General features: G+C 37.1%; 50 protein-coding genes and 2 pseudogenes (2 of these 52 cut by a window edge). 30 read left to right on the forward strand and 22 right to left on the reverse strand.

Annotated elements, in window-relative coordinates:
• Positions 1-650: the 3' portion of an orotidine-5'-phosphate decarboxylase gene (pyrF, locus tag CSB87_RS18365; protein ID WP_006580789.1), read on the forward strand. The gene continues 49 nt to the left of window position 1, outside the view; 650 of the gene's 699 nt are visible here — the last part of the coding sequence; its start codon lies beyond the left edge, outside the window; its stop codon occupies positions 648-650.
• On the opposite strand, the gene CSB87_RS18370 is transcribed toward pyrF, so the two are convergent.
• Both CSB87_RS18370 and CSB87_RS18375 read right to left on the reverse strand, forming a co-directional pair.
• Positions 647-1,558 (reverse strand): lysine exporter LysO family protein, encoded by a 912-nt coding sequence (locus CSB87_RS18370; RefSeq protein ID WP_004887467.1) that lies wholly within the window; start codon positions 1,556-1,558, stop codon positions 647-649. The two genes, pyrF and CSB87_RS18370, sit on opposite strands and share 4 nt — an antisense overlap.
• A 46-nt stretch (positions 1,559-1,604) precedes the next feature.
• Entirely contained in the window at positions 1,605-3,152 is a 1,548-nt protein-coding gene (locus CSB87_RS18375) for a flavin-containing monooxygenase (protein WP_079377778.1), read from the reverse strand.
• A 121-nt stretch (positions 3,153-3,273) separates the two neighbouring features.
• On the opposite strand from CSB87_RS18375, the gene CSB87_RS18380 reads away from it, so the two are divergent.
• The 4 genes and pseudogenes from CSB87_RS18380 to CSB87_RS18395 form a co-directional block, all read left to right on the forward strand.
• Positions 3,274-4,293, forward strand: a complete 1,020-nt coding sequence (locus CSB87_RS18380) for a helix-turn-helix domain-containing protein (RefSeq protein ID WP_004887462.1) — start codon at positions 3,274-3,276, stop codon at positions 4,291-4,293.
• 83 nt (positions 4,294-4,376) lie between these two features.
• Complete coding sequence (gene zapE / locus CSB87_RS18385; protein ID WP_002050256.1) at positions 4,377-5,519, forward strand: cell division protein ZapE; 1,143 nt, start codon at positions 4,377-4,379, stop codon at positions 5,517-5,519.
• A gap of 370 nt (positions 5,520-5,889) precedes the next feature.
• On the forward strand, positions 5,890-8,055 hold the full coding sequence (locus CSB87_RS18390) for a malate synthase G (protein ID WP_004887457.1): 2,166 nt from the start codon (positions 5,890-5,892) through the stop codon (positions 8,053-8,055).
• A 103-nt stretch (positions 8,056-8,158) separates the two neighbouring features.
• Positions 8,159-8,284: pseudogene (locus tag CSB87_RS18395) on the forward strand (GNAT family N-acetyltransferase); the annotation flags it as partial.
• Between the two features lie 73 nt (positions 8,285-8,357).
• Here the strand turns inward: CSB87_RS18395 and CSB87_RS18400 are convergent.
• The 5 genes from CSB87_RS18400 to CSB87_RS18420 form a co-directional block, all read right to left on the reverse strand.
• Positions 8,358-8,771 carry an ExbD/TolR family protein gene (locus tag CSB87_RS18400; RefSeq protein ID WP_004709090.1) on the reverse strand — a complete coding sequence of 138 codons (414 nt, stop codon included), beginning with the start codon at positions 8,769-8,771 and terminating at the stop codon, positions 8,358-8,360.
• A 19-nt stretch (positions 8,772-8,790) separates the two neighbouring features.
• Positions 8,791-9,213, reverse strand: coding sequence for an ExbD/TolR family protein (locus CSB87_RS18405; RefSeq protein WP_002050154.1), 423 nt, complete (start codon positions 9,211-9,213; stop codon positions 8,791-8,793).
• A 15-nt stretch (positions 9,214-9,228) separates the two neighbouring features.
• Positions 9,229-10,107, reverse strand: coding sequence for a MotA/TolQ/ExbB proton channel family protein (locus tag CSB87_RS18410; protein WP_004887455.1), 879 nt, complete (start codon positions 10,105-10,107; stop codon positions 9,229-9,231).
• Between the two features lie 43 nt (positions 10,108-10,150).
• Positions 10,151-10,867: an energy transducer TonB gene (locus CSB87_RS18415; RefSeq protein ID WP_004887453.1), complete on the reverse strand. Its 717-nt coding sequence runs from the start codon at positions 10,865-10,867 to the stop codon at positions 10,151-10,153.
• A gap of 110 nt (positions 10,868-10,977) precedes the next feature.
• On the reverse strand, positions 10,978-13,650 hold the full coding sequence (locus CSB87_RS18420; protein WP_004887451.1) for a TonB-dependent receptor: 2,673 nt from the start codon (positions 13,648-13,650) through the stop codon (positions 10,978-10,980).
• Between the two features lie 776 nt (positions 13,651-14,426).
• On the opposite strand from CSB87_RS18420, the gene CSB87_RS18430 reads away from it, so the two are divergent.
• The 7 genes from CSB87_RS18430 (at position 14,427) to CSB87_RS18460 (ending at position 24,701) form a co-directional block, all read left to right on the forward strand.
• Positions 14,427-16,217, forward strand: a complete 1,791-nt coding sequence (locus CSB87_RS18430) for an ABC transporter substrate-binding protein (RefSeq protein ID WP_006580795.1) — start codon at positions 14,427-14,429, stop codon at positions 16,215-16,217.
• 15 nt (positions 16,218-16,232) lie between these two features.
• Positions 16,233-18,056: an ABC transporter substrate-binding protein gene (locus tag CSB87_RS18435; RefSeq protein WP_106105127.1), complete on the forward strand. Its 1,824-nt coding sequence runs from the start codon at positions 16,233-16,235 to the stop codon at positions 18,054-18,056.
• On the forward strand, positions 18,057-20,090 hold the full coding sequence (locus CSB87_RS18440; RefSeq protein ID WP_006580797.1) for a M3 family metallopeptidase: 2,034 nt from the start codon (positions 18,057-18,059) through the stop codon (positions 20,088-20,090). It begins immediately after the preceding gene.
• 12 nt (positions 20,091-20,102) lie between these two features.
• The gene (locus tag CSB87_RS18445) at positions 20,103-21,041 is read left to right on the forward strand and encodes an ABC transporter permease (protein WP_004709076.1); all 939 of its coding nucleotides are present in this window, start codon (positions 20,103-20,105) and stop codon (positions 21,039-21,041) included.
• A gap of 7 nt (positions 21,042-21,048) precedes the next feature.
• Positions 21,049-22,191, forward strand: a complete 1,143-nt coding sequence (locus CSB87_RS18450; protein WP_004887442.1) for an ABC transporter permease — start codon at positions 21,049-21,051, stop codon at positions 22,189-22,191.
• Positions 22,192-22,203: 12 nt separating this feature from the next.
• Entirely contained in the window at positions 22,204-23,934 is a 1,731-nt protein-coding gene (locus CSB87_RS18455; protein WP_004887441.1) for an ABC transporter ATP-binding protein, read from the forward strand.
• A gap of 107 nt (positions 23,935-24,041) precedes the next feature.
• A complete protein-coding gene (locus CSB87_RS18460; protein WP_031944263.1) occupies positions 24,042-24,701 on the forward strand; it encodes an SOS response-associated peptidase family protein in 660 nt (219 codons plus the stop codon).
• A 53-nt stretch (positions 24,702-24,754) separates the two neighbouring features.
• On the opposite strand, the gene CSB87_RS18465 is transcribed toward CSB87_RS18460, so the two are convergent.
• On the reverse strand, positions 24,755-25,123 hold the full coding sequence (locus CSB87_RS18465; protein ID WP_002049893.1) for a hypothetical protein: 369 nt from the start codon (positions 25,121-25,123) through the stop codon (positions 24,755-24,757).
• 309 nt (positions 25,124-25,432) lie between these two features.
• Between CSB87_RS18465 and CSB87_RS18470 the strand changes: the two genes are divergently transcribed.
• Together CSB87_RS18470 and CSB87_RS18475 are read left to right on the forward strand one after the other, a co-directional pair.
• Positions 25,433-26,290, forward strand: a complete 858-nt coding sequence (locus CSB87_RS18470; protein WP_004887439.1) for a 3'(2'),5'-bisphosphate nucleotidase CysQ family protein — start codon at positions 25,433-25,435, stop codon at positions 26,288-26,290.
• Positions 26,291-26,347: 57 nt separating this feature from the next.
• A complete protein-coding gene (locus CSB87_RS18475; RefSeq protein ID WP_004709064.1) occupies positions 26,348-27,082 on the forward strand; it encodes a histidine phosphatase family protein in 735 nt (244 codons plus the stop codon).
• Between the two features lie 56 nt (positions 27,083-27,138).
• On the opposite strand, the gene rpsT is transcribed toward CSB87_RS18475, so the two are convergent.
• Complete coding sequence (rpsT, locus tag CSB87_RS18480; RefSeq protein ID WP_000013652.1) at positions 27,139-27,405, reverse strand: 30S ribosomal protein S20; 267 nt, start codon at positions 27,403-27,405, stop codon at positions 27,139-27,141.
• 212 nt (positions 27,406-27,617) lie between these two features.
• Between rpsT and CSB87_RS18485 the strand changes: the two genes are divergently transcribed.
• The 8 genes and pseudogenes from CSB87_RS18485 (at position 27,618) to CSB87_RS18520 (ending at position 36,873) form a co-directional block, all read left to right on the forward strand.
• A complete protein-coding gene (locus CSB87_RS18485) occupies positions 27,618-28,283 on the forward strand; it encodes an NAD(P)H-binding protein (RefSeq protein ID WP_004709063.1) in 666 nt (221 codons plus the stop codon).
• A gap of 11 nt (positions 28,284-28,294) precedes the next feature.
• Entirely contained in the window at positions 28,295-28,801 is a 507-nt protein-coding gene (gene rraA / locus CSB87_RS18490) for a ribonuclease E activity regulator RraA (RefSeq protein ID WP_004887438.1), read from the forward strand.
• A gap of 24 nt (positions 28,802-28,825) precedes the next feature.
• Positions 28,826-29,604: pseudogene (locus CSB87_RS18495) on the forward strand (glutathione S-transferase N-terminal domain-containing protein).
• Positions 29,605-29,749: 145 nt separating this feature from the next.
• Positions 29,750-30,682 (forward strand): Dyp-type peroxidase, encoded by a 933-nt coding sequence (locus CSB87_RS18500; RefSeq protein WP_009504897.1) that lies wholly within the window; start codon positions 29,750-29,752, stop codon positions 30,680-30,682.
• 80 nt (positions 30,683-30,762) lie between these two features.
• Positions 30,763-31,119 (forward strand): hypothetical protein, encoded by a 357-nt coding sequence (locus CSB87_RS18505; protein ID WP_004887430.1) that lies wholly within the window; start codon positions 30,763-30,765, stop codon positions 31,117-31,119.
• A gap of 134 nt (positions 31,120-31,253) precedes the next feature.
• The gene (gene mfd / locus CSB87_RS18510) at positions 31,254-34,715 is read left to right on the forward strand and encodes a transcription-repair coupling factor (RefSeq protein WP_004887428.1); all 3,462 of its coding nucleotides are present in this window, start codon (positions 31,254-31,256) and stop codon (positions 34,713-34,715) included.
• Positions 34,716-34,916: 201 nt separating this feature from the next.
• Positions 34,917-35,351, forward strand: coding sequence for an HIT domain-containing protein (locus CSB87_RS18515; protein WP_000492048.1), 435 nt, complete (start codon positions 34,917-34,919; stop codon positions 35,349-35,351).
• Between the two features lie 52 nt (positions 35,352-35,403).
• Positions 35,404-36,873, forward strand: a complete 1,470-nt coding sequence (locus tag CSB87_RS18520; RefSeq protein ID WP_001175670.1) for an adenylate/guanylate cyclase domain-containing protein — start codon at positions 35,404-35,406, stop codon at positions 36,871-36,873.
• Positions 36,874-36,921: 48 nt separating this feature from the next.
• On the opposite strand, the gene fdx is transcribed toward CSB87_RS18520, so the two are convergent.
• The 8 genes from fdx to CSB87_RS18560 all read right to left on the reverse strand — a co-directional run bounded on the left by fdx (position 36,922) and on the right by CSB87_RS18560 (position 43,035).
• On the reverse strand, positions 36,922-37,260 hold the full coding sequence (gene fdx / locus CSB87_RS18525; protein ID WP_004887426.1) for an ISC system 2Fe-2S type ferredoxin: 339 nt from the start codon (positions 37,258-37,260) through the stop codon (positions 36,922-36,924).
• 18 nt (positions 37,261-37,278) lie between these two features.
• Positions 37,279-39,138 carry a Fe-S protein assembly chaperone HscA gene (gene hscA, locus CSB87_RS18530; protein ID WP_004709050.1) on the reverse strand — a complete coding sequence of 620 codons (1,860 nt, stop codon included), beginning with the start codon at positions 39,136-39,138 and terminating at the stop codon, positions 37,279-37,281.
• A 38-nt stretch (positions 39,139-39,176) separates the two neighbouring features.
• Positions 39,177-39,695 carry a Fe-S protein assembly co-chaperone HscB gene (hscB, locus tag CSB87_RS18535; protein ID WP_004887424.1) on the reverse strand — a complete coding sequence of 173 codons (519 nt, stop codon included), beginning with the start codon at positions 39,693-39,695 and terminating at the stop codon, positions 39,177-39,179.
• 85 nt (positions 39,696-39,780) lie between these two features.
• Positions 39,781-40,101: an iron-sulfur cluster assembly protein IscA gene (gene iscA / locus CSB87_RS18540; RefSeq protein WP_002050042.1), complete on the reverse strand. Its 321-nt coding sequence runs from the start codon at positions 40,099-40,101 to the stop codon at positions 39,781-39,783.
• A gap of 30 nt (positions 40,102-40,131) precedes the next feature.
• Complete coding sequence (gene iscU / locus CSB87_RS18545; protein WP_002049835.1) at positions 40,132-40,518, reverse strand: Fe-S cluster assembly scaffold IscU; 387 nt, start codon at positions 40,516-40,518, stop codon at positions 40,132-40,134.
• Between the two features lie 66 nt (positions 40,519-40,584).
• Positions 40,585-41,802: an IscS subfamily cysteine desulfurase gene (locus tag CSB87_RS18550; RefSeq protein ID WP_002050229.1), complete on the reverse strand. Its 1,218-nt coding sequence runs from the start codon at positions 41,800-41,802 to the stop codon at positions 40,585-40,587.
• Between the two features lies 1 nt (position 41,803).
• A complete protein-coding gene (locus CSB87_RS18555) occupies positions 41,804-42,277 on the reverse strand; it encodes an Rrf2 family transcriptional regulator (protein WP_002050146.1) in 474 nt (157 codons plus the stop codon).
• A gap of 110 nt (positions 42,278-42,387) precedes the next feature.
• Positions 42,388-43,035 (reverse strand): hypothetical protein, encoded by a 648-nt coding sequence (locus tag CSB87_RS18560; protein ID WP_002050024.1) that lies wholly within the window; start codon positions 43,033-43,035, stop codon positions 42,388-42,390.
• Positions 43,036-43,245: 210 nt separating this feature from the next.
• Here CSB87_RS18560 and CSB87_RS18565 point away from each other — a divergent pair, with 210 nt between their 5' ends.
• From CSB87_RS18565 to CSB87_RS18575, 3 genes are all read left to right on the forward strand, one after another.
• Positions 43,246-43,701, forward strand: a complete 456-nt coding sequence (locus CSB87_RS18565) for a phasin family protein (protein WP_002049921.1) — start codon at positions 43,246-43,248, stop codon at positions 43,699-43,701.
• 169 nt (positions 43,702-43,870) lie between these two features.
• The gene (locus CSB87_RS18570) at positions 43,871-44,143 is read left to right on the forward strand and encodes an HU family DNA-binding protein (RefSeq protein WP_001043034.1); all 273 of its coding nucleotides are present in this window, start codon (positions 43,871-43,873) and stop codon (positions 44,141-44,143) included.
• Between the two features lie 131 nt (positions 44,144-44,274).
• Positions 44,275-46,140 carry a SurA N-terminal domain-containing protein gene (locus tag CSB87_RS18575; RefSeq protein ID WP_004887420.1) on the forward strand — a complete coding sequence of 622 codons (1,866 nt, stop codon included), beginning with the start codon at positions 44,275-44,277 and terminating at the stop codon, positions 46,138-46,140.
• A 39-nt stretch (positions 46,141-46,179) separates the two neighbouring features.
• Here the strand turns inward: CSB87_RS18575 and CSB87_RS18580 are convergent, their stop codons facing one another.
• On the reverse strand, positions 46,180-47,124 hold the full coding sequence (locus CSB87_RS18580; RefSeq protein ID WP_009504869.1) for an AraC family transcriptional regulator: 945 nt from the start codon (positions 47,122-47,124) through the stop codon (positions 46,180-46,182).
• Positions 47,125-47,313: 189 nt separating this feature from the next.
• On the opposite strand from CSB87_RS18580, the gene CSB87_RS18585 reads away from it, so the two are divergent.
• Positions 47,314-48,537 (forward strand): alkane 1-monooxygenase, encoded by a 1,224-nt coding sequence (locus CSB87_RS18585; protein WP_004887416.1) that lies wholly within the window; start codon positions 47,314-47,316, stop codon positions 48,535-48,537.
• 118 nt (positions 48,538-48,655) lie between these two features.
• On the opposite strand, the gene CSB87_RS18590 is transcribed toward CSB87_RS18585, so the two are convergent.
• The 4 genes from CSB87_RS18590 to CSB87_RS18605 form a co-directional block, all read right to left on the reverse strand.
• Positions 48,656-49,861, reverse strand: coding sequence for an acyl-CoA dehydrogenase family protein (locus CSB87_RS18590; RefSeq protein WP_004887415.1), 1,206 nt, complete (start codon positions 49,859-49,861; stop codon positions 48,656-48,658).
• A gap of 21 nt (positions 49,862-49,882) precedes the next feature.
• The gene (locus CSB87_RS18595) at positions 49,883-51,166 is read right to left on the reverse strand and encodes an acyl-CoA dehydrogenase family protein (RefSeq protein ID WP_171062028.1); all 1,284 of its coding nucleotides are present in this window, start codon (positions 51,164-51,166) and stop codon (positions 49,883-49,885) included.
• A gap of 229 nt (positions 51,167-51,395) precedes the next feature.
• Positions 51,396-52,769, reverse strand: a complete 1,374-nt coding sequence (locus CSB87_RS18600; protein ID WP_004887411.1) for an ABC1 kinase family protein — start codon at positions 52,767-52,769, stop codon at positions 51,396-51,398.
• Between the two features lie 237 nt (positions 52,770-53,006).
• Positions 53,007-53,309 carry a hypothetical protein gene (locus tag CSB87_RS18605; RefSeq protein ID WP_004709029.1) on the reverse strand — a complete coding sequence of 101 codons (303 nt, stop codon included), beginning with the start codon at positions 53,307-53,309 and terminating at the stop codon, positions 53,007-53,009.
• Positions 53,310-53,499: 190 nt separating this feature from the next.
• Between CSB87_RS18605 and ybaK the strand changes: the two genes are divergently transcribed.
• From ybaK to cobU, 4 genes are all read left to right on the forward strand, one after another.
• Positions 53,500-53,964 (forward strand): Cys-tRNA(Pro) deacylase, encoded by a 465-nt coding sequence (gene ybaK / locus CSB87_RS18610; RefSeq protein WP_004887410.1) that lies wholly within the window; start codon positions 53,500-53,502, stop codon positions 53,962-53,964.
• 426 nt (positions 53,965-54,390) lie between these two features.
• Positions 54,391-56,529 (forward strand): bifunctional mannitol-1-phosphate dehydrogenase/phosphatase, encoded by a 2,139-nt coding sequence (gene mtlD, locus CSB87_RS18620; RefSeq protein WP_004887408.1) that lies wholly within the window; start codon positions 54,391-54,393, stop codon positions 56,527-56,529.
• 113 nt (positions 56,530-56,642) lie between these two features.
• Positions 56,643-57,266, forward strand: a complete 624-nt coding sequence (locus CSB87_RS18625) for a 2'-5' RNA ligase family protein (protein ID WP_004887405.1) — start codon at positions 56,643-56,645, stop codon at positions 57,264-57,266.
• On the forward strand, positions 57,254-57,671 hold the 5' portion of the coding sequence (cobU, locus tag CSB87_RS18630; RefSeq protein WP_004709022.1) for a bifunctional adenosylcobinamide kinase/adenosylcobinamide-phosphate guanylyltransferase. The gene runs 101 nt beyond the window's last position; only the first 418 of its 519 coding nucleotides appear in the window; the start codon lies at positions 57,254-57,256; its stop codon lies beyond the right edge, outside the window. Before CSB87_RS18625 ends, cobU begins: the two co-directional genes overlap by 13 nt.

Genomic DNA, 57,671 nt, shown 5'->3' on the forward strand with positions numbered 1-57,671 from the left:
AATATGACGCTTTAAAAATTGTTGAACAACTTGATCCTACATTATGCCGCGTAAAAGTAGGTAAAGAGCTTTTTACTCATGAAGGCCCATCTGTTGTAAAAAAACTTCAAGAAGAAAATTTCGAAGTTTTCTTAGATTTAAAATTTCATGATATTCCTAATACAACTGCTCAAGCTGTATGTGCTGCGGCAGACTTAGGTGTGTGGATGGTGAACGTACATGCATCAGGTGGTCGAAAAATGATGGAAACCTGTGTAGAGCGTTTAAAGGCTGGTAATTATCAAACTCAGTTAATTGCTGTAACAGTTTTAACTTCAATGGGGCGTGAAGACTTAAAAGATATTGGTTTAGATATTGAACCTGTAGAGCAAGTTAAAAGATTAGCTAAACTGACTAAAGAGAGTGGTTTAGATGGTGTAGTTTGTTCTGCTCAGGAAGCTAAAATTCTCCGTGAATTAATTGGACAAGATTTCTCTTTAGTTACCCCTGGAATACGTCCAGAAGGTAGTAATGCAGATGACCAAAAACGCATTGTGACTCCAAAACAAGCAATGCTTGATGGCTCTACCCATTTAGTTATTGGTCGTCCAATTACTAAAGCAGAAGACCCAACTCAAATGTTGAAGTCAATTCTTGCTTCAATTGCTTAAAAGTTTAAAAACACAGTAATTAAAAGTGGAGCGAGTAGGCTTAGAAGTAAGCCACTCATCATGGCATGTGGTACATAATGTGTGCCACATGACTGTTTTACCATTGCTAATGTTACATCCATCGAGGTGGCACCAGCACTTGAAATTGCTGGACGTGGAAAACGCCATCCCATGGTGTACATGAGTAAAATTGCAACTATTTCTCTAAATAGATCTGTAAGTAATGCAATTCCACCTAGCTCAGCTGAATGTAATTGTGTAAATAAAATACCTGACATTGAATACCAACCATAGCCTTGGGCTAAAGCCAGCATTTCATTAAGTGTAAAATGATTGCCTAATAAGAAATAGTTGAGAAAACCAGCTATACATGAACCTATAAAGGCAGCCAAAGGTACAATAAGAATTTTCCAGCTTAACCATGTTCGGTTAAAATGAGTAAAAGCTAATTCGATGCCAATTAGAAAAATAAAGACTAATAACAAATACCAACTATTAAATGAAATATGTATATTTAGTCGAGTAAAAAGAATACCTAAAATGATACCTACAGTTAAAGCTAGAAATGCCTTAGCAATATTTTTTAGAGCATTGATAAAAAGCTGAAGTGAAATTTTTCCTTTAACACTTTCTTTATCAAAAATTGCGTAGGCGATTAAACAAGTAAAAAAAGAGCCAAAAGATGTTGTAAATGCAATTAATAGGGCTGGTGGTAATATAGTAGATGGATTATTAATTTGATCAAGTGCAAGTGTTAATTCTAAAGCAACACTTGTTAGTAAAATATATGAAAAATAGGGTAAAATTTTAAAAATAAACTGCCGAATATTTAATGAGAGTTTAGGGCCAAGAAAGTATCCAAAAGCTATTACAATAAAAATTTGAATAATGAGGCTAACAGATTGCATATAATAGATAGATTGTTATTAACCTATCTATTATGTATTGAACATTTTATGCTGCATAGCTCTTAGAGAACTTATTTAGCAGTAAATAATTTTGGGGGTTAACTTTACGGGTTTCTAACCAATACTTCCAAGTATAAGTTGGCCATAAAGAAAAGTTTTTCCCATCAGCAGCCTGATACCAACTATTACAACCGCCTGCTTGCCATACGGTACCTTGAAGTTGTTTCTGTATTTCTTCATTGAAAGTATCTTGGACTTCCGGTTTAATTTCTACAGCGTGTTGACCAGATTTATCTACGAGTTCAATAAGTTGTAAAATATAATTAACTTGAGACTCAATCATAAAAATAACCGAGTTATGTCCTAAAACAGTATTTGGTCCAAGCAGCTGGAATAGGTTAGGGAAATTCTTGGTCACTATTCCATAATAACTTTCTGCACCGTTCTTCCACGCCTGCTTTAATTCAATTTGGTTACGACCAATACAAGTAAAATCTTTTAAGTAAATTCGGGGATCTGTAATAAAGCCAGTCCCATAAATCAAACAATCGATAGATCTTTCTTTTCCATCTTTTGTAATAATGCTGTGTTCTTTAATTTCTTGAATACTATCCGTCACTAATTCCACATTTTTACGGTTAAATGTCGGGAAGTATTTATTTGAAATAAGAATACGTTTACAGCCCATCACAAAGTCTGGGGTAAGTTTTTTAGCTAATTCTTTATCTTTTACTTGGAAGCGTATGAATGCTTCTGCCAATTTTTGGCCATACTTCATGATTTGAGGCTGAACTATTGGTACAACGCGTGATTCGTTACTCCAATAAAGGCGACTACGATGAAGTTGGCGATAAATATTAGAAGATTTGAATAATGCTTTACTTAAGCTTGAATATTTGCGCTCATCACGTGGAATAACCCATGCTGCTGTTCTTTGAAAGACATATAGTTGCTTAACATCTTTTGCGATTTCTGGAATATATTGAATCGCACTACCACCTGTACCAATCGAAGCAACTGATTTACCTTTTAGGCTATAGCTATGTTCCCATTGGGAGGAGTGAAAAACTTTACCCTTAAACTTTTCAATACCTTGAATATGAGGGATTTGTGGAATATGTAATGGACCAGATGCAAATACTACAAATTGTGCTTCTAGAGAAGGTTGGTTGGCAAAATCTAACATCCATACATGTCGCGTTTCATCATACTGTGCATGTGTAACTTCATGATTAAACTTACAGTAGTTTTTTATTTGATATTTATTAGTTATATCTTGAATATAATCAAAAATTTCAGGGGCTTCAGCATAGCGTTTTGACCAGTCTGTTTTAGGTGCAAAAGATAAAGAATACATGTGTGACTGTACATCACAGGCAGCTCCTGGATACCTGTTTTCTCGCCAAGTTCCTCCTACATCAGTGGATTTTTCTAAAATAAGAAAATCTGTTTGCTTGTTCTGTAATAGACGAATAGCCATTGCAAGGCCACCGAATCCAGCCCCAATAATTGCGATTTTAGTTTTTTGAGTAGCATGTTGTTTTGAATTTAGCATTGGAAACCCTGCATATGCGCTAAAGAGGATTGCAGGCAAGACTAACTTCTTTTGAACAGTTTAAACATGATTGTACCGACGTGAAAATTGATATATTCGGCAATTAATTTTATTACTTCTTTATAGTAAAACATTTCAGTCTAGGGAAATTGATAGAAGAATGAAACGATCGGCACTTGGTTTAATCTATTTAATTCAAGGAATGCGCAATGCGGGCATTGATGTCGACTCACGTTTGGCAGATATAGGTATAAAAGTAGATTCCTTAGACCCAAGCTCAACAATTCATGACAGTTTGGAATGGGATATACAACAAATTATTAGTGAGAATGTTGATCCTGAGAAAGGTTTGTTTATTGGGCAACACTATGCATTAGCAGGTTATGGTCCATTGTTAATGCTACTTGTAACAAGTCAAGATATACAAACTGCCCTGGAAAAAGGGATACAGTATCAAAAACTCACTCATTTATTTGGCACTTTGAGTTTACAAGAAACCGAAAAACATATCATTCTTAACTATTTACCGGTCGACTTAAAAACAGAAATTGGTTTACTTCGTGCCCAGTGTGAAATTTCAGGGACTTATAAATTTATTCAAGATATTTACACCATGATGGGCTTATTAATGCCTAATATGCGTATAGATTTGCCATTTCCTAAACCTACTAATCCAGATACTGTTGCTCAATATTTCTCATATTATGGAGATGATCTGCATTTTAATTCTACACATGCAGCATTTAGCCTAAGTAGGAATGTACTTGATATAAAAATTCCTTCAGCAGATATTATTACTCATCGTATCTATGAAGCTAAATGTATTAAAGAAATTAAACGATTAAATGAACAAGATCATCTAATACCACCTATTATTCAATATGTGCAAGATTATTTAGAGCTACAACAAGGAATTATCCCGAGCATGGCGGAAACCGCTTTTGCTTTAAAAATGCCTGAAAGGACATTAAGGCATCAATTGCAGCAGCTTAATACGAGTTATAAACAAATTCGTGAACAGATTATCAAGAATAAGGCGCTTAAGCTTATGGAATATAAAGAGTATTCAATTGAAGTTATTGCAGAAGCACTTGGTTATTCTGAACCTGCCGCTTTTAATCATGCGTTTAAAAGATGGTTTGGACAGAGCCCTCGGCAATATGGAAAAGAGTTTTACTGAGCATAACTCTTGATGCTAAAAGCTAATGTGGTCGGACAAAATGTTCGCTATACTCTCTTAAGTTAAAATTGAAATAAAATGATATGTTAAATTTAAAATCTTCTCATAGTACTGCATTTACTCCTTCTTCCCCAGCAGAGCGCTATGCTGAGGCATTGGCTTCAGGCCAGTTCATGGCAGATGAAGCACAAGCACAGGCAGTGCAAGAATTAGATCGTGTATGGAAAGAACTTTTAAATCGTTATAAAGCTTCTAAAAAAGCTTTTCGTCGTTTTCGCCGTCAAACCTCTCCAAAAGGTGTATATATGTGGGGTGGTGTAGGACGTGGTAAAACTTGGCTTATGGACCAATTTTATGAGTCTGTGCCATTTCGCCGTAAAACACGTATGCATTTCCATCACTTTATGCAACATGTACATAAAGAATTAAATAAACTTTCTGGTCAACGTAATCCACTTGATATCGTGGCTGATCAAATTTATAAAGATGCTGTTGTTATTTGTTTCGATGAGTTTTTCGTGTCAAACGTAACAGATGCAATGATTTTGAGTGATTTATTCCAGAAGTTATTTGTTCGCGGTGTAACACTCATTGCAACTTCAAATATTGCACCAGACGGTTTATATAAAAACGGGATTCACCGTGATCGTTTTATTCCCACAATTGAAATGGTCAAAAAGAACTGTGTCGTTTTAAATGTAGACGCGGGTGTGGATTACCGTTTACGTGTTTTAAAACAAGCTCAATTGTTTAAATCACCACTGGGCAATGAAGCTCAAAACTGGATCGCAGAGCGTTATAGTGCTTTAACTCAAACGCAAACAAATTCTCATGAACCAATTGTGATTAATAACCGTGTTGTTGAAACACTAGGTCACACAGAAGATGTTTTATGGTGTGAGTTCTCTGAGCTTTGTTTAAAGCCGCGTAGTCCTGCAGACTTTATTGAAATTGCCAATATCTATAATACAGTTCTGGTGAGCAATGTGCCGCACTTAACTGACTTCTTGTCAGAAGGTACCCGTCGTTTTATTTATCTAGTCGATGAGTTTTATGATCGTGGTGTGAAATTACTCTTAACTTCTCAAGACAGTATTATTGATATTTATCAAGGTGAGAAATTGGCTTTTGAGATTGAGCGTACACGTTCCCGTTTATTAGAAATGCAATCAGATGAGTATTTGCATTCTGAGCATCGTCATATTGATGCGACTAAAACTTCTTAAGGCATTAGATAGGAAAAGTGCTCTAAATTGAGCGCTTTTTTTTACAACAAAAATAGATAAATTTAGCTAAATAATACTTTTTCATTGTGCAAAGTTTGATATAACTAAATACGCTTTAGAAAAAATAAGATAGTGAAATTTTTTGTCTGTTAACAAAAAGTCTAGTTTCAGTATCTTTCAATATTGAATAAATTGTTGAGAAACCTAGTTAGAATTTTAATATTTTCCTATATAGAAAAATTTATCTTTGTCAATAGTTTTGCAAGAGAAAATGCTTACTATTTAGGAATGTGATATTAGTATTCAGCTTAATTTAAATCGGTATACTAGGTTTCTCTTGGTATAAAAAGTAGCAACTTCAGGAAAGACAATGACTGCACGTATTCAAAAAGGCAAGTTAGCGATTGCTAAAGAACTTTACGATTTTATCGAAAATGAAGCTTTACCAGGTTCTGGTTTAGATAGTGAAACTTACTGGAAGAACTTTGAGCAAGTTGTTGTCGATCTTAGCCCAAAAAATAAAGCATTATTGGCTAAGCGTGATGAATTACAAGCAAAAATTGATGAGTGGCACCGTAATAACAAATTTGAATTAGGTGCTTATAAAGCGTTTTTAACTGAAATTGGATATTTATTACCAGAAGTTGAAGATTTCCAGATTACAACCGAAAACGTAGACGAAGAGATTGCATTATTAGCAGGCCCACAGTTAGTAGTGCCTGTACGTAATGCACGTTATTGCTTAAATGCAGCAAATGCACGTTGGGGTTCTTTATATGATGCACTTTACGGCTTTGACGTAATTTCAGAAGAAGGTGGTGCTGAAAAAGGGAAAGGATATAACCCTGTGCGCGGCGCTAAAGTGATTGAGTTTGCTAAAAATTTCTTAAATGAAATTTTCCCACTTGCAGAAGGTTCACATGCTGATGCAACTAAATATGCAATTGAGCAAAACAAACTTGTTGTGACTTTAAAAGATGGTACTAAAACAGGTTTAGCTCATGAAGCCCAGTTCGTTGGTTTCAATGGTGAAGAAGCAAATCCTTCAGAAGTAGTACTTTTAAGTAATGGTTTGCATGTCATTATTGAAATTGATGCGAATAGCCCAATTGGTCAAACTGATTTAGCAGGTGTTAAAGATTTAACACTCGAAGCGGCGGTTACAACAATTCAAGATCTTGAAGACTCAGTTGCAGCTGTAGATGCAGAAGAAAAAGTTGAAGGTTACCGTAACTGGTTAGGTTTAATGAAGGGTACACTTCAAGAATCTATCGAAAAGAATGGTAAAACAATTGTTCGTGCGTTAAGCAAAGACCGCGAGATTAAAAACTTAATTGGTGGAACAACAAAACTTCATGGTCGTTCACTTATGTTACTTCGTAACGTAGGTCACTTAATGACGAATCCAGCGATTTTAGTAGATGGTGAAGAAATTTACGAAGGTATTATGGATGCATTGGTAACTCCATTGTTATCAGTTGCTGATATCCGTAGTACGAACGAAAATAAAAACTCTCGTAAAGGGTCTATGTATATTGTTAAACCAAAAATGCATGGTCCTGAAGAAGTTGCATTTGCTGTAGAGTTATTTGAACGTGCTGAGCAAGCACTAGGTTTACCAGCGAAGTCTCTAAAAATCGGTATTATGGATGAAGAACGCCGTACATCTGTAAACTTGAAAAACTGTATTGCTGCTGCTAAAGATCGCACTATCTTTATCAATACTGGTTTCATGGACCGTACAGGTGATGAAATCCATACTTCTATGGAAGCTGCACCAGTTGTTCGTAAAGAAGCTGTTAAAACACAAAAATGGATTGCTGCTTACGAAAACCGTAACGTTGCAATTGGCTTGAAATGTGGTTTACAAGGTAAAGCTCAAATTGGTAAAGGTATGTGGCCAAAACCAGACAGCATGAAAGATATGTTGGCAACTAAAGCTGCTCATCCAAATGCTGGTGCTTCATGTGCTTGGGTTCCATCACCAACTGGTGCTGTACTTCATGCGATGCATTACCATCAAGTAAATGTAAAAGCACGTCAAGATCAGCTAAAAGCTGAAGAAATGTTGTCATTAGACGACTTGTTAACACCTCCATTTGCACCTGATACAAACTGGTCAGCAGAAGAGATCAATAATGAGCTTGAAAATAACTGCCAAGGTATTTTAGGTTATGTTGTTCGTTGGGTTGACTTAGGTGTAGGTTGTTCAAAAGTTCCTGATATTAACAACGTGGGTTTAATGGAAGACCGTGCAACATTACGTATTTCTTCTCAACACGTTGCGAACTGGTTACGTCACGGTATTGTGACTCGTGAACAAGTTGAAGAAGTGCTTAAACGCATGGCAAAAATTGTTGATGAGCAAAATGCGAATGACCCATTGTATAAACCAATGGCAGCTAACTTTGAAACGAATATTGCTTTCCAAGCAGCTTCAGACCTTATCTTTAAAGGTTGTGAACAGCCTTCAGGTTATACTGAACCGTTACTACACGCTGCTCGCTTAAAATTAAAAGGTTATACAGGTGACTAATTTAAACCTGTTATAAAAAAAGCCTCTTCGGAGGCTTTTTTTATTTTCGGTATATTTTGTGCTTACAGATAAGGTGTGAATTTATAAATAAAGGATTTCAAGTTTGATTAACTTAAAAAATCTCGATCGTGAGAATTGGCTTCTATGCGCAAAATTATCATTAGATGATTCTCAAAAGGACTATGTTGCACCAAATGTATATTCTATTGCTGAGTCTAAAGTGGAGGATACTTCAAAAAAACGCTAACTGAAAATTCAAGTTAGCGTTGGAGATAATGGAGCTATATAAATTAAAAGAAATACTAGTTGCTACTTACAATTCCAATTTTAGTAACACCTAAACGCTGTGCTGTAGCCATAACCATCGCTACATTTTTATATTCAGCCATCTGGTCTGGTTTGAGTTTGATCTGGTCTTGATCTTTTTTTGCAACAACACCTTGAAATAAAGTCTCTAGTGCCTTTCGGTCCGAAACCGCTTGGTTATTCCAAAATACTTTGCCTGTTGCATCAATTCTTACATCAATCACTTCAGGTGGCTTTTCATTTGTTGGTGGCGGTGTGCCATTTGGCAAATTAATATTAATCGCGTTGTTTGGTGCAGGTATGGTAATAATAAACATAATAATGAGTACCAACATGACATCAATAAGCGGTGTCATGTTGACTTCCAACATCACATCGTCATCATTATTTGAACCGACATTCATACCCATAAAATTCTCCTTAAAATCATTACGGGGTGGCTGGAGGTGTAGTAACAAAGGCAATTTTGCCAATACCAGCTTGTTTGGTCGTACTAATGACCTGATCTATCGCTTCAAAATGGGTAAGCTGATCTCCTCGAATATGTACCTCTGGCTGCGGTCTTTTTTGCGCCACAGCCTGTAATTTCGCTAATAAAATTTCTTTATTTGGTACATAACTTTCATTCCAGAAAATATCTCCTTTCTTATTGACTGAGAGTTGAATATTTTCAGGGGTGGTTGCATACGGCGTATTCTTTTCTTCTGGTAGTTTCACCGGAACTGTATGAGTAACTACCGGAATAGTAATAAGAAAAATAATAAGTAGAACTAACATGACGTCCACCAAAGGTGTCGTGTTAATTGTTCCAATCATTTCGTCATCATCTTCAGAACCAACACTCATACCCATAATGTTTGCTCCTTATTATTTAATGCTGCGGTTAACTGAATTATTAGTATTAATTTCACCGCTTAATAAAACTGCATGTAAATCTGAACCAAATGAACGGACGTTTTCCATTACTGCTTTATTGCGTCGAGTCAACCAGTTGTAACCAAGTACAGCCGGTACTGCAACTGCAAGACCAATAGCAGTCATAATAAGTGCTTCACCAACTGGTCCTGCTACTTTATCAATCGATGCTTGACCTGAAATCCCGATAGCAGTTAACGCGTGATAGATTCCCCATACTGTTCCGAATAGACCCACGAAAGGTGCAGTAGATCCAACAGTTGCTAGAAAGGCTAAACCTCCACCTAAATGGTTTTGTACTTTTTCAATCGCACGTTGTATTGAAATGCTGACCCAAGTATTAAAGTCAATGCGTTCAAGTAATGAACCGCCGTGTGATTTAGTTGAGTTAATACCTTTTTCCGCAATAAAACGATATGCGCTACTTTGTTCCAAACCATCAGTGGCATTATCAAGAGAAGTGGCTTCCCAAAAACTTTTTTCTGCTTCTTTACCTTGACGTTTTACTTTTGCTTGTTGTAAGAATTTAGAGACAATGATGTACCACGTACCAATAGACATAAGTACGAGTATGAATAGGGTAGATTTAGCAACTAAATCACCTTCACGCCAAAGAGCTTCTAGACCATAAGGGTTCTTAACAGTTTCACTCGTTGCCGGCTTTGGAGGCGGAGTAGGAGTACTTGCGTTTGAAGTCGCTTCAGTAGTTGCTGTTGCAACAGGAGTATTACTGGTTTCTTCTGCAAAAACTGTACTTAATGGGAGCAGTGAGCATGCTGCGATTAAACTTGCAGAAGCGAAACGTACTAGTGGTTGAGTTGATTTTTTCATCGTGTTATCTCCAATATTTTTAATTTCTTACTAATTCAATTGTTTATTCAATTACGAATGGATATTCAATTTCATACCAGTCCTGCTGAGGCACGCCATCTTTCATTGCTGGTTTGAATGTACATAAGCTGTAAGCTTTAGTTGCCGCTTTGTCTAAGGTTTTACTGCCACTCGATTTTTTCACTTTGGCATCAATAACTTTGCCGGATGTATCAACTAAAACACGTATACGCACCGTACCTTGTTCTTCATTCATCAGTGCTTCGCGAGGATATTCCGGTTTTTCACAACCTGCGGAACCTTCTGAAACGCCACGAGTCACGCCAGTTGGTTTAGGTGCTGGTGCAGCAGCCGCCACTGGAGCGGGTGCAGCAACAGGGCTCGGAGAAGGAGTATTAGGTGCAGCAGGAGCCGGAGTAGCGACTTTAGTCGGTTGAGCTACCGGAGTAGTTTTTTGTACCGGTGTCGTTACTTTTTCTACCTGTTTAGGCGGCTCAGGAACCTTGGCAACCTTTTCGACCATTTTTGGCGGCTCCGGTGGTTTTTCCTTAGGTTTTGGCTCCTCTGGTTTTGGTGGAGGAGGCGGTTTAATATCCTGAATAATTTGTAATTCCACAGGTTTTTCTGCTGGTTTTTGAATATTGTTTGCTAAACCTGACATCAGAATATAGGCAACAAGAAGATGCAGAAAAAGTACTGCGGCAATACCAATAAGGCGTTTGGCAGATTTATTTTCTATGTCTGTAAAAGTCATGCCCATAGTTACTCCTGAAACTGTAGACAAACAATTTTTTAAAATGACTGTTTGGCTAAGAATGAGTATTTGTTCTGCAAACTAACTTTTGACAGTTATATTTGCAGAACAACCATTTAGAACTTATATGTACCTCGTACAAAGTAAGTACGTCCTAAAGGATCTGCGTAACGTGGGTCATAACCCATTTGGAAGTTATCAATTACGTTAGAAGCAGGTGGATCTTCATCAAATATATTTTTAATACCTGCTGTTAACTCTAGATTTTTAAATCCTTTGTAAGTTCCTGAAATATTGTAGGTTGTATAGTCACTTACTCTATGGTTTTGATCATTTGCATTTTGATCTTGATAACCACGAGAGAAGTTTTGTTGTAGGTTTAAAGCCCAGTTTTCGTAGTTCCAGTTCAGGTTTGCGGTATGTTTCCAGCGCAAAATAATCGATTGATAATCTAAACCGCTATATGACCCTGCAACACCTTTCCAGTCACCATCTGGTTCTGCTTGATATTTGTAGTCAGTGATATATGTACCATCAATATTGAAACCAAATCGGCCTGTGGCTGTCATTGGTGAAACCCAACTTAAGCCCACATCAAAACCAGATGTTTTAATGCCGCCTAAATTTTGTTGTGTAGTAATAATATAATTTAGTGAGCCGTCAGCATTACGTACAAATTTGTCTGCATATTTCACAGGATCTGCAAATATAGCCGCTTCGGATAGAGTAGCAATTTGCTTATCCACTTCTATATTAAAGTAATCAAGAGTGAAGGCTAAATTTTTCACAGGTTCAAATACTAAGCCCGCTGTAAAAGATTTAGACTCTTCTGGATTTAAACTCTTATTCCCACCATTTTGGCGTTTGAACTGCATATTACAGTCGCGCTCTTGTTTACCACCAGGTTGTACAACTCCTCCAGGACAAAGTGCTGGGTCATCATATGTCGCACCTGTATTCGTTACTGAGTTCGGGCCATTAACTTCCCAAAGTGTAGGAGCTCTGAAACCAGTACTATAAGTGGTACGGAACATTAACTGTTTAATTGGCTCCCAACGAAGTGCAAATTTTGGATTGAACGTATCACCAAAGTCATTGTAGTCATCATAACGAGCAGCAATTTGAGCTTCTAAAGTTTTGTGCAGTGGAATGTGAAATTCGGTAAATACCGATTTGATATTACGATCGCCCTTGTTTTCTGGTTCGTCTGGATCAGTACCTGTACTAGGAGCTAGTCGAGCAACATCTGCAACTACCTTTGAAGTCCAATCTTCATAACGATAGCTTGCCCCAACGGCGAATCCGACATCACCTGCTGGTAGTTTGAAAATAGGTCGACTTGCAGTGAAATCGACAGTTGTAGTATCTAAGTTGGCTTTTAGATATTTGCCTTTCACACCTAGTTGATCCCATACACCAGCATCTTCAGAATTTTGCGGTCCGAACGGATTTAAGGTGCCATTGTTTAAAGCTTCTTGAGTTTTGTCATAGTTTAAATAGCCACTCAAGATAGCATCAGAGGCACTACTATGCGCATAAGTCACACCTGAATTGATATCCCAGCCATGAGTTTCACCTTCAATACCGGCAAATATTCGATGTGACTGATTAATACTATTACTGATACGATTACCAGCTTGTGAACGTAAATAAAGATCAATAGGGCCCGTTGCACCAGCAAGAGCAGGAGTTATGCCATTTCCTGGATAATATTTACTACTAGGATCTAGTGTTAAATCAAAGAATACATCTGGTGCTACTGAAGTGGTAACCTCATTTCTTGCATATAAATATTCAGCAATTGCATTAAAATTATCGCTGAGTTTAAAAGTAGCACGGCCCATTACAGAAATATCTTCTGTTTTTGGAACAATTCCAATAACAGCCTGGCTGTTATATCTACAAGTTTTGCCATCAGGACTGCTGACTAGAGGGTCATTGCTACAACCTATAGATGCATAAGGATTGCCTAAACCTGGAACATTGGCTGGGAATGAACCACTACTGGTTTTATTTACACCTAATTCAGGTAATATGCCTCCACGTCGACTGACTTTACGGTCTTGGGCCATGACATCATCGCCTTTTCGGTAATCGACAACTCCAAAAACGTTATAGCCATTTTCCTCTAAGTCACCAAAACCGCCGAAAATGCTGTAGTCTTGTTGATCTCCACCTTTTTCTTCTGGTTTTTGATACCCAGCAGTTAAGTTAAGACCCGTAAACTGCTTTTTAGTAATGAAGTTGATAACCCCACCGATTGCATCTGTTCCATAAATGGAAGAAGCACCATCACGTAAAACTTCAATACGGTCTAACATAGCGAGTGGAATAATATTTAAATTGGTTACTCCGCTATCGTATGCATTGGCAGCTAATCTACGACCATTCAGTAAAATAAGAGTTTTGTTTGCCCCTAAAGCTCTTAGGTTTGCTGCTGACCCCACAGTTTTACTAGCGCCCACGTTGCTAGCAGTTACGAAGTTTGATTGGTTTGCACTAATCTTAGCTAATGCTTCTTCAGTTGAAGTTACCCCTTGTTTTAAAATTTCATCAACTTTTACAACGGTAATTGGTGAAGCACTTTGTGCAGCAACCCCTTTGATTGAAGAGCCTGTAACGGCAACTTTTACAACTTTTGCTGGTTTGTCATCATTACTTGTTTGTTCAGTTTCTGCTGCTTGTGCCATGGTAAGACACATCATGCTTAAACTAAGGGTACTTAATTTAAGTATTGTCTTGCCGATCTTGGGGGTTACCTGAGATCGAACATTGTATTTTTTTTTCATCGTGGACTTGATCCCTTTTTGTTGTAGTTAGCGATATTGCTGTAATGCTTTTAAGCAAAGCAAGTGCCAACTATATATTTTTCTTTTTTTAGTTTATGCAAAATACTGATAAATATTGATTTTATTATGTTTGAAGACAGAGTCTTTATTTGTTTTGATGAAAAATAAATTTTCCGTTTGGCAAATTTTTTTATATTGGCTAAAAGTTTCAAATTTATTTGTATAAAAAATATACATTAATGGACACTTCACATACTTAATAAATAAAAATGTATCGTTTTAGAACTTTACTATATGTAATGTTATACTATTTTCTGTAAGATTTTTTCACATAATTTTATTTAAATATCAAATAATTAAATTTATATTTTTTATTTGGTATAAATGAATTAATATGATGCATAATAAATCATCAATGTATTTTTTTTGTGCATTTAAGATGTTAAATGATTAACATATACAAATATAATATTTGGCAAAAAGTAACTTTTATTTATATAGTTCAAACGGATTTAAGTACCTAATAAAAATATGAATTTCGAATAATCTTAAATATTTTATTATGAATACCAATAGATGGCATGAAATTCGCTTTATATTCAGTAGTTACAAAACTCTGGGTACTTGAATTTATTTTTCCATTTGATCAAATAAAAAGATGATAAAGGAAAGTGAATTCCAAATCCCAAATAGGCCTATCTGCTGAAAAAAGAACTTTTCTTATGCGGATTTAGATGTTACTCAAAAGGTTAATATCTTTTAAAAAAATTAGTTATGTGGATATGAACTTGAAATTAAAATTTTTTAAGCTCGCCATTTTAAGTTTGGCTATTACTTCAATTCCATGTGCTTATGCAATTACGCCAGCACAACCAAACAAGATTTTGCATGTTGCCTATGAAGCACCAGATGACGGTTTTGACATGGTTAAAACCACCAATTTCTATAGTGCTAGTATTGCTGAAGCTATTTTTGAACCACTACTCAAATATGATTATTTAGCTCGTCCATTACAATTAGTTCCTTATACGGCTGAAAGCATGCCTAAGGTTGAGCAAGACGGTAAAGTTTATATATTTAAAATTAAGCCAGGGATTTATTTTACAGATGATCCTGCCTTTAAAGGCAAACGCCGTGAGTTAGTGGCCGAAGATTATATTTATTCAATTAAGCGTATTTTAGACCCTAAAAATCGAGCACCTTCTGTTTCTTTTCTGGATGGAAAATTGCTGGGTGCCGATGCAGTGGTAGCTCAAGCAAAGAAAACTGGAAAGTTTGATTATGCCGCCCCAATTGCAGGGCTTAAAGCGACTGATCGATATACTCTCCAATTTACGTTAACTCGCCAAGACTATAATTTTCCTTATATTCTTGCTTATATTGCTTTTGGGGCCGTTGCTAAAGAGGTTGTTGACTATTACGGTGATCGTATTGGTATGCATCCAGTGGGTACCGGACCGTATATGTTAAGTAAATATGTTCCAAGAAGTAAGGTCGAGTTGGTTGCCAATCCTGATTATCGTGGTTTTGTCTGGAATTTTAAGTCAACAGGAACACCGTGGGATAACCAGCTTGTTAAAGAAATGTCTGGAAAGAAAATGCCACAAATTGGCAAAGTTGTAGTGAGCATTATAGAAGAACAACAATCAAGATGGTTAGCCTTTCAATCGGGTCAATTAGATTTTGACAAACTTACGGCAGATGCCGTTCCTCAAGCGTTAGATGGCAATCAACTTAAAGCTTCTTTTCAAAAAAAAGGAATTAAACACTTTCCATATAAAGAACCTGAAATGACCTATACCATGATGAATATGCGTGATCCGGTTATTGGTGGTTTTAGTCCAGAAAAAATTGCACTTCGTCGCGCAATTACTTTGGCCTATGACCAAAAAGAAAGCATAAAACAGGCATATAAAGGTCAGGCAGTTAGAGCAGAAATGTTTATACCTGAAGGTGTAAACGGGTATAACCCAAAGTATAAAAGTAGCGTAGGATATAATCCTCGGTTAGCAAATAAACTACTTGATTATTATGGTTATAAAAAAGGAGCTGATGGCTATCGGACCTTACCAAATGGCAAGCCTTTAGTTTTAAAAATTAATAATGAAAATAGCTCAGCTGCAGTTATTCTTTCCGAACTCTGGAAAAAAAATTTAGATGCGATTGGCATTCGTGCTGACTTTAAAGTAAGTAATTTTGCAGATAACTTAAAAGCCGCGACACAATGTAAATATATGATCTGGAGTGGGGCATGGATTGCTGACTATCCCGAAGGAGATAATTTTGCACAATTACTATATGGACCAAATGCTGGGCAGGGAAACCATGCCTGTTATCAGTCTAAAACATATGATGCTCTTTATACTCAGGCCATTCATTTACCACCGCAACAACGTCTACCATATTATGAAAAGCTTAATCGCCAGATTGAAGCAGACAATCCTTGGATCATTCATGTAACTCGAATTCGCAATTGGTTGATACGGCCACAAGTTCAGGGTTTTAAACCTCACCCGATGATAAATACAAGCTGGCAATATCTTGATATTACCCCCGTTAAAAAATAATTTTAGATAAAGATCATCATGACTGAAAATTTAAGACTAAAGCTCAAGCACTGTAGTGTAGGCCTATTATTTGCCGGAATGGCATTAACGGGGAACACGACTATTTTTGCCAAAAGTCCAGCCGATCCGAATAAAATTTTACATTATACGTTCCCGACAGCTGAAACAGGTTTCGACCCAGCGTATATCCATGATTTATATTCGGCGCATGTAACTACTTCGATATTTGAAACTTTATATACCTATGACTATTTAGCAAGGCCAGCAAAGCTTATTCCTCAAATCGCAACTGCTATGCCTGAAGTGAGTGCAGATGGTCTGACTTATACTATTCACATTAAAAAAGGTATTTATTTTACGCCAGACCCTGTTTTTAAAGGCAAACCTAGAGAGTTAACGGCTTATGATTATGCATACTCTTTTAAGCGGTTATTGGACCCAACTTTACGTTCACCAAATAGCTGGTTGCTGGAAAACAAAATTGAAGGTATGGATGCGTTAGTACAATCAGCTAATAAAACAGGAAAATTTAATTATGATCAAAGTGTGAGTGGTTTGCAGACCCCTGATAAGTACACCTTGGTTATTCGATTAATAAAACCTGATTATAACTTTCCTTTATTACTGGCACATGACCCTACAGGGGCTGTAGCACGTGAAGTTATCGAAAAATATAAAGATAAAGCTGGCTTTGTTATGGGGCATCCAGTAGGAACAGGACCTTATATGCTCAGTAAATGGGTGCCTGCTTCACGCATAGTTTTAAAAACGAATCCTGATTATCGTGGCTTTACTTGGAATTTTGTCGCCAGTACCCCTGAAGATCAAGCTATTGTGAAGCATCTTAAGGGAAAACAAATGCCTCAAATTGGTACAATTGATATTCAGGTGATGGAGGAAAACCAGTCAAGATGGTTAGCATTTCAGCGTGGTGAAGTTGATATCATTCAGCTCGAAGGGCAATTAGTCTCGAAAGCCATTAAAGACGGTAAATTAAGACCCGAGCTTGTAAAAGAGGGTGTGCAATTATCACGTATCGTCGATCCAGAAATTAGTTATAACTATTGGAATCTTAAAAATCCTGTAGTTGGTGGAATGAGTAAAGAAAAAATCGCTTTACGCCGTGCAATTGCAATGTCCCGTTCAATAGATCAAGAAATTAAGTTAGTGCGTAACGGTGATGCAGAGCGTCTACATTTCCCAGTTCCACCAGGTGTAGTAGGGGCCGAACCTCAATATAGAAGCAGTATCCCATATTCGGTTAAAGCAGCAAATTTATTATTAGATAAATATAACTACAAAAAAGATGCATCAGGATGGCGTACACAACCAAATGGTAAGCCTCTGGTCATTGAATATATGGCGCGTAATGACAGTATTGGTCAGCAAAGCGCTGAGCTTTGGAAAAAGAACTTTGACAGTTTGAATATCCGGATGGTGTACAAGCCAATGCTCTTTTCAGACCTCATTCGGGCACAAAAACAGTGTGACGGAATGTTCGGTTCCTCTGCATGGATAGCCGATTATCCGGATGGGGATAATTTTATGCAGAATTTTTATGGTCCGAATACCCATATGACCAACTGGTCTTGCGGTTCAATACCGGAGTTTGATCAATTATACCGTCAGTCTCAACAGGTTAAGCCAGGCCCAGAACGAGACATGATTTATCGAAAAATGACACGTTTATTAGAAGTTTATATGCCAGTGCAAGTCTTGTATGCACGTTATAGAAATATGTTGGCTCAACCACGAATCATTGGATATAAGAAGCATCCGATTTTACATGCTGAATGGATGTACTTCGATATTGATACAAATACGAAATCTAATCATTAAATGAAAAAAATTGGAGATACGATGAAAAATAACACACTGAAAATGACTAGTTTATGTATGTTGACGATAGGTATAAGTCAGTTTGCATCGGCAGAGACCACACGTGCAACCTTACCATTACTTAAGGCAGAACAACTCCCAGCATGGTGCGATTCTAATTTAAAAAAAATCCAGCAAGAGATTTCAAACTTTGAAAAAACACCTGTTAAAACTGATGCTGCCGCAGCTCCAATATTAGCAAAGTGGGATAAAATTTTTGCTCATCTTGAAGATTTTTCAGGACCCATAGGTTTATATAGTAATGTAGATCCAGATGCGAAATTACGTAAAGCAGCAGAAGATTGTGAGATCAAAATTAATCAATTTCATACTGATATATTCCAAAACCCAAAACTGTATAACGTAATTAAAAATACAAAAGCAACTGATCCGATAGATCAGAAATACCGTCAGGATATTCTGGATCAGTTTGAAGACACAGGTGTTCAGCTAGAACCAGCAAAACGCGCAAGAATGAAAGCGATTCTTGATGAATTGACTAAACTCGAGCAAGAATATAACCGCAATATTCGTGATAACCCTGAAAAACTTGAATTTACACCTGAAGAGATGAAAGGTCTGCCAGAGAGTTATATTTCAGGGTTAAAGAAAAATGCCAAAGGAAACTATTTATTAGGTTTTGAGTATCCGGAATATCGTCCATTTATGGAACTGGCAGATAATGATGATGCCAGAAAAAGATACCAGATTGCATTTACACGACGCGGTACTGAACAAAACTTAAAATTACTCAAGCAGGCAATAGATTTGCGTTATGAATTGGCGCAATTATTTGGCAAAGCAAGTTATGCTGATTGGGCGTTAAAAGACCGTATGGCAAAAACGCCAGAAACTGTAAATCAATTCTTAGCAGAAGTACAAAAAACGGTAGCACCACTTGAGCGCAAAGAAGTAGAAGAGCTCCGTGCATTTAAAGCACAAACTTTAAAAACACCATTAGATAAAACCGAGATAACACGTTGGAGTGAAGCTTACTGGAGTGAAAAACTTCGTAAGAGCAAATATCAAATTGATCAGGAAAAGCTTCGTGATTATTTCCCGACTTTAGCAGCACAAAAATGGTTATTTGCTATTTCATCTGATCTTTATGGTATTGATTTTAAACCTGTCAAAGTGAAAGCATGGCAGAGCGAAGTTGAATATTACGATGTAGTCGATAAAAAGACAGGAAAACTTCTAGGCGGCCTATATATGGATAAATTCCCTCGCGAAGGGAAATATGGTCATGCTGCCGTTTGGGGAGTATATGGTGGCAGCACTTTAACCAACCGCTTACCGGTTTCAGCATTAGTCACAAACTTTAACCGTAAAGGTTTAAATAGTGATGAGCTCGAAACTTTTGTGCATGAATTTGGTCATGCCTTACATGGCATTTTATCTAATACCCGTTATGCAAGCCAGTCTGGAACATCTGTAGAGCGTGACTTTGTAGAAGCACCATCTCAAATGTATGAAGAGTGGGCACGCCGTAAAGAAACCTTATCTAAAGTGGCCGATTATTGTGACCCGGCATGCCCACGAGTTGATGATGAATTAATTGCCCGTTTAAAAGCAGTACATAACTATGGGCGCGGTTTACGTTACGCACGTCAAACGCTTTATGCACAGTACGATATGGCGCTTCATACGGCTGATGCCTTAAAAGTAAAACCTTTAGAAACTTGGCAAAAAATGGAAGCAGCTACAGCTTTGGGATATGTCCCAACAACAGAGTTTCCTGGTCAGTTTGGACACTTGATGGGTGGTTATCAAGCAGGTTACTACGGTTATATGTGGTCTGAGGTTTTAGCTTTAGACATGCTTTCTGCTTATGGTGACAACTTAAATAACCCACAAGTAGGACAACGTTATCGCCAGACTATTTTATCGCAAGGTAGCCAAAAACCGGCAGCTGAATTGGTTAAAGATTTCCTTGGTCGTGATCCTGACAATAAAGCATTCTTTAACGAAATTACCGGACAACGGGTTAAATAAGGAATTATCACTATGCTGGCATATGTTATTCGGCGGTTATGGCAGATGATTCCAACCATGTTGGGAGTAGTACTGTTTATCTTTATTCTTTTTAACTGGGTCGGTGGAGATCCGGCCTATATTCTGGCAGGTAAGATGTCTAATCCTGAGCAGATTGAAAACATTCGTAAGCAACTAGGTGTCGATCAGCCTTATTACGTTCAGCTCTGGATTTTTATTAAGCAGATTCTTACTTTTGACTATGGCGCAAGTTGGAGTACTGGCGAGCCAGTTTCACAAATTATTTTAACTCGCTTGGGGCCTTCATTAACGCTCCTAATTCCACTCACTATTTTACAAACCGTTATTTCAATTGGCTTGGCTCTAGCTGTATCGGCAGTACGTGGTTCTTTAACAGATCGTATGGTCATGATGTTATGTACTATTGGTATGTCGATCAGTATCTTGGTTTATATTATTGTTTTTCAATATGTTTTGGCTTATCAGTTAAGTTGGTTTCCAGTGCAGGGCTGGAGCGATAACTTTACCGATAATTTATTTAAGTTTGCCTTGCTTCCAATTTTAATTATGTTGGTGGTGAGTATTGCACCTACTTTACGTTTATACCGTAGTTTTGTGCTTGATGAGATTAACCAAGATTATGTTAGAACGGCACGGGCTAAAGGTGTAGGGGAAAGCCGAATTTTAGGTGTGCATGTTTTACGTAATGCCTCAATTCCTATTATTACCGATGTGATGGCGACTTTGCCTGCATTGCTCATAGGTGCATTTTTAATTGAACGTTTTTTTGGTATTCCCGGTATTGGTCGAGAAGTAATTATCGCGGTTGAGCGAAGTGATTTTCCTGTGATTAAAGCAATTACAGTGTATATCGCAGCTGCAACCATGATATTTAACTTGATTGCCGATTTGGTCTACAAAGTGGTTGATCCACGTGTACAGTTGAAGTAGGTGGGTTATGCTAAGTGTTCTAACAAAAAGAAAATTACAAACCCAGACAGCTCCAGCTTCAGCGGGTTTATGGCGCCTTGCAATGCGCCGTCTTCGGGCTGACAAAATTGCAATTGCATCGCTCATTGTTGTGCTGTTCTATCTGGTCGTATTGCTACTATCATTTACTGGCGTGATTGCATCAGACTGGAATAAAGAAGTTGCTGTCAGTTATGCACCTCCTACATTTATTGGTGCAGATAAAACAAATGAAGCTTTGCAAAAGACAGCTGCTGTAGATGAAGAGTTACCGGAAAATCCAGTCGATCCTTTAAAAGATGTCATTCACCAACTCAAGGCTGAAATTAAACAAGAAAAGACCTCTGGAAGTGCAATTGATTATTATGGTGTAGTTGACCCGCTAGCTGATGATATGAAAGCAATTGATCAGCAACTAGGTGGACACTTACTCGATCAGCAAAGTGAACTAAAAAGTACTCTTATATTTGGGGCCGACAAATGGGGACAAGATGTTCTTAAAAAAACCATTAAAGGTGCTGAAACTTCAATTATTGTAGGGCTAGTTTCTGCATTACTCGCAGTGACCTTAGGCACATTATTAGGGGCAATTTCAGGCTACTTTGGTGGTTGGGTAGATGACATCCTTAACTGGTTTTATAACATTTTTACTTCCATTCCATATTTATTATTAGTTCTTGCGATAGCTGCCGTACTGCAACAAAAGGGCATTTTATCTATTGTTTTGATTTTAGGTTTAACGGGTTGGACTGGTGTTTACCGTTTAATTCGTGCGGAGTATATGAAACATACCTCACGTGAATATGTTCTGGCGGCCAAGGCAATTGGTGTTGGCCATTTTCGCCGTATGTTTATTCATATTTTTCCTAATGTCAGCCATATCGCTTTGGTTCAAATGTCGATTTTGGTGGTTTCCTTTATTAAATCGGAAGTTATTTTAAGTTTCTTGGGCTTCGGTGTTCCTGTAGGGGTAGTGTCTTGGGGCAGTATGTTAAATGAAGCTCAAAGTGAACTTCTTTTAGGAAAATGGTGGCAGCTTGTTGCAGCCTCGGTAGCAATGGCTGTTTTGGTTACGGCATTTTCAATGTTTACTGATGCACTGCGTGATGCATTAGATCCAAAACTAAAATAAGAGGAAACGCTAATGTCAGAACAACAAAAAAATGTCCCATTACTTCACATTGAAAACTTACGTGTAAGTTTTAAAGGTGAAGACAAGCAGTATATCGAAACTGTTAAAGGAATCTCCTTTGATATTCCAGCAAATACGACTGTTGCTTTAGTTGGTGAGTCAGGTAGTGGTAAATCGGTTACTTCTTTGGCAATCATGGGTTTACTACCTGTAGGCCAAAGTAAAATTGATGAAAAAAGTAAGATTGTTTTTGAAGGTCAAGATTTACTCAGCTTATCCCGTAAAGATATGCGAAAAATCTGTGGTAAAGATATTGCCATGATTTTTCAAGAACCGATGTCATCATTAAATCCCGTTTTTACGGTAGGTAATCAAATCGCAGAAGTGTTGTGTTTACACATGGGTATGAGTCGTAAACACGCCCGTCAACGTGTTTTAGAGTTACTCAAAGAGGTCGGGATACCTTCACCGGAAACTAAGATTGATGCTTATCCTAACCAACTGTCTGGTGGTCAACAGCAACGTGTCATGATTGCAATGGCGATTGCTTGTGAACCTAAGCTACTGATAGCCGATGAACCGACTACGGCACTTGATGTCACCATTCAAAAACAAATTATTGATTTACTCGAATCGTTGCGCCAGCGCCGTCAAATGTCGATGCTTTTTATTACGCATGATTTGGCTTTAGTGGGTGAAATTGCAGATCAAGTCATTGTGATGCGTCATGGTGAAATTAGAGAGCAGGGACTTGCAGAACAAGTTCTAGAGCAACCTAAAGATGTATATACCCGAGCATTGCTCTATTGTCGTCCTCAAATATCACAGCGACCTTATCGTTTGCCTGTGACCAGCGATTTTATGCGTCAAGAAGACAATATATTGGTAGAGCAAAGTTTTGATGTTTCAGAAATTCCACAGCGTAAACGTGGTTTAAATGGCGATGAGCAAATTATTTTAGAAGTAAAAGATTTGAAAAAAAGCTTTTATAGCCGTAAGGGGTTATTTGGCAAAGAAGAATTTCAGGCGGTAAAAGGCGTTTCTTTTAAACTTGCTAAAGGTAAAACGCTTGGTTTAGTGGGAGAGTCTGGCTCAGGTAAAACCACTGTGGGCTTGTTGCTTATGCGTTTACATGAAGCATCTGGGGGGCAGGCTTTAATTGAAGGTAAAGATATTCTGTCTTTAACTGAAAAAGAGTTTGCCAAATATCAAAGGAAGATCCAAATCATTTTCCAAAATCCATATGCTTCGCTAAATCCACGCTTTACCATTGGGCAGATTTTATTAGAACCTATGCAAATTCATGGCATTGGTAAAGATGATGCGGAACGTAAGCAAATTGCACTTGGTTTACTTGAGCGAGTGAATTTACCTGAACAAGCTTATTATCGATATCCGCATGAGTTCTCGGGTGGTCAACGCCAACGTATTGCGATTGCACGTTGTTTAACGCTAAAGCCTGAAATTCTAATTTGTGATGAATCTGTTTCGGCACTAGATGTGTCGGTTCAGGCACAAGTACTTAACTTATTACAAGACTTACAAGATGAGTTTGGCCTTAGTTATATTTTTATTTCACATGACTTATCGGTTGTGAAATATATTTCTGATCAGGTCATGGTCATGAATCATGGTGAAGTTGTTGAAATCGCTAACTCAGATGAGCTCTATGCGCATCCGCAACATGACTACACTAAACGACTATTACAGGCCATTCCGCAAGGAATTCAGCACATTTCCTAAGCGTAAAGTTATGTCGTTAAAGGCACTTTCGAGTGCCTTTTTATTTGGTTTATAGAATAAATACTTATAAAATAAGAGATGTAAAAGTACAGTATTTTATTCTTGCTATGTGTGCCAACTTTAAACCTTTAACTCTTGCCCAATTGCAGCAACTTCAGTTGCCTGTGGTCGGCTTTAGCTATGCCGATGAGGTTTATCCGGGTGGGACAATGCCGCTATTATTCAAATCACCGCAAGGTTTTGAGTGGCGTGAAGTCATGTTCGGTTTGGTTCCTAAATGGGCCGAAGATACAAATATAGCAAAACATACTTATAACGCCCGTCATGAAACGATTTTCCAAAAACCGAGTTTTCAAGAAGCCGCTCTTAAATGTAAGTTTGGTGTAATACCCGTGACGGAGTTTTATGAGAGTAAATATATAAATGATAAACCTGAGCGATGGGGCGTCCGCCGTAAAGATGGACAGGCTTTTTTCATTGCCGCAATTTATGAAATTTGCAAAATGAATGAAACCATTATCCGTTCTGCAAGTATGTTAACTATGGATGCGATAGATCATCCCATGATGAAAGATTTTCATGAACCGGGCGATGTCAAACGATCAGTCATTGTGATTCCGCATGACCGTCTAGAAGAATGGTTAAGTTTAGAAACACCAGATATTTCAAGCTTTATTGAAGGTTTTCCTGTTGAGGAATTTGAATGTTTACACGTTCCCAAAGAGAAGATTATAAAGCCCACGCCTCAATTAAGTATGTTTGAATAACAACAGTAGAGTCAGGTTATTGGCTTAATTTTTAAGTCAATAACCTTTGTTATTTAGTCAATATTTTTACTTAAAGTTTCTACCTGCTCATCTTGGGCCAGATAAGCCAATTCAATTGGTGAAATCACAAAAGTCGAATTATCTGAGGTTTGTTTAAAAACAAATCCATATTCAAATGATTGTGTATTCTTACTTGGTAACCAGAATAAATAAGGGCAACCCGTATAGCTACCGTCCCAACCCATTTCTTTAGCTAAAGCCAAAGCTGTATCGGATTTAGCAATAATTTCTTTCAGTGATTCTTTGTCTCTTTGGGAGACATCACCATCATCATCAGCAAATGTTTGTAAAAACTCATTTAATGGGGTTAAGTCTTCCCAGTTATTTTCAATTGTTGAAAAGTGATATCCATATAGCGTCATATTTAGTCTTCCATTTTGTTATTGTGCTATTGAACATAGCAAGAAATGTGTGAAAAGGAAATGGTTGGTTTTACATTAAGTTGTTTATTTTTCATAAGTTATAATATGTTTTTTATACAAAATTTAACGTTACTTTCTCTTGAGTAATAAGTGGTTTAATAAGTAAAAATATAAAGAATCAGCTTTTAAGGTAATAGAAGACTTCTTAGTTAAAGATAAGAGCTTTTTGTAAGAATACTAGACTGTTGGTGAATACTGAATTTGTCACAATTCACTTATAATGAAAAGGAAAGTAAATAGAGCTTATTTATGTTTATAACAACAACTCGCCCCAATGATGTCTTAATTGAACAGCTACTACCAATATTGGAAGAGGCTAGTCAGATCTTATTACAAGAATATCAGAATTATTCAGCTGGATATGAGTTTAATATTCAAGAAAAACATGATGATTCACCTGTGACCCAAGCAGATTTAAAAGTAAATCAATTTTTATTGAAACATCTTGCAGAAATCACACCAGAGTTACCAGTTTTATCCGAAGAAAGCGACTATAGCGCTCGCCACGATTGGTCTTCTTGTTGGATGCTAGATCCTCTTGATGGTACGAAAGAGTTTATACATGAACGAGATGAGTTCACGATAAATTTGAGTTTGATTGAGGGGCGTGAAACTGTATTTTCTGTAATTGTTGTACCGTGTGAACAAGTTGTTTATTTAGGTTATTTAAGTGATTTGCCTTTTAAATATAACTTTAGCCAACAACAATGGTACCAATATCAAAAAGAATCTTATTCGACACAAGCGCCTGTACAAATTGGCTTAAGTCATAGTAGTAAAAACCCGAAGTATCAGAAGTTTATTGAGCCAATTGAAAAGAGCCGTACCGTAATTCGACGTGAAGCGGGAAGTGCTTATAAATTTTGCATGATGTTAGAAGGCGAGATTGATATTTACCCTAGATTTCACCCTACATCTGAATGGGATACTAGCTCAGGTCAGGGATTATTAGAAAGTATAGGTGGAGGTTTGCTCACACTAAAAGGTAAACCATTTGAATATAACCAACGTGATACTGTATTAAACGGGGGCTTTATCGCATTTCGTGATCAGGAAAGCAAAAAAATAGCATTTGAAGCTTTGGCTCAATCGGGTGTTTTGGATTGAGAGTTATTGCAGACATGCTATAGTGGCAAAATATTGAGAAAAGATGACACGATAAAAATGGCACTCGATTTATTGCCTAAAAGCATGTTTGAAGCAATTGATTTATTGCCTGATGCTTCAACTCCTGTAACCCTTTTTACACGTCACTCCTTAAGAGAGCTGGTAGATGGGCAAGGCTTGGCAGGATATGACCTTCAACTTACACCTCAAGGACGTGAGCTTGCACAGGAATGGGGTAGCTATTTAATCAAAAATACGGATCGTGTAATTCAACACTGTATTTCTAGTCCAATTCAACGTTGTGTAGATACTGCTGCACTTATGATTGAAGGTGCAGATGGGGTAAGCCCTGAACCGAATACACATACAATTGAAATTGTTGAACAAGGCTTACTGGTAGAACCGGGGAGCTTTGTACTCGATATTCAACAGGCTGCACCATATTTTCGTAAACAAGGTGCTTTAGGCTTTATTAATAGTTTTGTGAACAATGCATTACCTGGTATGAAACATCCCATTACTGGGGTTTTAGATGTGTTGGAACTTATTTATCAGACTCATCCTAAAACAAAAAGTGGGCTGAGTTTAGCTGTTAGTCATGACACAATTATTGCTGCCATAGTTGCTGTAATTTCAGGCAACAATCAAATACAAAAAGCAGATTGGCCAGAAATGATGGAAGGCCTGTTTGTGTGGTTTGAAGGGGATGAATTTCCAAATTGTAAATTGAAATGGATTTGGCGAGGCGAAGCTTACGAGTTAGATGTCTCTAAATTTCATAAAGTAGAGTAATTATAAAATTATAGGTAATAAAAAAAGCCCTGTTGGGCTTTTTTTACATGCTTCAATTAGTTAGCTAAAGCTTTAACTTGAGCATTTAAACGGCTCTTATGACGAGCAGCTTTATTTTTGTGGATGATGCCTTTATCAGCCATGCGGTCGATTACAGGAACAGCTTTTTTGTAAGCTTCTGTAGCAACAGCATAATCACCACCAGCGATTGCACTTAAAGTACGTTTGATGTAAGTACGAACCATAGAACGCAAGCTTGCGTTGTGTTTACGCGCTTTAACGTTTTGGCGCGCACGTTTTTTAGCTTGAGCAGAGTTTGCCACTCTTGCACTCCTTGAAAATAAGTTGGTCTGGGCGGGCTGTGGTCAATCCAGTAAACTGGTGTAACCATCACCAGCCCGTAAACAAGTGCCATATTGTGATGAATCAATACCGTGAAGTCAAGCCTTGAGAGCATTTTAAGCCGTTTTAGGGGCTGCTAAAACCGTAAGAAAAGGTTAAATTTGATACAAACTTAAAGAAGGTTGGATAAAAAATGACTATAAGCACGAAAAAAGCAATTGTAGTAGGTGCTACAGGACTCGTTGGATTAGCTCTAGTTGAAGAGCTTGAACAAACACCGGAATTTGAAGCGATTACAGTTGTTGTTAGAAAAGAATCACAACTACTTAATACATATAAAAAAGTTACTCAGTTAGTAATTGAAGATTTTTTATTGCTCAACGATGAAGACGTAAATGATCATACTCACGCATTTAGCTGTTTAGGTACAACTTTAAAAATAGCAGGTTCAAAACAAGGCTTTTATGCGGTGGATTATGAGATAAATGCTCATTTTGCAGACTTGATCCAAGATAAACATATCCATTTTTTAATTGTAAGTGCACTTGGGGCAAATGCTAATTCACCAATTTTCTACAATAAGGTTAAAGGACAATTAGAAGACTATATTCAGAGTTTAGGCATCGAAAAATTATCTATTTTCAGGCCATCTTTATTAATTGGTAAACGTAGCGATGTGCGTTTTATGGAAGATTTAGGACAAAGTCTTTTTAAATTCATTGAAAGTAAATGGAATAAACCATTCAAATATAAACCTGTTACAGCAGAGCAATTGGCTCATACCATGGTTGTAGCGGCGCTAACGCAAATTGAAGCATTTAAACGATATGATAATCTCAGCATACAACAAACTCGATAAGGAGAATAAAAGTGTCAACAGTACCATTTGTGACATGTGATTTATTGGATGATAACCCGGAAAAAGATTTACAAGTGGTCACGCCCTCAATGGACGGTAAGTTCTTTAAAAGTTACGGTGCACGTCAAACTTTTGGTGGACAAGTTGTGACTGTAAAGTGTTTTGAAGATAACTCGCGTGTAAAAGAATTATTGGCTACAGATGGTACAGGGAGGGTATTAGTTGTAGATGGTGGTGCTTCAATGCGCTGCGCACTTATGGGAGATATGATTGCTGAATCAGCAGTTAAAAATAACTGGAATGGTGTGGTTATTTATGGCTGTGTACGTGATGTTGATGCACTTGCGACTCTGGATTTAGGGGTACATGCATTGGCTGCAATTCCACAAAAAAGTAATCGTAAGGGCATTGGTGAAGTAGATATTCCTTTGTATTTTGGTGGAGTCACAATTCAATCTGGCGATTTTATTTATGCAGATAACAATGGAATTGTGATTGCTAAGGAAAAATTAGTTTAGCTCCACAATATAAAGGAACGTGTAATGGTGAATCATCAAATTAAAGTGCTGCAAGCAGTAGCATCTGCAATTGCTCAAGGTGGTAGAGGGGTTACAGGTACAGCATTTCCTAATCAGCCTGTTAAAGCTCTAAAACTTTATGAGTTTGAAGGTTCACCATTTTGTCGGCGTGTTCGTGAAGTGATTACACTTTTAAATTTGGATGTGGAAATTTACCCATGTCCCAAAGGGGGAACAAGATATCGTTCAGTTGTAAAAGAAATAGGCGGTAAATTGCAGTTTCCATTTTTAATTGATGAAAATACAGGCGATAAACTATACGAATCACAAGATATTATTCATCATTTATTTAAACATTATGGTAAGACAGGGCAAACGCCTCAGAAATTTTCAAATTATCCTGAAAAACCATATGTTGCATTTGCTGGAACCTTATTAAATGGTGCTCGTGGAGTCTGGATTGATAAAAAAATAGTAAATCGGACCGCACCTGAACATAAACTTGAATTATGGAGTTTTGAAGCAAGCCCATATTCAAGAGAGTAAGAAATGTACTATGCGAACTTGAAATTCCTTATATTTTGCATAATGTGGCTAAAGAAAGGTGGCAAGATATGGGGCCTGCTATTCTTCGCTTAAAACCGGGAAAATATGTGCCCTTAAAGGGTGGTAAACGAGAAAAATCGTTGCAGATTATGCAAGGAAAAATGCAGGTGCCTTATTTAGTTGATCCAAATACAGGCGTTAAAATGTTTGAATCTGCCCAAATTGTAAAATACTTAAAACAACAATATGGTGGCTAAATATAACTTAGAAAAATTACAAGAGATTGGGATCGTTCAATCTCTTTTTTAATAGCTAAGAACCATAAGAAATCGTACGATAAAAACATGAATATGCTAAATTACTACCGTAAATTACCAAAATAAGGCCTGTTTTATGGAATGTATGAGAATTCAACCTGTAACGAGTCATCCTGGAGAAAATGCATTATTTATTGTATTAGGATTAGCTCAAGGTGATTCTGTTGTAGAAAAAGTAAAAGATTTTGCAGCTAATTTTTCAGCGTTAACCAGAAGTTTGTCTAATCGTTATCCAGAAAGTAAATTTAATGCCACGTTCGGTTTTAGCTCAAATGCGTGGGATATCTTATTTCCAGAACAATCAAAGCCTCAAGAATTAGAAACATTCCAAGAAATCAAAGGCCCAAAGTACACAGCCGTTTCAACACCAGGTGATTTATTCTTTCATATTCGTGCTGATCGACAAGCTCTCTGCTATGAATTGGGAAGTATTATCAATGAACAGTTGGGTAAAGTGACTTATCCAATTGATGAAGTACATGGTTTCCGTTATTTCGATGGTCGTGCAATTATCGGCTTTGTAGATGGAACAGAAAATCCTGAACCTGTAATTGCAGCGCAGTGGGCTCTAGTGGGCAGCGAAGATCCCGAATTCATTGGGGGAAGTTATGCATTTATTCAAAAATATACCCATGATATGGAAAAATGGCGTGCTTTAAGTGATGAAGAACAAGAAAAAGTAATTGGTCGTAAGAAGTTTAATGATATTGAACTCGGTGATGATGAAAAGCCTTTAACAGCTCATAATGTGGTAAGTAAAGCGCATGATGCAGAAGGTAATGAGCTAAAAATTATGCGTGCCAATATGCCTTTTTCTAACCCTTCAAAAAATGAATATGGGACTTTCTTTATTGGATACTCGCGTAAATTTAGTACAACCCGTCAAATGCTTGAAAATATGTTCTTAGGAAATGAGCAAGGTCATCTTGACCGCTTACTTGACTTTAGCACTGCCCAAACAGGTACTTTATTTTTCGTCCCGACAGTAGATTTTCTAGATGACTTGGGTGGCGAGTAGGCATTAAAAAATAAACTTAGATGGTAGAGGTGAGTAGATTACCTCTACTATATAAATTGAAACTAATAAGATGTGATGAAATGTTCAAAAAGTTAAGCCAGCTTTTTCAAGACTCGAAAGAGTCACCAGAGCAATTATATTTACAGGAGAATCAGCTCAGTTTTGATTCAGAGCGTGGTCCGGTTATTAAAGATGTCGTGATTAATGAAAAGTGGTCAGAGCACCTTGAATATTTTTCAAATCGTAAATTACAGAACTTTGATGATTTACGTAAGTTATTCCAAATCACACCACAAATTAATGAAAAAATTGATTTAGAAATTGCAAATCAACGCTATATCGAAAGGTTAGGTAATACTCAAGAAAAGTTGCTTGAACTTAAAGCAATCATACAAATATTGAACCAATATTATGTGATGTTTCTACGTGATAAATAAGTTCAAACATTTGTTTAAGAACTATAAAAAAGTATCTTAAAGTAGTAGCTTGATTTCAGAAAAATAACTCAATTCAATAAAAACATCATGCTACTATTAACCTCATACCTTTTTAGCTCATAAAAGCCATATACATGTTTCAACAAGAAATCTCTCAATTGAATTTGCAACAGCTCAAGGCCGGTGAAAAGCGTTGGGTGGGGTCGTTATTAGGTTCATCAGCAGCTTTATTGCTTAAAGAAATTGTAAATCAGCATTCTTCTTTATTAGTTTTAGTCGCTCGAAATAACCAACATGTTGCTCAATTAGAAAGTGAACTTGAGTTTTATGGAATAAAACCGACAATTTTTCCCGATTGGGAAATTTTGCCTTACGATAGGTTATCTCCGCATCAGGATATTGTCTCGGAACGTCTTGCGATTTTATCGAATATGCCGCAGCAAGGCGTATTACTCATTTCAGCAAGTACTTTGGCTCAACGGGTTGCGCCTTACTCATGGGTTTTGGGTAAGCACTTTGATATAAGAGTGGGGCAAAAATTTGATTTAGAACAGCAAAAACTAAGATTGGTTCAGGCTGGCTACCATTTGGTAGATACAGTTTATGATCATGGAGAATTTGCGGTACGCGGTAGTATTATGGATATTTTTGCATCTGGGCAAGAAGCTCCTATCCGAATAGATCTATTTGATAACGAAATTGATTCGTTAAAATTCTTTGACCCTGAAACCCAGAGAACAACCACAACGTTAAAAAGTTTTACTGTTCTACCCGCTAAAGAGTTTCCATTAAAAGAAGCACGGTCAGTTTTTAGAGATCGTTATTCTGAGTTTTTCCCGACAGCAAACCCTAAGAAAAATCCAATTTATCAAGATGTTTTAGATGGTATAGCATCTCCCGGAATTGAATTTTATTTACCATTATTTTTTGATAAAGAACAAATGCAATCGCAAAGTATGTTTACAACGTACTTGCCAAAGAATTGCATTGTAATTACAACTAGTGATGTTGATACCGATTTAACTAACTTCTGGAAAGAAGTTATGCGTCGTTATGAAGATCGACGTCATAATATTGATCAACCTATTCTTGCTCCTGAAGAGTTATTTATTTCTCCAAATAATTTGCTGAGTGCTTTAAATCAGTTTCCGCGCATGCTTGTAAGTGCAGAAACTATTGAAGAAAAAGCTGGTGCACTTAACCTTAAAACTGAGCAACCCCCTAAATTACCGGTCGATCCAAAAAAAGAGAAACCATTTGCAGCTGTAAAAAAATATATTGATGAAGCAAACCATCCTGTTCTATTGGTTGCAGAAAGTGCAGGACGCCGAGAAAGTTTAAAAGATGCATTGCGTTCAAGTTTGGGTGAAATTCCAAATGTAGAGAATTTTGAGCAATTCAAAACCAGTCAATTTGCAATTGCGATTACCAATGCACCTTTAGACCGTGGTTTACTTATAACTGATCAATTAACAGTTATTTCAGAAAATCAGCTTTATGAACACCGAGTTGTACAGCGTCGTCGTAAGCGTCAACAGGAAGTTTCTGAAGAGTTTCTAATTCGAAGCTTAACTGAGCTAAGTATTGGTGCTCCTGTCGTACATATTGATCATGGTGTGGGACGTTATGCTGGCTTAATTACACTTGCTATCGAAGGTCAAGACTATGAGTTCTTACAGCTAGATTATGCTGAAGATGCCAAAGTTTATGTTCCAGTAACCAACTTACATCTAATTAGCCGTTATAGTGGCGGCGACCCAGATTTAGCACCGTTACATAAAATTGGTACTGATGCTTGGAGTAAAGCAAAACGTAAAGCATTAGAGCAAATTCATGATGTTGCAGCCGAGCTTTTGCATATTCAGGCACGTCGTCAGTCAAAACCTGGTTTTGCTTTTGAATTGGATCAGTCGCTTTATATGCAATTTGCAAGTGGCTTTGCGTATGAAGAAACACTTGATCAGGCCAATGCAATTGAAGCCACACTATATGATATGCAGCAAGCAAAACCAATGGATAGATTGGTGTGTGGTGATGTAGGTTTTGGTAAAACCGAAGTGGCCATGCGTGCAGCTTTTGTTGCAGTACAAAATGGTAAACAAGTTGCAGTTTTAGTTCCTACCACGTTACTTGCCCAACAGCATTATGAGTCTTTTAAAGATCGTTTTGCTGATTGGCCTGTTCGTATTGAAGTGTTATCACGATTTGGTTCAAACAAAACTCATTTAAAAAATATTGAAGACTTGGCGGATGGTAAAGTCGATATTGTGGTAGGCACACACAAGTTATTACAAGAGAATGTTCAGTTTAAAGATCTAGGCTTAATGGTCGTGGATGAGGAACATCGCTTTGGCGTACGTGACAAAGAGCGAATTAAGGCTTTGCGTGCTGATGTTGATATGTTGACCCTTACCGCAACTCCAATTCCTCGTACGCTTAATATGGCTTTTTCGGGAATGCGTGATTTATCGATCATTGCCACTCCACCAGCACGTCGTTTAGCAGTAAAAACGTTTGTTCAAGAACATACAGATGCTTCAATCAAAGAGGCGATTTTGCGTGAGTTATTACGTGGTGGACAAGTTTACTTCTTGCATAATGAAGTAGATACCATTGAGCGAGCGGCTGAAAATATTCGTATGCTTGTGCCAGAAGCACGCGTGGCGGTAGCACATGGACAAATGCGTGAACGTGAACTTGAGCAAGTTATGCAGCAGTTCTACCACAAAGAATATAATGTGCTGGTGTGTTCAACCATTATTGAAACGGGTATTGATGTTCCAAATGCCAATACAATTTTAATTGAACGTGCAGATAAGCTTGGCTTAGCACAATTGCACCAGTTGCGTGGACGTGTAGGTCGTTCACATCACCAAGCTTATGCTTACTTATTGGTGCCTTCAATCAAGCACTTGAAAGGTGATGCTGAAAAACGTCTTGATGCAATTCAACGAGCTTCTACATTAGGCGCAGGCTTTATGCTCGCTACGGAAGATTTAGAAATTCGTGGTGCTGGTGAATTGTTGGGTGAGCAACAAAGCGGTTCAATGCAGGCGATCGGATATAGCTTGTATATGGAAATGCTTGAGAAAGCGACTAAAGCAATTCAACAGGGTAAAACACCGAATTTCGATGCACCATTGTCGTTAACTGCAGAAATTAACTTACATATTCCCGCACTTATTCCGGATGATTACTTAGGTGATGTTCATCAACGTTTATTATTCTATAAACGTATTAGTAATACAGATACTCAAGAAAAACTGGATAATATTCGCATGGAGCTTATTGACCGTTTTGGTGTTCCACCGCAATCAGTTAAACACTTGTTTAGCGTGCATCAGATCCGCTTAAAAGCGGAGCATTTGGGTATTACAAAAATTGATATTAATACTCAAGGCGGCAACATTGAATTTTCACCAGATACTCCAGTTCAGGCGATTAGTATTATTCAACTCATGCAAAAGAACCCGACCTATTATCGTATGGAAGGTGGACAGCGCTTGAAAGTGATGGTGCAGCTTGAAGACTATGAAAAACGAATTCAATTTATCAATGATTTACTACAAAAATTGATGAGTGAATTACATGCCTGAGTCCAGTTTTTTGAATAAGCCATAACTGATCAGGGCATTTGTCTTGTTGTGATTGGATTTTATGTACTTTTTTATACCTTGAGATATGAATAAGTGCATAAAATCATTGTTATTTGTAAGTAAACGGACTACTAATAATATTCACATCAAAACTGATGTGATAGTATTAGCCATTATTGTTTATTGTCATTTATAAAAGATATGTTTAGTTTGCATCCACAACTTGCTCAAGATACTTTTTTTGTAGGCGATTTCCCGCTTTCAACATGTCGTTTAATGAATGATATGCAATTTCCTTGGTTGATTTTAGTACCTCGTGTACCAGGAATCACGGAATTATACGAATTAAGTCAAGCTGACCAAGAACAGTTTTTACGTGAATCAAGCTGGTTATCTAGCCAGTTATCTCGCGTTTTTCGTGCTGACAAAATGAATGTTGCAGCTTTAGGTAATATGGTACCTCAATTACATTTCCACCATGTTGTCCGCTATCAAAATGACGTAGCTTGGCCTAAACCAGTGTGGGGTACACCAGCTGTACCATACACAAGTGATGTTTTAGCTCACATGCGTCAGACCCTTATGCTTGCTTTACGTGGTCAGGGTGATATGCCTTTTGATTGGCGCATGGATTAAATCAATGTCATGCCACATGTGAGTGTGGCTACATTGAAATGTGGAGGATAGGGTGCAATTAGAGAGGTTTATAGATCGGGAACCTAAGCAGTTTGCATATTTTCATCGTTTGATGGGGTATTCCATTCTGTCATTGATTTTAGTGATCTATGCCTTTACCTCACCAAATACTAATTATCAAATCTATATTCCTCCTTTCTTTCTTTTTTTACTTTTTGTTAGTTCTAAATTAGAGCACTGGTTACAGTACCAATTTGATAAGAAAACCCAAAAAAGTGTTTTCTTTGCGATAGATGCAATTGTGGTGGCGGTTACTCTAGCAGGCGTACACCTCAATCTTGTTCCTACATTTATTGCACTTTTTGCATTATTTTACTCAGCAATTAATAGTCGTATTTCGTTTGCAGTGATTTGTTTAACGAGTCTGCTTGGTGCGATTATTTTTTATTTAAGTACTTTTTTTCTATTTGGTTTTCATCCATATTTTGAAGCCACAAGCCAAGAATTAACGGTAATTACCCTACTTGGTTTAGTGATGTTTATCACTATTGGAAATTACTACCAACATCGCTGGGTAAAAAAAATTAGTCAGCAACGCCAGCATTATTATGACCAAATGACGCGTTATATCGCTTTTGCTAATCAGTTAAGCCGCTATGCTCCATTGCAATTATGGCAGTCGATTATGCGTGGTGAAGCTGAAGCAAAAATCGAATATAAACGTAAAAAAATGACCGTCTTCTTTTCTGATATTCAAGGTTTTACTGAATTGTCAGAAACCTTAATTCCAGATGACTTGGCCTTCTTGCTTAATGACTATTTAAGTCATATGACTGAAATTGCGAAGCAATATGAGGCGACTGTCGATAAATTTATGGGAGATGCAATCCTCATCTTTTTTGGAGATCCGAATTCACAAGGAGTTGAGCAAGATGCCAAATCGTGTGTAGAAATGGCAATTGCTATGCGACAGCAAATGAAGTTATTGCGCGAACGATGGAAGAAAATGGGATATTCAGCCTTACATATCCGTATGGGTATTAGTACAGGTTATTGCCACGTAGGGAATTATGGTGCAACCCATCGTATGGCTTATACGATTGTAGGTCGCGACGTAAATTTAGCGGCACGTTTACAGTATGCTGCTGAAATTGATGAAATACTCATTTCTGATGATACTTATCAATTAATCAAAAGTGATTTTCTATGTGCGCCTAAGACCCCAATTTATTTAAAGGGTATTCAAGGGGCAGTAAAAACATGGCAAGTCATGGAAAAATACACAGGAAATAAATCAGACCATCAACAATGGTTTGATTATGAATATAAAGGTTTCCATTTAGTTTTAAATTTAGAAGAAGTACAAAACTACGAATACCCTGAGTTGGTTGAAGTGCTTGAAAAAATGATTCAGCGCATTAAAGTTCAACAAACTTTGGTTAATACTCAAGGTGTTGCTCAGCTTAGACTTGAGGATGAAGTTAAGCCTATAAATATCGATGAAGAACAAGATCAGGTATAAATTTATATAAATAAAAAAAGCTGCCTAAGCAGCTTTTTTTATTATTTATTAGTGATTTTCCGAAGCGTGGTTAATTGTGTATTTCGGAATCTCAATTTCAAGATCTTCATCTACAACTTTCACCTGACATGAAAGACGTGAGTCTGGTTCTAAACCCCAAGCACGGTCTAAAAGATCGGCTTCAACATCGTTCATCTCTTCTAAGCTATCAAAACCTTTGCGAACAATCACGTGGCAAGTTGTACATGCACAAGACATATCACAAGCGTGTTCAATTTTGATACCTTTATTGAGCAAACTTTGGCAAAGATTTGCATTTTGTTCAACCTCAAATTCTGCACCTTCAGGGCAAATCTGAGCATGAGGAAGTACTTTAATACGTGGCATATTGATCACCTATACCTTTTAGTTTGATTTTGACCAATCGTCGAGCTTTGTGCCTTTTAAGGCATGGTCAATATGTCGGTTCATTCGTAATGCTGCAAAAGCGTCACTATGTACTTTAAGCTGTTGAACTGCATGCTCAATCGCTTGAATATCACTACCTTCGAGCTGAACTTTTAATGATTCTTTTGAAGAATTGAGTTCTGCAAGTTGCTTTTCATCAAGTAAATCAGCATCTACTTTTAAGGCTTGCTCTAGAGCTTCAAGTTCACGCTCTGCTTCAACTTTGGTTTCTTTTAAGTGACGAAGATTTTTGTCTTCTTCGGCATGTTGGAAACCTTCAATTAATAAGCGTTCTGTATCTGCCTCAGATAAACCATACGATGGTTTGATATCGATATGAGCTTGTACACCAGAAGTTGCTTCACGAGCAGAAACAGTAAGTAAGCCATCAGCATCAACTTGGAAAGTGACTTCAATACGGGCTTGACCTGCAGTCATTGGCGGAATGCCATGGAGTACAAATCTACCTAATGAGCGGCAATGTTCAACTAAATCACGTTCACCTTGAACCACATGAATTAACATGGCAGTTTGGCCATCTTGATAGGTTGTGAACTCTTGACGACGTGCAACAGGAATAGCTGTATTACGAGAGATCAGACGTTCAACTAGTCCTCCCATTGTTTCTAAACCAAGAGAAAGAGGAGTGACATCTAGAAGAAGTGAGCCATCTTGGCTATTACCAATTAACTGGTTTGCTGTAATTGAAGCACCGATTGCTACAACTTCATCTGGGTTAATTGTGCAAAGAGGTTCTTGACCAAAAACTTCACGTACAGCTTTTTGAACTGCATAAGAGCGGGTAGAGCCACCCACTAAAACTACATTTTGAATGTCAGTCAAATCAAGCTTTGCATCACGCAATACACGCTTACAAACACTGATTGTTTTATCTAAAGCAACTTGAATGATACTTTCAAATGTAGGTCGGTCTAGTGTAAGAGTTCTATCAAGCAGTTTTAATTCAACTGAATCTTGAGTAGATAATTGCTCTTTAGCTTGACGTGCTGCAACTATAAATACTGCATAGTCTTCATTACTTAATACATCAATATTAAGCTGCTTTTTTGCCCATTTCACAATGAGGCGGTCTAAGTCATCACCACCTAAAGCGGTATGGCCGCCGGTCGCTAAAACTTCAAATACGCCTTGTGAAAAACGTAAGATTGATACATCAAAAGTACCACCGCCCAAATCGTAAATTACATAATTACGGTCGGTCTCTAAATTACTTTCTTGATCTAATCCATAAGCTACTGCGGCAGCTGTAGGTTCATTTAATAAACGTAATACGTTTAAGCCTGCAAGTTGAGCTGCATCGCGAGTTGCTTGACGCTGAGCTTCGTCAAAATAAGCAGGAACTGTAATCACAGCACCATTAACAGGATTTTGTAAGCTGTCTTCAGCACGATCTTTTAATTGTTTTAAAATTTCGGCTGAAATTTCTACTGGTGTTTTGCGCCCGGCACGTGTTTCAAAAGCAGGCATTTCATTTTCTGAGCCTACTAATTCATAAGGATGCTGAAACTTAATGTCTGCTTTTGAGCGTCCCATAAATCTTTTAACAGATACAATCGTATTTTTGGGATCTGCAATGATAAATGGTTTAGCTTCTTCACCATAATGAGTTGTATTGTCCCCATAATGAACGATAGAAGGAAGTAATCTTCTATTTTGAACATCATTGAGTACTTTAGGTTTGCCTGATAACACTGTCGCAACTAGTGAGTGTGTTGTTCCTAGGTCAATACCAATCGCAATGCGATGTTGGTGTGGGGCACTGGATTGACCCGGTTCAGCAATTTGCAAAAGTGCCATGAGTTAAATCCCTTGAAAATAAAGTAGAAAAAGCAAAATTAAAAATCATCGTCTAAATCAAAGCTGTCTTCTTCATCTAACAGTTGATCTTCTGCTTTATCAATATCGTTCAAAACACGTTGAAAGAAACGTAACTTACGTACGGTATCACGTGCTTCAGCCCAATCTTCTTCGCTGTAATCAATTTTGAATTCACGAACCAGGCCATCAATCCATTGTTGTACTTCTAGCTTTAAAGTACGTAAATGTTCAGTTGTTGTCGCTTCGTCAAGTTGTTCACGAAGTTCTAAAGCAGATTGTAGAAACTCAAAATCACTAATAGATTGATCAAGATGATGATCTTGCTTCTTAAGAGCTAAAAGATAAGCAGCACGACTATCTACTTGTGATAGTGTTTTAAAAGCTTGATTGATTTCACTTGATTTGATTAATGCTTGATCTTTATCTGCGGCTTTATCTGGATGATATTGTTGTTGCAAACTCAAGAAATTTGATTTTAAGCTTGCCAAATCGATATCGAGTGCCACAGGTAAATTGAACAACTCAAAATGATTCATTAGAAATGGGATCCACGTTAATTAAATACATTAAAACAGTGCTGTTGAAAGACACTGTTTTAATGAGAAAAAGGAAAGGAGAGGATTAAACAGTGAAAGACTCACCACAACCACATTCACCCTTTTTATTAGGATTGTTAAATTCGAACCCTTCGTTAAGGCCATTTTTAACATAGTCCATTTCTAAGCCTTCTAAGTAAACTAAGCTTTTAGGATCTACAAAAACCTTAACACCGAATTGTTCGAAAACTTGATCATGTTCATCGATATCGTCTACAAATTCGAGAACATAAGCCAACCCAGAACAACCAGAAGTTTTCACACCAACGCGAATGCCTTCACCCTTACCTCGGTTTTTAAGGTAATTGCTAATATGAGTCGCAGCATTTTCAGTTAAATGAATCATGAAAACTCCAACGTTTATAATGGTAACAAATTAAGCTTTTGACTTTTTACTACGATAATCTTCAATCGCAGCTTTAATCGCGTCTTCAGCTAAAACAGAGCAGTGAACTTTTACTGGCGGAAGAGCTAACTCAGTCGCAATATCAATATTTTTGATTGCTTGAGCTTCATCAAGTGTTTTACCTTTTAACCATTCAGTTACAAGTGAACTTGATGCAATTGCAGAACCACAACCGTAAGTTTTAAAGCGTGCTTCTTCGATTACGCCACTGTCATTTACTTGAATCTGTAAACGCATCACGTCGCCACATGCAGGTGCACCCACCATGCCTGTACCAACATTTTCAGAGTTTTTATCTAAAACACCAACATTACGTGGATTTTCGTAATGATCAATTACCTTTTCGCTATAAGCCATTTTGCTTCTCCAAACCTCGGGGTCAGCCTAATATTAATATGAGGGTTAAAACACTAATTTCAATAATTAGTGTTCTGCCCATTCAACTGTAGAAAGATCGATACCTTCTTTGTACATATCCCAAAGCGGAGAAAGTTCACGTAATTTCTCAACAGCGGCTTTGGTAATTGTAAGCACGTGGTCAATATCTTCTTCAGTCGTGTATTTACCAAAACTAAAGCGAATTGAGCTGTGTGCTAGCTCATCAGATAAACCTAATGCGCGAAGAACATATGAAGGCTCTAAAGTTGCAGACGTACAAGCAGAACCACTTGATACAGCAGCATCTTTAAGCGACATCATTAAAGACTCACCTTCAACAAAGTTGAAGCTGACATTTAAATAATTAGCAACGTTTTGAGTCGGGTGACCGTTTAAGAACACTTGTTCAAGGTCTTGTAAACCGTTCCAAAGTTTGTCACGAAGTTTACGAATACGCTCTTGTTCAGCATGCATTGTTTTGCCTGCAATTTCAAAAGCTTCACCCATACCAACGATTTGGTGAGTTGCCAAAGTACCAGAACGCATACCGCGCTCATGACCACCACCATGAATTTGTGCTTTTAAGCGAACACGTGGGCTACGACGTACATATAATGCGCCGATACCTTTTGGACCATAAATTTTATGAGCAGAGAAACTCATAAGATCAATTTTCATAGTAGATAAGTCGATATCAACTTTACCAGCTGCTTGTGCTGCATCTACATGGAAAAATGTTTTGTTGGCACGTGTTAATTCACCAATCGCCGCTACATCTGTAACTGTACCAATTTCATTGTTTACCATCATAAGGGAAACAAGAATAGTATCTGGGCGAAGGGCAGCCTTAACCATCTCAGGAGTAATTAAACCTGTTTGTGGCTCTGGCTCTAGGTAAGTAATTTCAAAACCTTGTTCTTCTAATTCACGACAAGGGTCTAGAACAGCTTTGTGTTCAATTTTACTTGTAATGATATGTTTGCCTTTAGATGCATAGAATTGAGCAACACCTTTAAGAGCAAGGTTATCTGACTCAGTTGCACCAGAAGTCCAAACAATTTCACGTGGGTCAGCTTTAATTAAATTTGCGACTTGCTCACGTGCATATTCAACTTTTTCTTCTGCCTGCCAGCCATAAGCATGGGAACGAGATGCAGCATTACCAAAGGTACCGTCGAAAGTTAAACACTCCATCATACGTTCTGCAACTTGCGGATCTACTGGAGTGGTTGCTGCGTAATCAAGATAAATTGGACGTTTCATATCAAATACCTGTACCCGATAAAAGAGCTGAATCTGTGCCAGTCACATTTTGGCGTAATGCAACAGTTTGAACGTTGTCTCGGCTAATGAGGTCGGCAAGAGTGATTTTAGCTAAATAGTCGGCAATATGATGAGAGAGTTCTTGCCATAAATCGTGAGTAAGACACATTGCACCATTTTGGCAGTTACCTTTATGGTCACAACGTGTTGCATCAACAGTTTCATTTACGGCTTCAATAATTTCTAACACAGTAATTTCATCAGCGTTTCGAGCCAAATGGTAACCACCATTTGCACCGCGAACACTAGAAACTAACCCATGACGCTTAAGTTTTGCGAACAACTGCTCTAAATAAGCAACTGAAATAGATTGACGTGCGGCAATTTCGGCGAGCGTGATCGTTTGTTCAGTTGGCTGCAAAGCTAAATCAAGTAGAGCAGTCACTGCGTAGCGACCGCGAGTTGTAAGGCGCATGATTCGATACACATGTTAAGACTAGATAATAGGATTTTATGAATCCCGACTAAAATAGTCAAGTTTTTTTATTTTTAATTCAAGTGCAGGATCAAGATAGAAAAAATAAGTTAAGCTACCCACAAATTATATATGAAATAAGCAATAAATATTAGGCTAATTATACCAAAGCACAAGTTAATGTTGCGTTGGCGCTGCTGTAAACGTGAAATTCGATTTTGATACTGCTTAATTTCGACATTCAAAGAATTTATCTCTGAACGCTGTTGATCAATTTTTTCAAGTAAGGGGGCAATTTTTTTACGTGAAGCAAGTGCTTCGGCTTCATCATCTGGAGTATTGAACCATTGCTTCCAGTCAGCTAGAAGCTTAGGTAAAGTGAGATGTGAAATTAAATCGATGAGTTCTTTTTTAGTTTCTGCATCTCCATCAATTCGCATATTGTTTAAACTACGTTGATTTGAAAAAGCAAAAATTTTGATAAGGTCGATGAGAGTACTATTAATTTCTAAGTCAATACGACGATCATAAGAATGAATATCAAATAACAAACCTTTTTCCGTAAATTGCACATAGAAGTTGAAAAATGGCAAGTAGCTATTAATACGGATTGTGATTTTATTTGCGATAAACTTTTTCGCCTGCAAGCGAAGAACACCATCGTGGGTGAGAATAAATGAGAAAAAAGTTTCTAAAATAATTAGAACAATGTTCAGCAACAGACGTGGGTGTTTTTGTCTTTGTTGCGTTTCACTCATAAAAGTTTATCCTTAAATATTAGAGATTAATTAAGAGAATGAGACATCCTATCTCAAACTTAACACATTGTCCTGTTAAATATATTTACATGACATGATTGTTTTGTAGAACAGTTTCATAAATGTATCAAGTCTTGACTTTGTTATTATAAGAATATTTTGTGGTTAAATAAGACTTCATCTGTCTCATCCGATCAGGAGCTTAGGTCAATGGATAATGCAAATATAGAAACACAATCAGAAGAGCAAGGAGATAAAAACAAATTAAAATCAAAAAGTTCTAGAAAGTCTGCATTGGATTTTAGAAAGTATACCAAGCAAATATGGTTAGCTGGTTTAGGTGCTTTCTCTCGTGCAGAAGAAGAAGGCAATAAACTATTTGACTCACTAGTCAAAGTAGGGGAAGAACTTGAGTCTAAAACTGGTGATTTAGCCGATACAACTGTTGGCAAAGTAACCGAAAAGGCGAAAGAGTCAGTGTCTGATACAAAAGACAAGGTCGAAAAAATTTTAGATACCAGTGTAAATCATTCTTTAAATCGAATTGGTTTAGTTACTCCGAAGGACTTACAGCACATTGAACAACTGTTAGTTCAATTGCATATAAAGGTTGATGCTCTTATTGAAGAAAATCAAAAATTGAAGGCAAAATTGAATGAAAAGTAAAAAAATGTAGGGATTTAGCAAATATATAACAGTTTTTTAGCATTTATTTTTGCTAAAAGCTCTGCTCTAGTATTGCGTTTTCCCCCAAAGCATTGCTATAAAGGCGTCATGGCCTTTTAAACTATAGCCTTGGACCTTAAACAAACGATATTAAGAGGATGTTTTATTCATGAATAAATCAGAATTAATCGATGCAATTGCTGAAAAAGGGGGAGTATCTAAGACTGATGCAGGCAAGGCACTCGATGCGACAATTGCGTCAATTACTGAAGCACTTAAAAAAGGTGACACAGTAACTTTAGTTGGTTTTGGTACTTTCAGTGTTAAAGAGCGTGCTGCACGTACTGGTCGTAACCCTAAAACTGGTGAAGAGCTTCAAATTAAAGCAACAAAAGTACCTAGCTTTAAAGCTGGTAAAGGTCTTAAAGATTCAGTTGCTTAATCTTTTAAGATGATTAAACGCGCCGATATAGGCGCGTTTTTTATTAAAAATCTGAATTGACCAATATTGCTCATTCATTCATTGTGGTTTTTCAGTTAAAATTCTCCTCGAAATAAAATATTGGAATACTTATGGAATCGTTTCGTACAGTCATTAAGGGTTGGCTCGGCAAAGTCCTTTTAATTTTGTTTTTGACCCCTTTAGCGCTTGTAGGTATTAATGGATATTTTAATAGGGGAAACAAGGCAGATGTCGCAAAAACTGTAAATGGACAGGACATATCAAAAAAAGACCTTGAAACTTTAACGCAAAGGTATAAAGAACAATATTTAGCTGCTGTAAAAGGTGATGAAAGTTTACTTAATTTACCGGTTATTCAAGCAAAAGCTCTCGATATATTGGTATCTCGTAATTTACTCATTCAGCAAGCTGAAAAATTGGGTATTTCTTTGAGCGATGCTCAAATCGAGCAAATGTTAGCTCAGCAACCAAGCTTGCAAGAAAATGGTCAGTTTTCACAAAAATTATATGAAAATTATTTGCGTTCAATTGGTATGACAAGCCAAGCCTTAATTGCGAGCTTGCGTCAAGATCACGCTTTGAAAATGTTGACTTCAACTTTTTCTGATTATGCTTTAGTGAGTAAAGTTGATGTAATGCAAATTGCGAATTTGCAAACTGAACAGCGTACATTACATTTAGCTAGTATTAAGTTAGATACCTATAAAACGGGTTTAACAGCATCTAATCAAGAAGCGACTGACTACTACAATAAACATCAAAACGAGTTTAAACAGCCTGCTTCTGTTGATGTAGATTATGTTGTTTTATCTCCGTCCTTAATGGCGAAACCTGCACCAGCAACAGATGCTGAACTCAAACAAGCCTATGCTAAATTTGTAGAAACTCAGCAAAAAAATGCTAAACGTGTTGTGAAGCATATTCTTATTACGACAGATGCTCGTGATGATGCGGCAGCTCAAAAGCTTGCTAATGAGGTATATGCAAAAATTCAAGGCGGTCTTTCATTTGCTCAAGCAGCAGCTCAGTTCTCAGAAGATCCAACTTCAAAAACGAAAGGCGGTTTAGTAGAGGCGTATGCACCTGGTGTTTTCTCTGATGCATTTGATAAAACTGTTTCAAGTTTGAAAAATGGTCAAGTTTCGCAGCCAGTAAAAACACAATATGGTTACCATATTATTGAAGCAGAGACTCCAGCGAATCAAATTCCTTCGTTTGAAGCTGAGAAGGCGCGTTTAACTGCCGAAGTCGAAAAGAATAAGGTTGCTACTGTTTATTCAGATACAGTAAATAGTTTGAATGAAACAATTGTAGGTAATGATTCTTTAGATGCAGTTGTACAGCAAGTTAAAGGTACAAAAATTGAATCATTAAATGGTGTAACTTTAGCTACTCAAAATCCACAACTAAGCGATCCAAACGTAAAAATTAAATTGTTTAATGATGATGTGAAAAATGGCGATCGTAACGCTTCATCAAATATTCAATTAGCGAATGGTGATACTGTTTGGGTTAAGGTGCGTGATTATCATGCTGCTGGCGTTAAACCACTTGCTCAAGCAATGAACGAAGCAAAAGCTAAAGTAATTGATGAGAAAGCACGCAAAGCAGCTCAAGCGAAAATTGCTACCATGTTGACTGAATTCAAAACTCAGCCGGCTGAACAAGTTGTTGCGAAAAATAAAGTACCTTTTGAATCTGCAGGTGTGTTTACTCGTTCACAAGGTTTAAAACGTGCAATTGAGCGTGCAGCATTTAGTGTTCCTGCACCGAAACCTGGTATGTGGTCTGTTACAACAGCGAACTTACCTAATGAATTGGTTGTCGTTGCCGTTTCTAATGTAAATTCAGCTGCGGTAAATGCTATGCCAGCGGATCAGTTAAAGCAATTACAACAGCTTTATCGCCAATCTCGTGGTCAGCAAATACTCGAAGATTACAGCGAATACTTAAAGTCACACGCTAAAATCAAATAAAACTTATGTAATAAAAAAAGCGCTTCGGCGCTTTTTTTATTACTGATCTCTACTACCTATATAATTTTGTCTATATTGTTTAGGCGATAAATCAAATACTCTCTTAAATGCCTGACTAAATGCAGTTTCTGATGAATAGCCGACTTTATTTGAAATTTGTTGAACTGATAAATTACTTGTCCGTAGATATTGGCTCGCTAAGCGAAAGCGATAATGCTGCAAATAAGTAAGAGGTGGTTCACCAATAATATTATTAAAGAGATTGGCAAACTTAGATCGTGACATGCAGCATTGTTCAGCTAATGATTCAACAGTCCAGCTTATTTCAGGTTGACTATGAATTGCGGATAAAGCATTACTTAATTCTGGATGTGTGAGGGCACCTAACCAATTTTGTTGATCTGACATTTGTTGAATATGATCACGAATACATTCAATTAAAAGAATACTGACTAAGTGATCAATAATTTTGTCATGACCAGGTTGAATTTTTTGTGTTTCGACCGCTAAAAAATAAAGCCCTATTTGCAACCATTCAGGAGGAGTTGTCTGGTTTTCGTGTTGAATAAGCATAATAGATGGTAATGCATTAATCAGTGGTCCCGCCATATACGTATCAACTTGACAGCGTAGACAGAGCAATAATGTATTTTCAGGCGCTGATGAACCTAACTCAATTGGATCATGACGATGCCCATTAAATAAGGGAGTAATATCGACAGAATCTACCAGTTTGCTTCCAGTCGCTTTTGAATCTGTAGCTTGATGAGCTTTTCCAGAAGGAATTAAAATAATATCTCCAGCTTTTGCAATTATTTTTTCGACATTATTTATTTGAATATATACAGAACCCGTTAAAACGATGTAAGCCAGTAAAGCAGATTGATCTTGTGTTTTAAAAGCCCATTCACCTTGTGCTTTTATATAAATATATTCAGACTTATTTAAGTGGATATCATCAAAAAATTTACTTAGTGCATCCATGTTTATATGATCAATCATTATTTTAATAAAATTATAGTGAGCTATAAGAATAGATCAACATGTGTTTTTAGGACAAAAAAGTGGAAGAAAATGCCAAAGACTTTGAAATAGGTTTTTTGGACGGTTACAACTGTTAAGCAAATAGTATTTCTTTAACTATATAGATATATAGAAAAAGGAAATATGACTATGAATGCACCAGTGAATGTTCAGCAAGAACTTATGCCAGTGCCAGCGTCTATGCGTGAGATAGATCGTAAGCGCTATTTATGGATGATTAGTCCGGCTCTACCTGTAATTGGTTTAGGTATTTTAGCCGGATACCATTTTGGTCCACGCCCATTAAAGAAAGTATTTGCTTTAGGTGGTCCACTTTTATTACATGTTGTGATTCCTGCAATTGATACAATTATTGGTAAAGATGCGCGTAATCCAACTGATGAAGAAATTAAACTTCTTGAGAAAGATCCATATTATTCGCGTTTAGTGAAAAGCTTTATTCCATTGCAATATGCGGCAAATATTTATGCATGTTATTTAACAAGCCGTAAAGATACTTCATTTATTGACAAAATTTTGCTTGGTATTTCGATGGGTGCCATTAATGGTATTGCAATTAATACAGCCCATGAACTAAGCCATAAACATGATCGTATCGACCATATTTTATCTCATCTTGCTTTAGTACCTACTGGTTATAACCATTTCCGTATTGAGCATCCATATGGCCATCATAAGCGTGCAGCTACGCCTGAAGATCCGGCATCTTCACGTATGGGTGAAACATTCTATGAGTTTTGGCCACGTACAGTTGTTGGTTCTTTTAAGTCTGCAATTGAAATTGAGAAAAATCGTTTAAAACGTAAAGGTAAAGAGTTTTGGTCACTCGATAACGAATTACTGCAAGGCTGGGGTATGAGTGCTGCTTTCCATGCTTCTATGGTAGGAATTTTTGGTAAAGGTACGATTCCTTATTTAGCAACACAAGCATTTTACGGGATTAGTCTCTTCGAAATTATTAACTATATTGAACATTATGGCTTATTGCGCCAGAAAAAAGAAAATGGTCAATATGAACGTACAATGCCAGAGCATAGCTGGAATAATAACAATGTAGTGACCAACTTATTCTTATATCAGTTACAGCGTCACTCAGATCATCATGCTTATCCAACTCGTCCATTCCAAGCATTACGTCATTTTGATGAAGCACCCGAGCTACCAAGTGGTTATGCAAGTATGTTGCTACCAGCATTAATTCCTTCATTATGGTTTAAAATGATGGATAAGCGCGTATTTGATCCCTACAAAGGTGATTTAAATAAAGCGAATATTTCACCAAAACGTCGTGCAAAAATCTTCAAAAAATTTGGTGTAGTCGATAAGTCATTAAAAACAACACAAGCCGAATAATTAAAAATATATTCCTGAAATACCAAACCCTCTAGTCATGTGGTTAGAGGGTTTTATTTTTGCTAATAAGTCACAGTGCTAAGAAGCAAGGAAGTAAAAAAACTCCCTTGCAATATCTTTATTTTAGTTCACTTGAAGATTTTCCAAGCTCACGACGAGCAATAATAAGTTGCTGGATTTGTTGAGTACCTTCAAAAATATCAAGAATTTTTGAATCACGTGCCCACTTTTCAAGTAGTTCATCTTCGTTATAGCCAACACTTGCTGCTAATTCGACACACTTCAAAGTGATTTCGTTGCCTACACGACCTGCTTTTGCTTTAGCGATGGAAGCTTCTTTGGAGTTTGGTTTTTTGTTGTCTGCCATCCATGTGGCTTTCAACATAAGTAACCGTGCAGCTTCCCATTCGGCTTCCATTCGGTAAATTTGCGCAGCAAGGTTGGAAGTTTGCAAATATGGAGTCGAGTAATTGGGATCTAATTGGTCTTTAAAAATTTCTTTAATACGTTCTAAAGAAGCTTTGGCACAGCCAATTGCCATTGCGGCAACTAATGGTCGTGTATTGTCAAAAGTTTCCATTACACCGGCAAAACCTTTTGCAACATCAATTTCAGGATTACCAAGCAAGTTTTCAGCCGGAACACGACAGTCAGTAAAACTAATAACGGCTGTATCAGAAGCTTTGATACCTAACTTATGTTCAAGTCGTTCAACTTTCATTCCGGGAGTACCTTTAGGCACTACAAATGATTTGATGGCTGCACGTCCAAGTTTTCGGTCAAGTGTAGCCCATACGACCACCGAGTCCGCACGTTCACCAGAAGTTACGAAAATCTTTTCACCATTTAAAATATAGTCATTGCCATCTTTAGTTGCCGTAGTACGGATCGCAGCAGAGTCAGAACCACAGCCTGGTTCAGTAATCGCCATAGCTGCCCATGTTCCTTTAAAACGTTCTAGTTGCTCATCATTTGCGACCGCGGCAATTGCAGAGTTTCCTAAACCTTGACGTGGCATACTGAGTAATAGCCCAGTATCGCCATAGCACATTTCAATGATGCCTAACGCTGTTGACATGTTAGTTCCGTTACGGACACCTTCATTATCAGATTCACCACGTTTTCCTGCACCGGCAGCACCTGCATTAATTCCTTCACCACCTTCATTCATGCCATCAATGAGTGAAGCGAGCATATCGAGTTCTTTCGGATAAGCATGTTCTGCTTTATCGTATTTACGGGAAATAGGGCGTAATACATTGATCGCAACATCATGTGCTTGATCAATCATCATTTTGAATTTTTTTGGATTTTGTAAATTCATGAAAATATCCTCTGATTGATCTTAAGCATGTAAGCCAGAATGTAAAATTGCGGTTGCACGTAAATCACGATACCAACGTTCAACAGGGTGTTCTTTTGTGAAACCATGACCACCTAAAATTTGTACGCCATCTGTTCCTATTTTCATTGATTTTTCTGCGCAAAGAATACGAGCTAAATATGCTTCACGGTGGAATGGCTTACCTGCTTCGGCAAGGCTTGCGGCATTTAGAATCAGCATGCGCATAGCATCAATTTCAATTGCCATATCTGCAATCATGAATGCGACACTTTGACGATGTGAAATTGGTTCTCCGAAAGCAGTTCGCTCATTGGCATATTTAATACAATAGGCTTTTACCGCTTCACATGTTCCTACAGCCATTGCACACCACATAAGATTGCCTAAATCTAGAAAGGCGGTGTAATCAAAATCTGTTGTGCCTAATCGTAGAGCAGGTGTATGGCTGAATTTTAAAGTAGCTGTCTCTGTTGCTTTGAGACCCATAGCTGGGGTACTTTTAATGGAAATGGTATCGCCCGCTTGTACTACAAACACATCCGGCTTGCCATTAAAATCTGCACTCACCAAGAACACATCAGCTAAATCACCTAAAATGACTAAGGTTTTTTCACCTTCTATAAAATATTGATTATTTTCAAGAGAAGCTTTTGTTTTTAAGATATATGGGTTAAATGCCGGAGTAGCTTCTTGTACAGCGAAAGTGGCGGTAATGTCTGAGTCTTCTGCAAAGCAAGGTAAATACATTGACTGAACTTCAGTAGAACCCCAACGTGTAATAGCATTAATAACGCTAAACGTACTCAAAAGTCCTGCTGTAAGACTAAAATCACCTTCAGCTAGTTTTTCAGCAATCAATAGGTTACTTACAATATTTTGTTCAGCGGCGACACCACCTAGTGCTTCTGGAAGAGCATAATAATTTAGTCCTAAATCTTCTACATATTGCCAAAGGCTTTCTGGAAATTGACCTGCCTGATCAGCATCATGAGCTAATCCTAATAAAACTTCTTGAGCAAATTGAGACATTGCATCTGAAGTCATTTGTTGTTCTTCAGTGAGGCTTAAGTCAAATAGGTTTTTCTTCTGTTGAGGTAGACGCTGTTGGGGGATTTGCTTAGGTTTAAATGCTTTCTGAGTCTGACTTAATGCTCTAAATCCAGCTTTTGAACCTTGATAAAGAGACTTTTCAAGAAATTTACGTAGTTTGAGTTGATCAAGTACATCGCTTCCAGCTAATTTCGTGATCAGCGATAAACCCAACCCTTGGGCTTTATTGATCATATTTGTCATGATTGTGGTGTCCTAACACATTGTTATTGTTTTATGCTGACACGCTGTATAAGAAAAAACTATGTCGTTGCTGACATTCAAAAAATGAGCAGATAAATGGTAAAAGCAAAATAAGTTTTAATACATTTTATTGATTTTATAAAAGAAAAAATTTTTTTTAAAAGAACTATTTTGTTTGGATTGACTAGAATGACACGGAATCATTCTAGTCTTAATAATATTAAGCAAAATTACGAATCATACGTCGTACATTGGTTTTGGCATCAATCACAGTCATAAATGTATATGCGCCAATAAACTTACGGCTAATAAACATAAATTCTTTTGGAGGAACCGAGAAATATCGAGACGCCATTGATTTGCTTGCTTGCTGCATAACACGACTATGTAACTGGCTCTTTTTCCAGTCATAACGTTCATGTTCATCCATTAGGCCCACTGGCATATCTGGATTATTTGCAGGGGTACTGAATGCTTCTGTCGCAAGTAAAAAGACATCGGCCATGCCGGGTTTAATACTTTCAGGCATTGCATCGAAAAACTCATATCCAGTCATTGCTTGGACCATCGCATGTTTATCATGCTGATAACCCGCTTGTATAAGATTACGCGCAACTGAGAGTAAATGTTCATCGAACTGACGGATCGCACCAAAGTCTAGTAGTACAATTTTATCCTGAATATCTTGGCCATTACCTAAACGAACAAGGTAATTACCAAAGTTAGGATCAGTTTGCATTTCACCCCATTCAAAAATCTCACGAACTGCAATCTCTAGTGAAGCTTCACCGAGCTGATTACGTCGTTCTTGAGGAAGGGAAAGCATGACTGGACTATTAATTGGCACGCCACGTTCAAAGGTCATGCATAAGACTTGATCGGTACAGTATTCATCTACAATTGTAGGGACGATATAGCGCTCATCATCCTTTAAACGCTCAGCAAAGCGACGTGTTGTGGCTGCCTCTACGTGATAATTGACTTCACGATGCATCATTTCACGTACTTCATCAAACCATTGATCAAACTCACGAGTTTGAGGAACCATACGTGTAAGCTTAAGCATGTTTTTAAACAGGCTCATATCCGAGTCAATTGCATTCGCAACACCAGGGTATTGAATTTTTAAAACTAACTCTAAACCGTCTGATTTACGTGTTGCGCGATGAACTTGTGCCAGAGAAGCCGTACCGATAGGCTCATGATCAATTGTTAAATCATTTAACTTGGAACCTAGCTGTTCTTGTAAATGAGGTTTAATTGCTGGCCAGTCTAAAGCAACGGTCTGGTTATTTAGGGTATTTAAAGCTTGAGTAATTTCTTCTGGTAAAAAATGTTCACCATAAAGCGCCATCATTTGGCCAATCTTGACAATAGAACCTTTAAGTTTGCCAATTTCAGAGACAAGATAATTAGCTTGTTCGCTCATTGCCTTTTTACGTTTCTTCTCTTTTTCTTCTTCACTAGAAAAGAGGGAAGAGGCACTTGCAGTAGCCCAACGTGTTCCTGCCAGTAAAGAAGCTTTCGCGATTGATAAGCGTCGATCCATGGAAGAAGTTTTTAAACTCTTAAGCTTATCGTTCTGATTTGACATGAAAATAGAATCCTATGCGCATCATGCAGCCAAACGCTGGTGATCTAAAATTGTAACGAATATTACATGTTTTGAACGTATTAAAATAGTTCCCTCAGACTGAATGGTGAGTTGAAAGTCTCATTTGGGATTTTAATTTTCTAAAAATAGCCTAAGCATTAATAAGAAAATCAAAATATCCGCCATTCAGAAAAAATAAACTACTATAAAACGCCGTATCAGATACTAACCGGCAAATTACATTTTAAACTGAATTTTCAATTCAGCCTTTTGCATTAAGTGCATACGATTAGCTTGAATATGCTGAATAACCATTTGCTTGACGGAATCATGCATAAAACCAAGTGCATGAGCCTTTACAATAACGATGCTAGGCAGTGTATAGAAAAAGTACTTAACATCATCAAAAGTCGCATTATTAAAAATGCCTTGTTCGATTAAGGTCTGCTGTAAAAATTGCTTTTCATTTAATACATGATCTGAAGCCTCATCCCAAAAACGGTGACGCATTGCCATCAGATTATTGTGTTTGTAACTCATAAATTCGCCAGTTCAGACTTTAAATCTCAACTAAATATATTGGAGTCATCTACCCAATATCAAGTTTAGATTGTTTTTTGTTCGATGTTCGTTTGATTTTTCATGTAAAGGATGTAAATAGCCTAAGTAAATTTTAAACTTTTTTTAAAATAAATATAATCAAGCTCATTTCATTAAAATCTAAAATCCTATGACTCCTGCATGTAGATTGTTAAAAAGTAACAAAATCGAATTTTCTATCCATGAGTACGAACATGACGCAAATGCTAAAAGTTTTGGTTTGGAAGCCGCAGAAAAGTTAAACCTTGATGTAAACGAGGTATTTAAAACACTTCTTGTTACCGATGAGAAAAATTATTTTGTTGCGGTCATACCAGTTAACTATCAACTCAATTTGAAAAAGGTAGCTACAGCATTTGGGTGTAAAAAATTGCAGATGGCAAATCCCAAAGATGCCGAACGTTTGACAGGGTACTTAGTGGGTGGAATTAGTCCATTAGGTCAAAAGAAACGCTTAAAGACAGTGATTGATGCCTCTGCACAAGAGTTAAGCAAAATTTATGTAAGTGGTGGTAAAAGAGGATTAGATATTGGTTTAAATCCTAAAGACTTGGCACACATATTAACGGCGCAATTTGTAGATGTACTTGATTGATTAAAAAAAGGGCATAGCAAGTTGACACACTAAATGAAAATGATTATCATTATTATGTATTGTTTGGTTCTGCCAGAAAATAACAAAAATTATATGAGTTTCTGGTATTGGTAGACCTGCAAGACATAATAAAAAATGCAGGTTTGTTAGCAGTAAATGGACCTAAGAAAAACAAACATGATCAGCGCATAAAAAGAAGAAGCAAAGGTAGCAAGCGAGGAAGGCTTGCTACCTTTGTACTTAAACTCAGTTTCAGAATTATCTATATTGTTCAACCTTTTTGAGTATTTAACTCTTCTCAGTAACAGATTTCTTATATTTATGATTAAAAAATAACCACTAATGTTTCATTTATTATCATCCTGCCTTTTTAAGCAATTTTTTGTATACCCTGAATAAAACATGATCAAAAAAAGAGGTAAAAACGTGCTTATTTTTCATGGAAAACCTGTTCATGGAGCTATCTTTGATATGGATGGGACAATGTTTGATACTGAACGGTTACGGTTTCAAACATTGCAACAGGCATCTCAAGAACTCATTGGACAGGAGTTTTCACACGAATATTTAATGCAATGTTTGGGGTTAAGCGCGACAACGGCGGAAAAGCTTGCACAACGTTTATACGGAGTAGATGTTCCATATAAGGAAATTCGAAAACGTGCCGATGAGATGGAACTAGAACATATTCGAAAACACGGTGTGCCTATTAAAAAAGGTCTGGTTCAAGTTCTAGAGCGTTTAAGAAAATCGGGTCTAAGAATGGCTGTGGCTACATCAAGCCGTAGAGCAATTGCCGAAGAATATTTAATTAATGCGAATGTTTATAAATTTTTTGATGTCATTACTTGTGGAGATGAAGTAGAACAAGGGAAGCCACATCCAGAAATTTTTCTCAAAGCGGCTAGTCAACTTCATTTAGACGCCAACCAATGTTTAATGTTTGAAGATTCAGAAAATGGTTTAACCTCGGCTCACACCTCAAAAGGTTTAACAATTTTATTAAAAGATATTAAAGAACCTAATGATGAAATGCTGGAAAAAGCGCATTTTTATTATGACCAGATGTATGATTTTTTAACTGATCTCGACCAATTTATTCCTGTTATGGATATGCCAGAGATACAGGAACCTTTTCCGCAAAGTCTGAATCAGCTTACTGTTGGAATACATGGTTTCGGTGCTATTGGTGGTGGTTATATAGCACAGATCTTGTCGCATTGGGATGGTTATACGAAACCAAAACGTATTATTGCGTCAACACGAAATAGTCTTTTCCGCGAAGCTGTAAATGCGTTTGGTACCTATAGTATTCGCTATGGGCAATTTTCTTATGATGAACGTATTGAGAATATGACCATTGTTGACTCTGATAATGAACAACAAATGTTAGAGATGTACACTCATTCAAGTTTGATTGCATTATGTTTGCCCGAGCAAGCAATTGAAACTGAAGCACAGATAATCGCAAAAGGGTTATATGCACGTTTTAATTCACAACTTGAAACATGTATAGAACCGTTAACCTTTCTAATTATTTTAAATAAGGTGGGTGCGAAATATTTGGTGATGAAGCATCTTAAAGAAGCTCTACTCGAGTTAACTAACGATGAAGATGTCACCGAGCATATTTTAAAAGAGCATTATTTTTGCGATACCGTAGTTAATCGTATGGTTTCAAAACTTTCTAATCAGAATTTATATCGTCAACTTCGTATTAAGCATAATTTTCTTGAACAGCATTTAGAAGATGTTGAACAAGAAGACCAAATCGAAATTGAAGACTGTAATAAACTGACTCAAGATCAGCAAAATCAGGCTTCTATCTATGTTGATAATATGCGCCGTAATTTTCAGCCGGGACATATCTTACAAAGCATGGATTTAATCTTGTTCCATAGTGAAACAGATATGCCAATTTATGTAGAAAAAGGCAGCCCTTTGCTTGAAAAGTTGCGTCAGGTGGTGTTGGTTGACCAAATTACTGACATTCAACTCATTAAAAACCGTTTATGGAATGGTGTACATGCGATGCTTGCTTGGTATGCATCTTTAATGGGTTATGAATCTATTGGTGTTGCCATGGGTGATCATTCAGTTAAAGCATTTGCAGAAAACTTAATTGCAGAAGTGAAGCAGGGACTTGCAATTGTATTACCTAACTATGCAAAAGATCTGGATCGAATGTCACAAAGTTTTCTAGACTCATGTGAATATGCATTTAAAGATCCTTGTCAACGCGTAGCTAGAGATCCACTACGCAAACTCAATCACAATGAACGTGTTATAGCATCAATTGCAGTGAATATTCGTCATGATTTACCTTATAAAAATTTATTAAAAGGTGCTGCTTTAGGTTATGCCTATGCGATTCAATTTTTAGAAATTGAAGAGACTAAAGCAGTTGAACATCTGCAACAGCAAATTCAGAATTTAGAATTGAATACAAATCAAAGAAGACAGCTTGAAGTTGAGTTGGTTCAACTTATTCAATATTTATTTTCTGAACAAGGTAAACAACCTTTGGACATTAAGTTGAACAATGCCAAAACTACACTCACTTAATATGTTTAAATGTGCTTAATGAATTAACCTCAACAATTGAAAGGCAAACATGTTTTAATACGAAATTTGAATGATTTTGAATTAAAACTGTGCTGTTAAAACCCTCCACACTCATGGTGCCGACGTCTATGCGGGATTATCCCGAATGGCACCTTGGGCGTCAAAATTACGCTTTATGGTATCTAGAAATTAATGATCAGAAATTAGTTCATTATCTAGATCAATTGCGTGCGCATTTTTCAGAATTTCTAATAGAGCCTAATCACCGTCAATATCATGTCACGCTGTTTATATGCGGTTTCTTGACTCATGAAACTAAAGTTGATGATGACTTTTGTTTTAGTGAGTTTGTGCAGCAAAGGGAAATTTTAAGAAAAGAAGATATTGCACCATTTCAATTAAAAATTGGTTCGGTTGATAGCTTTAGTAGTGCTTTATTTGTAGAAATTCAGGATAAAGAAAATATCTTATCTTTCATACGTCAAAAATTAGGCTCAATTTCTAATGAAATTGCCGCTTTAGATTACTATCCGCACATTACATTGGGTTTGTATAAAAAAGACTATAGTAGTGATTTGATTTTACAAAAAATTTCTCAATTACCTGTACAATACGATCAGGCTGAATTTGATCTTAAAGTTGAGCATTTAACCTTTGGTTATTATGAGGCTCAAATTTTACAAGGGCAGCTGTATCCGTATCAGCATTTGTTTTTAGGTGAGCCATGTTGCAATTGATTTTAGGTGGTGCTCGTTCTGGTAAAAGCCGACTGGCTGAACAAACGGCCATATCTATGCAATTAGCTGTCACTTATGTGGCGACGGCGCAAGCGCTAGATCCAGAAATGCAAAGCCGGATTGCCCATCATCAAAATCATCGTCCTGCTCACTGGTCTTTGGTTGAAGAACCATTATTTTTAGCAAAAACTCTGCAAGAAATTGATAGACCTAACCAAATTATTCTGGTGGATTGTTTAACACTTTGGCTAACCAATTTGTTACTTTTAGAAGACAAAAACGTTCAACAATTTGAGTGTGAACAGCTGTTAAAAGTTTTACCTATACTCCAGTCAGAAATTATTTTAGTAAGTAATGAAACGGGTTTAGGCGTTGTGCCACTCGGTGAGATAAGCCGCCGTTTTG

The sequence above is a fragment of the Acinetobacter sp. AR_0276 genome (assembly GCF_003000705.1).
Lineage (GTDB): Bacteria > Pseudomonadota > Gammaproteobacteria > Pseudomonadales > Moraxellaceae > Acinetobacter > Acinetobacter nosocomialis.

Excerpts from the sequence above, each read along its gene's own strand:
- CSB87_RS18370 (WP_004887467.1), bottom strand. The coding sequence starts at position 1,558 with ATGCAATCTGTTAGCCTCATTATTCAAATTTTTATTGTAATAGCTTTT.
- CSB87_RS18380 (WP_004887462.1), top strand. The coding sequence starts at position 3,274 with ATGAAACGATCGGCACTTGGTTTAATCTATTTAATTCAAGGAATGCGC.
- zapE (WP_002050256.1), top strand. The coding sequence starts at position 4,377 with ATGTTAAATTTAAAATCTTCTCATAGTACTGCATTTACTCCTTCTTCC.
- CSB87_RS18390 (WP_004887457.1), top strand. The coding sequence starts at position 5,890 with ATGACTGCACGTATTCAAAAAGGCAAGTTAGCGATTGCTAAAGAACTT.
- CSB87_RS18400 (WP_004709090.1), bottom strand. The coding sequence starts at position 8,771 with ATGGGTATGAATGTCGGTTCAAATAATGATGACGATGTGATGTTGGAA.
- CSB87_RS18405 (WP_002050154.1), bottom strand. The coding sequence starts at position 9,213 with ATGGGTATGAGTGTTGGTTCTGAAGATGATGACGAAATGATTGGAACA.
- CSB87_RS18410 (WP_004887455.1), bottom strand. The coding sequence starts at position 10,107 with ATGAAAAAATCAACTCAACCACTAGTACGTTTCGCTTCTGCAAGTTTA.
- CSB87_RS18415 (WP_004887453.1), bottom strand. The coding sequence starts at position 10,867 with ATGGGCATGACTTTTACAGACATAGAAAATAAATCTGCCAAACGCCTT.
- CSB87_RS18420 (WP_004887451.1), bottom strand. The coding sequence starts at position 13,650 with ATGAAAAAAAAATACAATGTTCGATCTCAGGTAACCCCCAAGATCGGC.
- CSB87_RS18440 (WP_006580797.1), top strand. The coding sequence starts at position 18,057 with ATGAAAAAAATTGGAGATACGATGAAAAATAACACACTGAAAATGACT.
- CSB87_RS18445 (WP_004709076.1), top strand. The coding sequence starts at position 20,103 with ATGCTGGCATATGTTATTCGGCGGTTATGGCAGATGATTCCAACCATG.
- CSB87_RS18450 (WP_004887442.1), top strand. The coding sequence starts at position 21,049 with ATGCTAAGTGTTCTAACAAAAAGAAAATTACAAACCCAGACAGCTCCA.
- CSB87_RS18455 (WP_004887441.1), top strand. The coding sequence starts at position 22,204 with ATGTCAGAACAACAAAAAAATGTCCCATTACTTCACATTGAAAACTTA.
- CSB87_RS18460 (WP_031944263.1), top strand. The coding sequence starts at position 24,042 with ATGTGTGCCAACTTTAAACCTTTAACTCTTGCCCAATTGCAGCAACTT.
- CSB87_RS18465 (WP_002049893.1), bottom strand. The coding sequence starts at position 25,123 with ATGACGCTATATGGATATCACTTTTCAACAATTGAAAATAACTGGGAA.
- CSB87_RS18470 (WP_004887439.1), top strand. The coding sequence starts at position 25,433 with ATGTTTATAACAACAACTCGCCCCAATGATGTCTTAATTGAACAGCTA.
- CSB87_RS18475 (WP_004709064.1), top strand. The coding sequence starts at position 26,348 with ATGGCACTCGATTTATTGCCTAAAAGCATGTTTGAAGCAATTGATTTA.
- CSB87_RS18485 (WP_004709063.1), top strand. The coding sequence starts at position 27,618 with ATGACTATAAGCACGAAAAAAGCAATTGTAGTAGGTGCTACAGGACTC.
- CSB87_RS18500 (WP_009504897.1), top strand. The coding sequence starts at position 29,750 with ATGAGAATTCAACCTGTAACGAGTCATCCTGGAGAAAATGCATTATTT.
- CSB87_RS18505 (WP_004887430.1), top strand. The coding sequence starts at position 30,763 with ATGTTCAAAAAGTTAAGCCAGCTTTTTCAAGACTCGAAAGAGTCACCA.
- mfd (WP_004887428.1), top strand. The coding sequence starts at position 31,254 with ATGTTTCAACAAGAAATCTCTCAATTGAATTTGCAACAGCTCAAGGCC.
- CSB87_RS18515 (WP_000492048.1), top strand. The coding sequence starts at position 34,917 with ATGTTTAGTTTGCATCCACAACTTGCTCAAGATACTTTTTTTGTAGGC.
- fdx (WP_004887426.1), bottom strand. The coding sequence starts at position 37,260 with ATGCCACGTATTAAAGTACTTCCTCATGCTCAGATTTGCCCTGAAGGT.
- hscA (WP_004709050.1), bottom strand. The coding sequence starts at position 39,138 with ATGGCACTTTTGCAAATTGCTGAACCGGGTCAATCCAGTGCCCCACAC.
- hscB (WP_004887424.1), bottom strand. The coding sequence starts at position 39,695 with ATGAATCATTTTGAGTTGTTCAATTTACCTGTGGCACTCGATATCGAT.
- iscA (WP_002050042.1), bottom strand. The coding sequence starts at position 40,101 with ATGATTCATTTAACTGAAAATGCTGCGACTCATATTAGCAATTACCTT.
- iscU (WP_002049835.1), bottom strand. The coding sequence starts at position 40,518 with ATGGCTTATAGCGAAAAGGTAATTGATCATTACGAAAATCCACGTAAT.
- CSB87_RS18550 (WP_002050229.1), bottom strand. The coding sequence starts at position 41,802 with ATGAAACGTCCAATTTATCTTGATTACGCAGCAACCACTCCAGTAGAT.
- CSB87_RS18555 (WP_002050146.1), bottom strand. The coding sequence starts at position 42,277 with ATGCGCCTTACAACTCGCGGTCGCTACGCAGTGACTGCTCTACTTGAT.
- CSB87_RS18560 (WP_002050024.1), bottom strand. The coding sequence starts at position 43,035 with ATGAGTGAAACGCAACAAAGACAAAAACACCCACGTCTGTTGCTGAAC.
- CSB87_RS18565 (WP_002049921.1), top strand. The coding sequence starts at position 43,246 with ATGGATAATGCAAATATAGAAACACAATCAGAAGAGCAAGGAGATAAA.
- CSB87_RS18570 (WP_001043034.1), top strand. The coding sequence starts at position 43,871 with ATGAATAAATCAGAATTAATCGATGCAATTGCTGAAAAAGGGGGAGTA.
- CSB87_RS18575 (WP_004887420.1), top strand. The coding sequence starts at position 44,275 with ATGGAATCGTTTCGTACAGTCATTAAGGGTTGGCTCGGCAAAGTCCTT.
- CSB87_RS18580 (WP_009504869.1), bottom strand. The coding sequence starts at position 47,124 with ATGGATGCACTAAGTAAATTTTTTGATGATATCCACTTAAATAAGTCT.
- CSB87_RS18585 (WP_004887416.1), top strand. The coding sequence starts at position 47,314 with ATGAATGCACCAGTGAATGTTCAGCAAGAACTTATGCCAGTGCCAGCG.
- CSB87_RS18590 (WP_004887415.1), bottom strand. The coding sequence starts at position 49,861 with ATGAATTTACAAAATCCAAAAAAATTCAAAATGATGATTGATCAAGCA.
- CSB87_RS18595 (WP_171062028.1), bottom strand. The coding sequence starts at position 51,166 with ATGATCAATAAAGCCCAAGGGTTGGGTTTATCGCTGATCACGAAATTA.
- CSB87_RS18600 (WP_004887411.1), bottom strand. The coding sequence starts at position 52,769 with ATGTCAAATCAGAACGATAAGCTTAAGAGTTTAAAAACTTCTTCCATG.
- CSB87_RS18605 (WP_004709029.1), bottom strand. The coding sequence starts at position 53,309 with ATGAGTTACAAACACAATAATCTGATGGCAATGCGTCACCGTTTTTGG.
- ybaK (WP_004887410.1), top strand. The coding sequence starts at position 53,500 with ATGACTCCTGCATGTAGATTGTTAAAAAGTAACAAAATCGAATTTTCT.
- CSB87_RS18625 (WP_004887405.1), top strand. The coding sequence starts at position 56,643 with ATGGTGCCGACGTCTATGCGGGATTATCCCGAATGGCACCTTGGGCGT.